Origin of the sequence: Lachnoanaerobaculum sanguinis (genome assembly GCF_033242365.1) — a bacterium.
GTDB classification, from domain to species: Bacteria; Bacillota; Clostridia; order Lachnospirales; family Lachnospiraceae; genus Lachnoanaerobaculum; species Lachnoanaerobaculum sanguinis.
Genome location: NZ_BTHK01000005.1, coordinates 1 through 57,671, shown reverse-complemented (window position 1 = coordinate 57,671; position 57,671 = coordinate 1). Strand labels below are relative to the sequence as shown.

Annotated in this window: 43 protein-coding genes, 2 tRNA genes and 2 pseudogenes; 7 read left to right on the top strand and 40 right to left on the bottom strand. The window is 37.8% G+C overall.

The annotated features are described in order from the left end of the window. Window positions 1–5 precede the first annotated feature (5 nt). From SBH76_RS04520 to SBH76_RS04505, 4 genes are read right to left on the bottom strand one after another with little or no spacing between them, the layout of a single operon-like run. Window positions 6–1,058 carry a uroporphyrinogen decarboxylase family protein gene (locus SBH76_RS04520; protein ID WP_317976943.1) on the bottom strand — a complete coding sequence of 351 codons (1,053 nt, stop codon included), beginning with the start codon at window positions 1,056–1,058 and terminating at the stop codon, window positions 6–8. Window positions 1,059–1,073: 15 nt separating this feature from the next. Next, window positions 1,074–2,597, bottom strand: coding sequence for an ASKHA domain-containing protein (locus tag SBH76_RS04515; RefSeq protein ID WP_317976942.1), 1,524 nt, complete (start codon window positions 2,595–2,597; stop codon window positions 1,074–1,076). Between the two features lie 2 nt (window positions 2,598–2,599). Beyond that, window positions 2,600–3,190 (bottom strand): hypothetical protein, encoded by a 591-nt coding sequence (locus tag SBH76_RS04510; protein WP_317976941.1) that lies wholly within the window; start codon window positions 3,188–3,190, stop codon window positions 2,600–2,602. A 4-nt stretch (window positions 3,191–3,194) separates the two neighbouring features. After that, window positions 3,195–3,842, bottom strand: a complete 648-nt coding sequence (locus SBH76_RS04505) for a corrinoid protein (RefSeq protein WP_007595957.1) — start codon at window positions 3,840–3,842, stop codon at window positions 3,195–3,197. Between the two features lie 202 nt (window positions 3,843–4,044). Here SBH76_RS04505 and SBH76_RS04500 point away from each other — a divergent pair, with 202 nt between their 5' ends. Genes SBH76_RS04500 through SBH76_RS04490 form a run of 3 tightly spaced genes read left to right on the top strand, consistent with a single transcriptional unit; the run spans window position 4,045 to window position 7,040 of the window. Next, window positions 4,045–5,316, top strand: a complete 1,272-nt coding sequence (locus SBH76_RS04500; protein WP_317976940.1) for an ABC transporter substrate-binding protein — start codon at window positions 4,045–4,047, stop codon at window positions 5,314–5,316. Beyond that, entirely contained in the window at window positions 5,288–6,202 is a 915-nt protein-coding gene (locus SBH76_RS04495; protein ID WP_317976939.1) for a carbohydrate ABC transporter permease, read from the top strand. The genes SBH76_RS04500 and SBH76_RS04495 overlap by 29 nt, the downstream gene beginning before the upstream one ends. A gap of 1 nt (window position 6,203) precedes the next feature. Further along, on the top strand, window positions 6,204–7,040 hold the full coding sequence (locus SBH76_RS04490; RefSeq protein WP_317976938.1) for a carbohydrate ABC transporter permease: 837 nt from the start codon (window positions 6,204–6,206) through the stop codon (window positions 7,038–7,040). A 41-nt stretch (window positions 7,041–7,081) separates the two neighbouring features. Here the strand turns inward: SBH76_RS04490 and SBH76_RS04485 are convergent, their stop codons facing one another. From SBH76_RS04485 to adhE, 9 genes are all read right to left on the bottom strand, one after another. After that, window positions 7,082–8,791, bottom strand: coding sequence for an alpha-amylase family protein (locus tag SBH76_RS04485; RefSeq protein ID WP_314164130.1), 1,710 nt, complete (start codon window positions 8,789–8,791; stop codon window positions 7,082–7,084). A gap of 9 nt (window positions 8,792–8,800) precedes the next feature. After that, window positions 8,801–9,724 carry a nucleoside/nucleotide kinase family protein gene (locus SBH76_RS04480; RefSeq protein WP_317976937.1) on the bottom strand — a complete coding sequence of 308 codons (924 nt, stop codon included), beginning with the start codon at window positions 9,722–9,724 and terminating at the stop codon, window positions 8,801–8,803. A 137-nt stretch (window positions 9,725–9,861) separates the two neighbouring features. After that, window positions 9,862–10,785: an Rpn family recombination-promoting nuclease/putative transposase gene (locus tag SBH76_RS04475; protein WP_317976936.1), complete on the bottom strand. Its 924-nt coding sequence runs from the start codon at window positions 10,783–10,785 to the stop codon at window positions 9,862–9,864. 214 nt (window positions 10,786–10,999) lie between these two features. Continuing rightward, window positions 11,000–14,740 (bottom strand): DNA-directed RNA polymerase subunit beta', encoded by a 3,741-nt coding sequence (rpoC, locus tag SBH76_RS04470; protein WP_317976935.1) that lies wholly within the window; start codon window positions 14,738–14,740, stop codon window positions 11,000–11,002. Window positions 14,741–14,840: 100 nt separating this feature from the next. Next, the gene (gene rpoB, locus SBH76_RS04465) at window positions 14,841–18,743 is read right to left on the bottom strand and encodes a DNA-directed RNA polymerase subunit beta (RefSeq protein ID WP_317976934.1); all 3,903 of its coding nucleotides are present in this window, start codon (window positions 18,741–18,743) and stop codon (window positions 14,841–14,843) included. 329 nt (window positions 18,744–19,072) lie between these two features. Beyond that, window positions 19,073–23,593, bottom strand: coding sequence for a hemoblobin-interacting domain-containing protein (locus SBH76_RS04460; protein WP_317976933.1), 4,521 nt, complete (start codon window positions 23,591–23,593; stop codon window positions 19,073–19,075). A gap of 345 nt (window positions 23,594–23,938) precedes the next feature. Continuing rightward, on the bottom strand, window positions 23,939–25,084 hold the full coding sequence (locus tag SBH76_RS04455) for a cation diffusion facilitator family transporter (RefSeq protein ID WP_317976932.1): 1,146 nt from the start codon (window positions 25,082–25,084) through the stop codon (window positions 23,939–23,941). A gap of 160 nt (window positions 25,085–25,244) precedes the next feature. Beyond that, entirely contained in the window at window positions 25,245–26,000 is a 756-nt protein-coding gene (locus tag SBH76_RS04450) for an aminoglycoside phosphotransferase family protein (RefSeq protein ID WP_317976931.1), read from the bottom strand. Between the two features lie 73 nt (window positions 26,001–26,073). Next, on the bottom strand, window positions 26,074–28,674 hold the full coding sequence (gene adhE / locus SBH76_RS04445) for a bifunctional acetaldehyde-CoA/alcohol dehydrogenase (RefSeq protein ID WP_317976930.1): 2,601 nt from the start codon (window positions 28,672–28,674) through the stop codon (window positions 26,074–26,076). A 163-nt stretch (window positions 28,675–28,837) separates the two neighbouring features. Here adhE and SBH76_RS04440 point away from each other — a divergent pair, with 163 nt between their 5' ends. After that, window positions 28,838–29,110, top strand: coding sequence for a type II toxin-antitoxin system prevent-host-death family antitoxin (locus SBH76_RS04440; RefSeq protein WP_035620395.1), 273 nt, complete (start codon window positions 28,838–28,840; stop codon window positions 29,108–29,110). Window positions 29,111–29,225: 115 nt separating this feature from the next. Here the strand turns inward: SBH76_RS04440 and SBH76_RS04435 are convergent, their stop codons facing one another. The 7 genes and pseudogenes from SBH76_RS04435 to tnpA all read right to left on the bottom strand — a co-directional run bounded on the left by SBH76_RS04435 (window position 29,226) and on the right by tnpA (window position 34,668). After that, complete coding sequence (locus tag SBH76_RS04435) at window positions 29,226–29,768, bottom strand: ClbS/DfsB family four-helix bundle protein (RefSeq protein ID WP_317976929.1); 543 nt, start codon at window positions 29,766–29,768, stop codon at window positions 29,226–29,228. 12 nt (window positions 29,769–29,780) lie between these two features. Continuing rightward, window positions 29,781–30,395 carry a GyrI-like domain-containing protein gene (locus tag SBH76_RS04430; RefSeq protein WP_317976928.1) on the bottom strand — a complete coding sequence of 205 codons (615 nt, stop codon included), beginning with the start codon at window positions 30,393–30,395 and terminating at the stop codon, window positions 29,781–29,783. Window positions 30,396–30,458: 63 nt separating this feature from the next. Next, window positions 30,459–31,358 (bottom strand): helix-turn-helix transcriptional regulator, encoded by a 900-nt coding sequence (locus tag SBH76_RS04425; RefSeq protein ID WP_317976927.1) that lies wholly within the window; start codon window positions 31,356–31,358, stop codon window positions 30,459–30,461. Between the two features lie 270 nt (window positions 31,359–31,628). Beyond that, entirely contained in the window at window positions 31,629–32,660 is a 1,032-nt protein-coding gene (locus tag SBH76_RS04420; RefSeq protein ID WP_034211775.1) for a sugar kinase, read from the bottom strand. 24 nt (window positions 32,661–32,684) lie between these two features. Continuing rightward, window positions 32,685–33,335, bottom strand: a complete 651-nt coding sequence (locus tag SBH76_RS04415) for a bifunctional 2-keto-4-hydroxyglutarate aldolase/2-keto-3-deoxy-6-phosphogluconate aldolase (protein WP_317976926.1) — start codon at window positions 33,333–33,335, stop codon at window positions 32,685–32,687. Window positions 33,336–33,428: 93 nt separating this feature from the next. Further along, window positions 33,429–34,184 (bottom strand): IclR family transcriptional regulator, encoded by a 756-nt coding sequence (locus SBH76_RS04410; protein WP_034211778.1) that lies wholly within the window; start codon window positions 34,182–34,184, stop codon window positions 33,429–33,431. A gap of 79 nt (window positions 34,185–34,263) precedes the next feature. Further along, window positions 34,264–34,668: pseudogene (tnpA, locus tag SBH76_RS13835) on the bottom strand (IS200/IS605 family transposase). A gap of 21 nt (window positions 34,669–34,689) precedes the next feature. Between tnpA and SBH76_RS13830 the strand changes: the two are divergent. Beyond that, window positions 34,690–35,133: pseudogene (locus SBH76_RS13830) on the top strand (RNA-guided endonuclease TnpB family protein); the annotation flags it as partial. 149 nt (window positions 35,134–35,282) lie between these two features. Here SBH76_RS13830 and SBH76_RS04395 read toward each other — a convergent pair. After that, window positions 35,283–36,761: a UxaA family hydrolase gene (locus SBH76_RS04395; RefSeq protein ID WP_317976925.1), complete on the bottom strand. Its 1,479-nt coding sequence runs from the start codon at window positions 36,759–36,761 to the stop codon at window positions 35,283–35,285. Window positions 36,762–36,919: 158 nt separating this feature from the next. On the opposite strand from SBH76_RS04395, the gene SBH76_RS04390 reads away from it, so the two are divergent. Together SBH76_RS04390 and uxaC are read left to right on the top strand one after the other, a co-directional pair. After that, complete coding sequence (locus tag SBH76_RS04390; RefSeq protein ID WP_317976924.1) at window positions 36,920–37,927, top strand: LacI family DNA-binding transcriptional regulator; 1,008 nt, start codon at window positions 36,920–36,922, stop codon at window positions 37,925–37,927. Window positions 37,928–38,016: 89 nt separating this feature from the next. Continuing rightward, entirely contained in the window at window positions 38,017–39,420 is a 1,404-nt protein-coding gene (gene uxaC, locus SBH76_RS04385; protein WP_317976923.1) for a glucuronate isomerase, read from the top strand. Window positions 39,421–39,561: 141 nt separating this feature from the next. Here uxaC and SBH76_RS04380 read toward each other — a convergent pair. The 19 genes from SBH76_RS04380 to SBH76_RS04290 all read right to left on the bottom strand — a co-directional run bounded on the left by SBH76_RS04380 (window position 39,562) and on the right by SBH76_RS04290 (window position 57,202). Beyond that, window positions 39,562–39,635: transfer RNA gene (locus tag SBH76_RS04380), tRNA-Met, on the bottom strand. A gap of 31 nt (window positions 39,636–39,666) precedes the next feature. Continuing rightward, a tRNA-Val gene (locus SBH76_RS04375) sits at window positions 39,667–39,739 on the bottom strand. A gap of 133 nt (window positions 39,740–39,872) precedes the next feature. Further along, the gene (locus SBH76_RS04370) at window positions 39,873–40,892 is read right to left on the bottom strand and encodes a glycosyltransferase family 2 protein (RefSeq protein WP_009663823.1); all 1,020 of its coding nucleotides are present in this window, start codon (window positions 40,890–40,892) and stop codon (window positions 39,873–39,875) included. Beyond that, window positions 40,889–41,680 carry a CPBP family intramembrane glutamic endopeptidase gene (locus SBH76_RS04365; RefSeq protein WP_317976922.1) on the bottom strand — a complete coding sequence of 264 codons (792 nt, stop codon included), beginning with the start codon at window positions 41,678–41,680 and terminating at the stop codon, window positions 40,889–40,891. Before SBH76_RS04365 ends, SBH76_RS04370 begins: the two co-directional genes overlap by 4 nt. Before the next feature lie 43 nt (window positions 41,681–41,723). Continuing rightward, a complete protein-coding gene (locus SBH76_RS04360; protein ID WP_317977020.1) occupies window positions 41,724–42,902 on the bottom strand; it encodes an ABC transporter permease in 1,179 nt (392 codons plus the stop codon). Continuing rightward, complete coding sequence (locus SBH76_RS04355; protein ID WP_009663814.1) at window positions 42,886–43,590, bottom strand: ABC transporter ATP-binding protein; 705 nt, start codon at window positions 43,588–43,590, stop codon at window positions 42,886–42,888. Before SBH76_RS04355 ends, SBH76_RS04360 begins: the two co-directional genes overlap by 17 nt. Beyond that, window positions 43,590–45,317 (bottom strand): beta-barrel domain-containing protein, encoded by a 1,728-nt coding sequence (locus tag SBH76_RS04350; RefSeq protein WP_317976921.1) that lies wholly within the window; start codon window positions 45,315–45,317, stop codon window positions 43,590–43,592. Before SBH76_RS04350 ends, SBH76_RS04355 begins: the two co-directional genes overlap by 1 nt. A gap of 11 nt (window positions 45,318–45,328) precedes the next feature. Then, window positions 45,329–46,435, bottom strand: a complete 1,107-nt coding sequence (locus tag SBH76_RS04345; protein WP_317976920.1) for an S-layer homology domain-containing protein — start codon at window positions 46,433–46,435, stop codon at window positions 45,329–45,331. 304 nt (window positions 46,436–46,739) lie between these two features. Beyond that, the gene (gene gpmI / locus SBH76_RS04340) at window positions 46,740–48,275 is read right to left on the bottom strand and encodes a 2,3-bisphosphoglycerate-independent phosphoglycerate mutase (protein ID WP_314097568.1); all 1,536 of its coding nucleotides are present in this window, start codon (window positions 48,273–48,275) and stop codon (window positions 46,740–46,742) included. A 229-nt stretch (window positions 48,276–48,504) separates the two neighbouring features. Continuing rightward, on the bottom strand, window positions 48,505–49,335 hold the full coding sequence (locus SBH76_RS04335; protein WP_009663819.1) for a metal ABC transporter permease: 831 nt from the start codon (window positions 49,333–49,335) through the stop codon (window positions 48,505–48,507). Then, window positions 49,332–50,003 (bottom strand): metal ABC transporter ATP-binding protein, encoded by a 672-nt coding sequence (locus SBH76_RS04330; protein ID WP_007595861.1) that lies wholly within the window; start codon window positions 50,001–50,003, stop codon window positions 49,332–49,334. The genes SBH76_RS04335 and SBH76_RS04330 overlap by 4 nt, the downstream gene beginning before the upstream one ends. An 11-nt stretch (window positions 50,004–50,014) precedes the next feature. Next, window positions 50,015–51,070 carry a metal ABC transporter substrate-binding protein gene (locus SBH76_RS04325; protein WP_317976919.1) on the bottom strand — a complete coding sequence of 352 codons (1,056 nt, stop codon included), beginning with the start codon at window positions 51,068–51,070 and terminating at the stop codon, window positions 50,015–50,017. A gap of 9 nt (window positions 51,071–51,079) precedes the next feature. Next, a complete protein-coding gene (locus SBH76_RS04320) occupies window positions 51,080–51,487 on the bottom strand; it encodes a Fur family transcriptional regulator (RefSeq protein ID WP_009663827.1) in 408 nt (135 codons plus the stop codon). Between the two features lie 181 nt (window positions 51,488–51,668). Then, a complete protein-coding gene (locus SBH76_RS04315; protein WP_317976918.1) occupies window positions 51,669–52,883 on the bottom strand; it encodes an iron-containing alcohol dehydrogenase in 1,215 nt (404 codons plus the stop codon). Window positions 52,884–53,015: 132 nt separating this feature from the next. Beyond that, window positions 53,016–53,813 (bottom strand): beta-carotene 15,15'-monooxygenase, encoded by a 798-nt coding sequence (locus SBH76_RS04310; RefSeq protein ID WP_317976916.1) that lies wholly within the window; start codon window positions 53,811–53,813, stop codon window positions 53,016–53,018. Beyond that, window positions 53,800–54,273, bottom strand: a complete 474-nt coding sequence (locus SBH76_RS04305; protein WP_317976915.1) for a low molecular weight protein-tyrosine-phosphatase — start codon at window positions 54,271–54,273, stop codon at window positions 53,800–53,802. Before SBH76_RS04305 ends, SBH76_RS04310 begins: the two co-directional genes overlap by 14 nt. A 111-nt stretch (window positions 54,274–54,384) precedes the next feature. Next, complete coding sequence (locus SBH76_RS04300; protein WP_317976914.1) at window positions 54,385–55,035, bottom strand: hypothetical protein; 651 nt, start codon at window positions 55,033–55,035, stop codon at window positions 54,385–54,387. Between the two features lie 74 nt (window positions 55,036–55,109). Beyond that, window positions 55,110–56,003, bottom strand: a complete 894-nt coding sequence (locus SBH76_RS04295; RefSeq protein WP_317976913.1) for a Fic family protein — start codon at window positions 56,001–56,003, stop codon at window positions 55,110–55,112. 245 nt (window positions 56,004–56,248) lie between these two features. Next, a complete protein-coding gene (locus tag SBH76_RS04290; protein WP_317976912.1) occupies window positions 56,249–57,202 on the bottom strand; it encodes an Abi family protein in 954 nt (317 codons plus the stop codon). Between the last annotated feature and the right edge of the window lie 469 nt (window positions 57,203–57,671).

The window sequence follows — 57,671 nt, the reverse complement described above, 5'->3', positions numbered from 1 at the left end:
AATAATCAAATAAAACTATACTTCCTCCCCGCATTCAAAAACATATCTATCTTTTCATTTGTTGTTGCGAGGGGGAGGTTGCATCCCGGAGTGAGCATAAATCCTTTTTTGCATTTCTTTCCGGCAAGAATACATCTCTTCACTTCATCTTCTATATTTTCCTGTGTTCCGTTGCAGATTGTGTAAACCGGTGCTACATTTCCTGCAACCATCTTTGAATCTGCAAAAAACTCACAAGTCTCATCTATATCCATCTCATTGTCCACACTAAAGAGGCCTATATCCAGATTTTTTACATGTTCCCACACCTTTTTTGTATTACCACAAACATGATAGCTTGGTGCTCTGCCTGATTTTTCCTTGATATAAGAGCTGATTTCCAAAGTGTATGGATATGCAAAGTCCTTATACATTTTGGGGCTTATCATAGTACATGAGGCTATAGGATCCGCCATTGAAAAACCTATATCCAATACATTAAAAATATCCACGACCTTTTTTACATTATCTGTTATATATCTCAAAAATTCATGCACCTTATCAGGTGATTTTATCATAGCTTTTAAAAGTTTATCTGTTCCAAGTACAAATCCTGCCAAAGTTAGCGGTCCTGATACAGAAGCTCCCACTCCACAAAATCCGTCTGCAACTTCTCGTAGCCTTGCAGTCGCATTATAATACATCTTTAAGTTTCCGCTATCAAGTGTGATATCCTTTAACTTATAAACCTCATCAATACTGTTTATAGGATGACTCTCAACATATATCAGCCCCTGCTCGGGGTAGTGCGGCACTACTCCCATTGCCTCTGCAATGCCGTAGGCATTTGGACCTACTCCCATTCCGTCCAGACCGAATCGGTTCATAGATACTATATCTCCCATTACAAGGCTGTCTTCATTTCTCCAATACTCTCTTGTATTTTTTCCTATAAGTCTTGCCTTTATCTCGCCCAAAAAAGGATCCATCATTATTCTGTCATAATCTCTTTTTTCAGCTATTGCTTTTGCTCTTTCCACAGGTGTCATCTTATCATTAGGATGAATCTTAAGTTCCATATATTTTCTCCATTATCAATCAAATCTCAAAGCCTTTGCAAATATTTTTTCATACTCTTCAAGCTTTGAAAGTTCAAAATACTCAGTCTCCACAGAGATTTCAGTCATATACTCTATCGCATTTTTATCAAGAAGAGCCGTATACGCTCCGGTCAAAGAGGTATTTCCAAGGTATTCCACCTTTCCCTCAAATTCCTTAGACAATAGTCCCACTCCAAAGAAAGAGTCCATACTTATATACTTACCGAACTGCCCGGCTATACACACTCTTGTTATATCACAGGTTTCAATTCCGGCTTTTTTTATAAGAGCTCTTATTCCTGAAAGTATCGCTCCCTTGGCAAGCTGTACCTGCCTTATGTCTTTTGCTGTAAAATAAAGATTATCATTTATTTTTATAAAAGGCTTACCGGAATCGTCTGCTTTAATAAAACTATGATTACTGTCAAGACATTTTTTATCAATAGCACCCATTTTATTTATAAAGCCTGCCTTTAAAAGCTCTCTTACCATAGAAAGTACACCGCTGCCACATATTCCGATCGGCTCTGTATTTCCGATAGTAGTATAAGAGATATCGGCCTCATCAATGTGAAAATCATCTATCGCACCTATTCCTGCTCTTATACCGCATGAAATATTCATACCTTCAAGTGCAGGCCCTATAGCACATGAGGTGGCTAAAATATTATTATCTGTTTTTAGAAGCATTTCACCATTTGTTCCGATATCTATAAAAAGTATATTTTTATCTTTATCGTCACAAATACCGCTTGCATATACTCCTGATACTATATCAGAACCCAAAAATCCTGATATATGCGGTAATGTTATAAGTGTAGCATAAATATCAATACCGATATCTTTTGCACATACTCTTTTTACTTCTGTAAATCCCGGTAAAAACGGAAATTTACCAAGGCTCTCAACACTCTCTCCAAGTAAGATATGACACATTGTAGTATTTGCTGAAACTGCAAGTTCCGCTATATCCTCTTTCTTTATATTGCTCTCATCAAGTAATTTATTTATAAGCGTATTCAAAGTATCCACTATACTTTTTTGTAAAGCCAAAAGTCCTCTGGGATTTTCCAATGTAAATGCAATTCTACTCATCACATCAAAGCCGAATTTGACCTGTGAGTTCACATCGGCAACCTTTGAAATAATCTTAGCATTCTTTAGATCTATAAGCTCCATAGCCACTGTAGTAGTTCCTATATCTATAGCAATGCCGTACTTTTCTTGTATATTTGTATGTATGATTTTAGGTGTAAAACTCTCGGTAAGTACGATACTGTCAGGCTTTTTTTCTGATTCAAAAGATTTTAATATAAACTCTTTATCCACTTCATCTATGGAATGCATACAGGCAAGCCTATATCCGGATTTTATATTTTCTTCTCCCAAAAGTTTTCTCTCACTTATGGAAACATCCGTACTTTCAAGCTTTATCTTGCATTTCCCACATACACCAAGTCCATTGCATGCAGCATCTATATGAATATTTTTCTCTCTTAAAAACTCCAATATCGTCATATTTAATCCAATCTAAAAGCTGTAATCCTACCAATTTCACCACGAAAATGTATACATATGCCGGCTGTTATATGCTCACCATGTTTTGATAATATAGCCTCAACTATTGAGGAATAACTGCCTTCAAGTTCTATCTGCTTAAAGTAAAAATCTCCATATGATTTCAATAGATTACTAAGTTTGGGGCATAGATGAAGTCTACAATCATTAGACTCACATAAATTCTTTAATTTATATATAAGATTAAGCAAAATAGTATCAATATATACTCTTGCACCTTTTTTACCCAAAAATTCAATACTTGATAGCGGATCGGCAAGACTTATTATTTTAAATCCATCTGATATTGCTGTATCTACTCTTTTTATCAGCTCGGTTTCTATCTCATGGATTTTTTCTTTTATAATATCTTTGGGTTCATCCGATAACCTGTCATATTTTATTAAGTACTTATATACAGTATTAAGCTCACCGATATTATCAAAAGTCTGTAATATGCCTTCAAGCTCATACACATTCTCTTTATATAATTTATTATAAACATCATCTGCCGGATATTTATCATTATACCCGCAAAATAATATATCTCTCATTGGCTTAGGCCTGATTGCAAAGCTTTTTTGCTACACTTACAGCTTCTATGGCATTATCCGAATATGCATCTGCACCTATCTGCATTGCAAAGTTATGGGTGATCGGACCGCCTCCCACCATAACTTTTACATTGTCACGATATCCGCTTTCTACAAGTCCCTCTATAACCCTTTGCATTCCATACATTGTTGTTGACATCAAAGAAGACATACATATAAGCCCTGCCTGATGTTTAATCGCAGCCTTTACAAAATCTTCTACAGCAACATCTCTTCCAAGATCTATCATCTCAAAACCGGCGGTTTCAAGCATTATCTTTACAAGATTTTTCCCGATGTCATGTGTATCACCCTCTATTACACCGATTACCGCCTTTATCTTCTTATCGACATTCCCCTCTATTTTCCCTTTTAATACATCAATACCTGCATACATCGCATCGGCACAGAGTAATAATTCCGCTATATAATATTCCTCTTCATCATAAAGCTTACCGGCTTCCTCCATTCCCACAGTCAATCCGTCAAGTATACCCTCTTTTGCCGGATAACCTGCCTGCAGATATTCCTTTGCAATATCAACAATCGCTTCATCTTCCATATCTCTTACATAATCCGCCATCAGTCTCAAAAGTTCTTCTTTACTTCTCATATTAAATATCTGCTTAAAGCCTCCAAAATTTTCTCTTCAATACTTACTATCTTAATATAAAAACATATGAAGCTATTATATATCTTTTGAATAAAAAGTATACTTTTATCGTTTTTTTGAATATATATAGATGTTTCTATATATATTTGATATAATTTCTAAGCATTTAAATTCAAAAGAAAGGGTATGAATTTACAAAATTATGAAAAAAATCTTATCATTCGGACTTGCCGGCATGATGCTTGCAAGTACACTTCTGGCAGGATGTTCTACAACTGCAAAACCGGAAAGTACAGAGGCAAACAAGGAAGCAGCAGAGTCTACAACAGCAGGTACATCATCAGAAAAAACTGTGATCAAATTATTGGTTCCCGGCTATGACGGCGGATATTTAAAGAAAGAGCTTGATAACGGTATCGCAGGATTTGAAAAGGAAAATGAGGGTGTAGAAGTGGAAATAGTATCCGTAGGTTGGGATGAACTCAACTCAAAGATAGTTTCACTTTATCAGGCAGGCGATGCACCTGATATCATGCTTACAGGTTCAAGAACATTAAAGCAGCTTGCTACTCTCGGTATAGCTGAGGATTTAAGTTCTTATATAACAGACGATTTTAAGGCAAACAGAGTTGAGTCTGTTTTGGCAACAGGAAGCGTTGACGGAAAGCAATACGGTATTCCTATGGCATTCTCATCAAGAGCCTTATATTACAGAAGCGATTTGATAGAAACACCACCAACAAACTGGGACGAACTTTTAGCAACTGCTAAAGAAGTTCACAGCTCTAATCCTGATGTGTATGGATTTGCAATTCCTACAGATATCACAAGCGGAACTGATGAACTTTTAAACTTTATATATCAAAACGGTGGTGCTTTGGTAGATGATAAGGGGGAGATTACATTTGATACTGAAGCAAATGTAGGTACTTTAGAATATCTTAAACAGTTCAATGATGAAAAGCTTGTTCCGGATGTTGTAAGCACTGCAAGAGGTGACCAGGCTACATTATTTGCAAACGGTAATCTTGCAATGTTCGTATCAGGTCCATGGGAGAAGGAAACTCTTGATAAGGCCGCTGACACAGCACCTTACAAGGTAGCAGTACTTCCTGAAGGCAAGCAAAAGGCTGAAACCTTGGTAACAGACTCATATGTTATCTCAAGTATCAGCAAGAACAAAGATCTTGCATGGAAATTTGTAGAATTTATGGGACAGCCTGAATATCAAAGACCTGTATCAGAGGCTTTCGGTTGGTTCCCTATATTAAAGGAAGAGTTTGAGGATGAAAGATTCAAGACTGAGTTTATGCAGGCATTTGCCGCAAGCATAGAGTACGGTATCAGTGAGCCGCAGGTAGAGGATTGGGACAGCTTCAACAAGGCATTCCTTACTGCTGTACAAAAAGCTCTTACAGGTGAGATGGGAGCAAAAGAGGCATTAGATGAGGCACAGTCTGAAGTCGCAAAATAAAGTCTCTTCAAATAGAGCCGATTTTCAAAAAAGATTTCAACCTTATATATTGCTGCTGCCTCTTTTCGTAGTAGTGGCATTATTATTTGGATACCCGATATATCGCATTATATCGGGGTCTTTTTTTAAGATTGCAATCATCAACGGTGAAATGAACTTTGTCGGTCTTGAAAATTTCAAGAAAGTTTTCAGTGCGAAATTCTTTCTTCCTACTCTCTCACTCACTTTCAGATATGCTGTAGTTACTGTTTTTCTTAAATTGTCTTTGGGATTTATCATGGCATTATTTATGAACAGTGATATGTACTTTTCAAAGTTTCTAAAGTTTATGTCACTCCTGCCATGGGCAATGCAACAGGTGGCTGTAGCTGTTATATGGAAGTGGATACTGGATGGAAATTACGGCTATCTGAATTTCTATCTTCAAAAACTTGGATTGATACATGAAAATATAAGCTTTCTTTCAAATCCGGGTATGGCATTTTTTGCCGCTTCATTTGTGGATACCTGGCTTGGACTTCCAATGGTCTCCATGATATTTATGGCCGGGCTTTCAAATATTAATTCTTCACTTTATGAGAGTGCAAAAATAGACGGTGCAGGTGTTATAAGCAGATTCTTTCATATCACCTGTCCATGTATAAAGAGAGTATTTCTGGTTACATTAACTTTGGTAGGTATATGGACATTCAATTCCTTTAATGTTATCTTTGTTCTTACCGGTGGTGGACCTATGAGAAGTACTGAAACTCTAATGCTGAAAATATATGAGCAGGCTTTCTCAAAGTTTAATCTGGGAGCTGCATATGCACTCTCCTCTGTAGTAGTTATAATACTATTTATCTTTACAATGCTTTATTATAAGCTTGAAGTGGAGGAGGATTGATATGATTTTAAAAAGAAAAATATTCAAAGCCATAAGAACATTCTTTTACTCTGTATTTGTTTTTATATTTATCAGTCCCATATTTATTATGTTAAATACCTCTCTAAAAAAATATGAGGATATAACAAAATGGCCACCTACATGGTTTAGGGCTCCACTTGAATGGGTTAATTATAAGACTGTTTTAATAGGTGAAAAAAGCATATTGCCTGCACTTTTGACAAGCTTCTATGTTTCCACAGCTTCGGCAATCATTTGTCTTTTGATAGGAATTTTAGCCGCATATGCTGTGGCAAGGTATAAATTTAAACTTAGAAAAACCGTGCTTTTGATTATAATACTGACTCAGATGTTTTCAGAGGTAATACTTGCCTCACCGATATATATTGTATTTAAAAATCTTGGATTACTTGATACCAAACTTGCACTTATTATTGCAAATGTAGCTGTATGCCTACCTATGAGTCTCTGGCTTTTGTACTCCTATATAAAGGATATACCTGTAACTCTTGAGGAAGCCGCATGGATGGACGGTGCTACAAGGCTTGAAGGCGTAAGATTTATTCTTGCCCCTTTGATACTTCCGGGTCTGCTTACAACAGGGCTTTTTTCCTTTATCAGAGCTTATGGCGACCTGCTTTTTGCCAGAACATTTATATTGTCACCGGAAAACAGAACTGTAGCTATGGCACTTACAGATTATCAGTCACTTTATAAGACAACCTGGGAAACTCAGATGGCTACAAGTTTCATCACAATGATTCCTACACTTATAATATTTATTTTCATTCAAAAATTTCTTATAAAAGGGCTGCTTGGAGACAGTATCAAGGGCTAAAAAAGAGTAAAACCTTAATATGGGGTTTTACTCTTTTTATATTATTTATATTGATAAATTTTCTCACCGTTTTTTTCCGCAAGAATATCAAAATTAAAGTCTGATAGATCGGCTTTTAGTACCGCTCTTTCCTCTTTATTCTTCCATTCCATAAGAATCTTACTTTCACTGCATTTCATAGTAAATTCACTCTCATTTGAAAATACAGGGAATGTATGGCGGAATCTAAGCATTTCAAGCTGCTTTAAGACGATATCTCTTTGTAATCCGGCTTCCATCTCTTTAGTAGTCAGATTTGTACGGTTGATTTCCTTATGTCCTCCGGCTCCCGCTCTCTTTACCGCTTCGTGATCATTCTTTCCTGCAAAAAGATCTAAATACCACACTTGTGGCTTTCCCGGCATAAAGATTTGAATAGCTCTGGCAAGAAGCATTCTCTTATCCTCTTCACCCAGTGCACTGTAGTAAGTTGCATTTACCTGATAATATACATTCTTTTGGCCGTGCAGATCCTTTACATATCCGCCTCGTTTTACAACTGTATCTATGACGGATTGAATCCTTTCCTCACTGATAAGTCCCTTTAAATCAAGTAGAGGTATTCCGTCATGGCAGCCGAGCATATTTACGACTTGTATCTTCTTTTCTACAAGCTCATCCGCCCATTTTTTTAAGACTTCGCCTGATTGCTGTTCAAAAGCATCTATAATAAGTCCCGGAAGGAAGAAATCATAAGTCATATAACCCTTATTTGCTATCTTCTCATAGATTTTCTCCTCATAACTTGCGTGAATCTCAGGTAGTAGTCTCACATTGTATTTATCAGCCAATTCTCTCACCTTTGTAAGTACATCCCAGGTTGCAGGCTCATTTAAGAAATTCTTCTCACCTACCTCTTTCGGAGCATAGGCAAAAGCATCCAGTCTGACTATCTTGGCACCGTAATCTGCCAATGTCCTTAAAGTATTATCATAAAACTCCCAAACAAGAGGAGATTTTATATTAAGATCCATCTGTCCAAGATATTTTCTCTCACACTCCAGCTTCTCACAAAGTTCTTTCTTTTGATCATCACTAAGTTTATTGCTGTAGATATTTGACTCGTTTAAAATTTTTTCAGGTGATTTACCCTCACAAAGCCCCTTATTTAATAGATTTGCCAATCCGTCCGCTATACCGTACTGTACTCCTGTAATATTTCTGATATCCACAGCATCCAAAGTCGGATATCTTACTTCCTGATAAAATGTATTCCAATAAGGAACTTCTTTTCCATCAGGAAATCTAACCATCAGTATCGGCAGGCCCGGTTTTCTAAAGAACATATCCTTTATAAGCTCATGTTTTGGCTGTATATAACCTGACTCAGTCATCTCGCCGCAGCCATCCCAAAATTTATTCCAATCAATGAAAAAATCTCTGTACTCTGACTTCTCACCGTTTTTTATAATATCCTGAAACTGTTTGGAAAGCACCGAAGCATGATTCAGTATAAAATCAAGCTTTAAATCAACTCCAAGCTCATCAAGCTTTTCCAAATCCTCTTTTTTTGCAAAAAGCTCATTTAAAGAATAATCAATTACTGAAAAACCTCTGTCGAGATCTGTATGGAAGAGACTTGGCAGTATATAAAAAGATGAAAATACATCCTTTAATTCATTTTTACTGAGGAAATTTGCAATATCACTTAAGTTCCCACCAAGACTGTCCGGATATGCATTAAGCATCGGACCGTTATTATTTTTATTCACACTACCCACCTACATTCCTATATATTTACAATATTCTTCATAGCTTAGTCTGTCACCGCTTGGAGTAATAATTATCTTTGCCTTATGTGCCTGATTTATCAGTGATTCCTGCTCTATATCAAGTACCATGGTTGTAAACGGACTGTCAATTCCGCAGTCACGATTCCTTAAAAGTCTGTATTTCAAAGTTTCTGCCGGAGTATTGTGTATGAGTATCGGAATATCGACTCCATTGAAGCAATCACTGTTTCCATGTGTCCATTCAATTAAAAGAACACCCACATTTTTAAAATCCACATCATCATACCATATCTGTGTATTGCTTCTTCCCATTCTCTTTAACCAGATTTTTTCCGCTCCTGATTTAAATTGGTCAACAACATCCTCAACTTCCTTAAATGCAAGCTCATTGCCAGTACCGAGGTACTCCTTAAGTGCATTACGTCCACCGTTTATATATGACTTGTACCATGGATATTTTTTTATATTTTCAGGATCTGCATCATTACCCTCTTCTTGCAGCTTATGAACTGTTTGAAAACGTTCTTTATTGTACTCTCCGTCCTTTACCAGACCTTTTAATCCGCCTTCTCTAAAAATATGTAGGCGCTCTGCATCATTGTACTCAGGGATTCTTCGCGGATAATTGTCTCCACCCAAAATATAGCTTCCTATTCCTATATCATTTAAATAATACGAAAGCACTGCGGCTATTCCTGATTTTCCAACACCTGAACAACCTGATACGGATACAACAACCTTTCCGTTACCGTTTTTACTCTTAACTTTTTCAATCTCATCAAGCAAATCAGGGAAAATCCTGCCTGCTCTGTCAATATGATACTCTGTTATAACAACCTTACTTCCCGGTACATCAGCCTGCTCTATCTCCTTAGGCAGTACCGGTGGCTTCCAATTTTTAAACTCTTGCATAAGTATTCACCTCATATACTTAACTTTACTTATTTTTAGTTTTTATACTAATCTTCCCCCAAAAACAAGCACTCCATATGAAAACTGTTTCATATGAAGTGTAACATAATATTGAGCCATTTTCTATGTATTTATTTTTACCTGTCTGTATACTTTTTAAATTCTGCGACACTCATATCGGCTCTTTTTGCCGCATCCGAAATGCTTAGAATTCCGTCCTTTACCAGAGAAATAAGTACATTTACAGTACCCTCTTTAATTCCCTTTTTAATGCCTTCCTTAATGCCCTCTTTAATGCCTTCTTCTCTTCCTTTTGCTATTCCCTTTTCTATTCCTCTTGCTTCTACCCTGTCAAGTACCTCACACATAGTTACATGCTCCTTTCCTTTCACCTCGTTTATTGTCTCTTCAAATCTGTAATCATTCGTCATCGCAGACATCAGCATTAACAGTTCATCCACATGTTCAATTACCGTATCACCGGCTGTATAGTTTTTATTTACACGCATCTGATACAAATAGTCGGCCAGTATCCGAAAATCACTTTTGAACATATCTATCTTTTCTCTGTCAAGATATGCTATTTCAAATATATTTATTTTGAAATCATTAACATATGGTTTGATCCTTTCATCTATCTCTAAAAGTTCAAATAAGCTCTTTGGCTGATTCCATCTACTATTATACCCGAAATATAATACCAATGTAATCACAGGATAAAGTACTTCTTTGTTATTCTCTTTTTTGGCCTGTTTGACATACTCCGTTCCGTCATATCCAAATACTCTAAGCGGCATTCTCTTTTCCGGTTTTGTCTGGTTCTCCAATCCGAACATTGATAATTTTATCTTACTGTTATGCCAATATTTTGCAATATCCCTATACTGCGTCCTTATCCTGCCGTCCATCTTTAAAGTACTTCCCGGCAGTGCATCTGTCAAGCTGTCTTCCGTTACCACTCTCTCACCGTTAAACAGTAACACATTTATAATATCTGCGAATACATCATTATACCTTTCAAGTGTCTTTTGTGTAATATCTTTTTCTTTGTTGCCTTTCATACGACCTCCATTAATGCGACTGATTAGATTTCATAGAAATTGATTAGATAAAATTAACATAGAAATAAAATAAAAGTCATTCACTTGGCTTTATTTTATGATGAATATAAATATTTTTCAATAACAATATTCTTAAATCGTCCTTCGGGAACTTAAAGTATGACAACAAAGAACCAAAAAAGAGACCGCCACACCGGCAGTCTCCCTTCTATCTTTATTCTTCATCATTGGAAGCATCCGCTTCTTCAGCCTCAATGCTATCTTCTTCTTCTGTAATCTCTTCAGCATTCTCCATCTCAAGAGCCTTTTCTTCCGACTCCAAAGCTTCCTTTGCATCAGCTATCAGCTCTTCTTTGATATCAAGAAGTGCAGGATCGTCCTCACTTAAGATAATTTCATCATCATCTCCGATGAATTCGTCTGTATTCAGAGTTACACTTCTGTATCTCTTCATACCTGTACCTGCAGGTATCAGCTTACCTATAAGTACATTCTCCTTAAGTCCTATAAGGTGATCCACTTTACCGTTGATAGCGGCTTCTGTAAGAACCTTTGTAGTCTCCTGGAATGATGCCGCTGAAAGGAATGAATCTGTAGCAAGAGATGCCTTTGTAATACCGAGCATTACCTGCTTACCTTCTGCAGGAGTCTTTCCTTCTTCAATAAGCTTTTCATTCATATCATTGTAATCCAGAACATCCATTGAATTTCCCGGAAGTACATCTGCATCATTGTTTTCTTCTATTCTTACCTTCTTAAGCATCTGACGAACGATAACCTCTATATGCTTATCGTTGATCTCAACACCCTGAAGTCTGTAAACTCTTTGAACTTCACGAAGCATGTAGTCCTGAACCGCACGAACACCTTTTATCTTAAGTATATCATGTGGGTTTACACTACCTTCTGTAAGCTCGTCACCGGCCTCCAAAACGTCTCCGTTTCCAACCTTTATTCTTGAGCCGTACGGAATCAAATATGTCTTTGATTCACCTGTTTCATTGTTTGTAACAATGATCTCACGCTTTTTCTTGGTATCCTTAAGTTCTACAACACCACCGAATTCTGTGATGATTGCAAGTCCCTTAGGTTTTCTTGCCTCGAAAAGCTCCTCGACTCTGGGAAGACCCTGTGTGATATCTCCACCGGCAACACCTCCTGTATGGAAAGTACGCATAGTAAGCTGTGTACCCGGCTCACCTATTGACTGAGCGGCAATAATACCTACCGCCTCACCTACCTGTACAGCCTGACCTGTAGCCATGTTTGCACCATAGCACTTAGCACAGATGCCTGTATGTGATTTACATGAAAGTATAGTTCTTATCTTTACGCTGTCTCTTCCAAGCTTCTCAAGTACCTTCATTACCGCAGCGGCTCTCTTTGGAGTACACATATGATTTGCCTTAACTACAACTTCTCCCGTATCAGGATCTGTTATAGTCTCCGCAATATATCTTCCTGTAATTCTCTCCTCAAGACTCTCAATAACTTCCTTACCGTCTGAGAATGCTTTGATTTCCATAAATGGAATTTCCTTGCCTTCGCAACAATCCGTTTCACGAACGATAAGGTCCTGTGAAACGTCTACAAGTCTTCTTGTAAGGTATCCTGAATCGGCTGTACGAAGAGCAGTATCTGAAAGTCCTTTTCTGGCACCGTGAGCTGAGATAAAGTACTCCAAAACGTCAAGACCCTCTCTGAAGTTTGACTTGATAGGAAGCTCGATAGTATGTCCTGTTGTATCCGCCATAAGACCACGCATACCTGCAAGCTGCTTTATCTGCTTATCTGAACCTCTCGCTCCGGAGTCGGCCATCATAAAGATATTGTTGTATGCATCAAGTCCGTCAAGCAGGTCTCTGGTAAGCTGCTTATCTGTCATATCCCAAGTCTTTATAACTTCTTTGTATCTCTCTTCTTCAGTAATAAATCCACGGGCATAGTTCTTTGCAATTCTGTCAACTGTAGCCTGCGCGTTCTTTATAAGTTCAGGCTTACTCTCAGGTACTGTCATATCTGAAATAGAAACAGTCATAGATGCAATAGTTGAATACTTGTATCCGATTGCCTTTATGTCATCCAGCACTTCAGCCGTTCTTGAAAGTCCGTGTACATTGATAACCTTCTCCAGGATCTGCTTACACTGTTTTTTCTTTACAAGGAAATCAATCTCAGGCTTTAACTCATTACCCGGAATACTTCTGTCTACAAATCCGAGGTCCTGAGGTATTATTTCATTAAATAAAAGTCTACCCACTGTTGATTCAACAGTGTCTGATATAACTTCTCCATTTTCAAGCTTTTTGCTTATTCTGACCTTGATCTTGGAATGCAATGTAACAATCTTGTTGTCATATGCAAGAATCGCCTCATTTACACTCTTAAAGAACTTACCTTCTCCCTTTGCTCCCGGTCTTTCCTGTGTCAAATAATAGATTCCCAGAACCATATCCTGTGAAGGAACGGCAACAGGTCCACCGTCTGAAGGCTTAAGAAGATTATTAGGTGAAAGCAAAAGGAATCTGCATTCTGCCTGAGCCTCTACTGAAAGCGGCAAATGGACAGCCATCTGGTCACCGTCAAAGTCAGCATTAAACGCAGTACATACAAGCGGATGAAGCTTGATAGCCTTACCCTCTACAAGTACAGGCTCAAATGCCTGAATACCGAGTCTATGAAGTGTAGGCGCTCTGTTAAGCATTACAGGATGCTCTTTGATAACTTCCTCAAGGATATCCCATACATCATTTTGCATTCTCTCAACCATCTTCTTGGCAGATTTTATATTATGAGCTGTTCCCTTTTCTACAAGCTCCTTCATTACGAAAGGCTTAAAAAGCTCTATAGCCATCTCCTTTGGAAGACCGCACTGATAGATTTTAAGCTCAGGTCCTACTACAATAACAGATCTTCCCGAATAGTCAACACGCTTTCCGAGAAGGTTCTGACGGAAACGTCCCTGCTTACCCTTTAACATATCTGAAAGTGACTTAAGCGCTCTGTTTCCCGGACCTGTAACAGGCCTTCCTCTTCTACCGTTATCTATAAGAGCATCTACAGCTTCCTGTAACATTCTCTTCTCGTTTCTGATAATGATATCGGGAGCACCAAGCTCCAAAAGTCTTGCCAAACGATTGTTTCTGTTTATAATTCTTCTGTAAAGATCGTTCAAATCACTGGTAGCGAATCTACCACCGTCAAGCTGTACCATAGGTCTGATATCAGGCGGTATAACAGGTACATTTGTGAGTATCATCCACTCAGGCTTATTTCCGGAACTTCTGAAAGCTTCTACAACATCAAGTCTTTTTATAATCTTTGCTCTCTTTTGTCCTGTAGCATCTACCAACGCTTCTTTTAATTCTACCGACTCTTTTTCAAGATCGATATTGCTTAATATTTCTAAAATGCTCTCTGCACCCATACCCGCTCTGAATGAACCGTAGCCATAGGTGTCGATTGCATCTCTATACTCTCTTTCTGAAAGCACCTGCTTATAGTTGAGGGCAGTGTCTCCACCGTCCAATACTATATATGATGCAAAGTATAATACTTTCTCCAAGATACGAGGTGCAATATCCATGATAAGACCCATTCTTGAAGGAATTCCTTTAAAGTACCAGATATGAGATACAGGCGCAGCCAGTTTGATATGACCCATACGCTCTCTACGTACACTGGACTTTGTTACCTCTACACCACATCTGTCACAGACAGTGCCTTTGTAGCGGATTTTCTTATATTTACCACAGTGACATTCCCAGTCCTTGCTCGGTCCGAATATTCTTTCACAGAAAAGACCGTCTCTCTCAGGCTTTAATGTCCTATAGTTGATAGTCTCAGGCTTTGTAACCTCACCATGAGACCACTGCAGTATTTTTTCAGGAGAAGCCAAACCAATCTTAATTGCATCAAAAGAAATTGGCTGATAAGCATCATTGTTTTCAGGCATAAAATTTGCTCCCTTCTATATAAAACGATAAATCGACTTCATTGATTTTTGCAGATGCCCTTAGGGCATCTGCTGTATAAGTATTCACTCCACTTTCAGATTATTCTTCAAAATTATCTGTGTCATCAAATGAATCTTCGTTATAGGAGGAATCATCCCCCGAATCTATATCACCATCATAGTCAGCATCGGCACTCTGCATATCGGCTGCATCTTCCGAAACGGATACAAACTCGCCGTCCTTTACTTCCTGCTCACTATAACCTGCAGACTTGAAATCTTCTCTTCCATGGTGTCTGCTCTCACCCTCTATAATTGAGTGAATGCTGAGATCTGCATATTCCGTATTCTCTTTAAGTTCCACTTCTCTTCCGTCTTCTCCGAGTACACTTATATCAAGTCCCAAAGACTGAAGCTCTTTTAAAAGTACCTTGAATGACTCAGGTATACCTGCATCAGGTATGTTCTCGCCCTTGATAACGGCCTCGTATGTCTTCACACGTCCTGTAACATCATCGGATTTTACTGTCAGGATCTCCTGCAATGTATATGATGCACCATAAGCCTCAAGAGCCCAAACCTCCATCTCTCCGAATCTCTGTCCACCGAACTGTGCTTTACCGCCAAGTGGCTGCTGAGTAACGAGTGAGTATGGTCCTGTAGATCTTGCATGAATCTTATCGTCTACCATATGGTGGAGCTTCAAATAATGCATGTGACCTATTGTAACAGGGCTGTCAAAGTACTCTCCTGTTCTACCGTCACGAAGTCTTACTTTACCGTCTCTTGAAAGAGGAACACCTTCCCAAAGTTTTCTGTTCTCAAGATGTGAACCGAGGTATTCTACAACTCCCTGATCCAGCACATCTTTATATTTATTCTCGAAGTCATCCCAATCACCGTTTACATAGTCATTTGCAACTTCAAGCATATCCATGATGTCATTCTCGTTTGCACCGTCAAAGACAGGAGTAGCCACATTAAAGCCAAGCGCCTTTGCCGCAAGTGAGAGGTGAATCTCAAGCACCTGTCCGATGTTCATACGTGAAGGCACACCCAATGGATTAAGCACGATATCAAGCGGTCTGCCGTTTGGAAGGAATGGCATATCCTCTACAGGTAATACTCTGGAAACAACACCCTTGTTACCGTGACGACCCGCCATCTTATCACCGACAGAGATCTTTCTCTTTTGTGCTATATAAATTCTTACATTCTGTGTAACACCGGGAGCCAATTCATCTCCGGCTTCTCTTGTAAATACTTTCGCATCAACAACAACACCGTAAGCACCATGTGGTACCTTAAGTGAAGTATCTCTTACCTCTCTTGCCTTCTCACCGAAAATTGCACGAAGAAGTCTTTCCTCTGCTGTAAGCTCTGTCTCTCCCTTCGGAGTAACCTTTCCTACAAGTATATCACCGGCTCTTACTTCCGCACCGATTCTGATAATACCTCTCTCATCAAGATCTTTAAGTGCATCATCACCGACTCCAGGTACATCTCTTGTAATCTCTTCAGGTCCGAGCTTAGTCTCTCTTGCCGCACATTCGTATTCCTCGATATGAATAGATGTATATACATCATATTCTACAAGTCTCTCACTAAGGAGTACGGCGTCCTCGTAATTGTATCCTTCCCATGTCATGAAACCGATAAGCGGATTCTTTCCAAGGGCTATCTCTCCATTATATGTAGAAGCACCGTCTGCAATAACCTCACCGGCATTTACATGGTTGCCCTTAAACACTATAGGCTTTTGATTATATGAGTTTGACTGGTTACTTCTTGCAAACTTGATAAGCTTGTAAGTATCAAGTACCGCATCATCATCTCTTTTAATAACAATCTTATCTGACGAACACTCAATTACGGTTCCCGAATTCTTGGCAACAACGCAAACACCTGAGTCTACTGCAGCCTTGGTCTCCATACCTGTACCTACTACAGGTGCATCGGTAATCATAAGAGGCACTGCCTGTCTCTGCATGTTTGAACCCATCAGCGCACGGTTAGCATCGTCGTTCTCAAGGAAAGGAATCATACTTGTAGCAACTGAGAATACCATTCTCGGTGATACGTCCATCAAATCTATATTTTTCTTCTTAAACTCTGAGGTCTCATCACGGTAACGTCCTGAAACATTGTTGTTTACAAAATGTCCTTCGGCATCAAGCGGTTCATTCGCCTGCGCAACTGTGAAATTATCCTCTTCATCGGCTGTTAAGTATACTACTTCTTCTGTAACTCTCGGATTCTCAGGGTCCTGTGACTTATCCACAACACGATAAGGCGCCTCTACAAATCCGTACTCATTTACTCTTGCAAAACTTGCAAGTGAGTTGATAAGTCCGATGTTAGGTCCTTCAGGTGTCTCGATAGGACACATTCTGCCATAGTGAGTATAGTGAACGTCTCGAACCTCGAATCCGGCTCTTTCTCTTGAAAGACCTCCCGGTCCCAAAGCTGAAAGTCTTCTCTTATGTGTAAGCTCTGAAAGAGGGTTGTTTTGATCCATGAACTGGCTCAGCTGTGAACTTCCGAAGAATTCCTTAACAGCCGCAGTTACAGGCTTAATGTTTATAAGTGATTGAGGTGTAATAGACTCAATGTCCTGAGTGGTCATTCTTTCTCTTACAACTCTCTCCATTCTTGTAAGACCGATACGATACTGGTTTTGTAACAGCTCTCCTACCGCTCTTATTCTTCTGTTTCCTAAGTGGTCGATATCATCCTTGCTTCCGATATGCTCTTCTATATGCATATTGTAGTTTACCGTAGCGAAAATATCTTCCTTGGTGATATGCTTCGGAATAAGCTCATTGATATTCTTCTCAATGGCCTTTATAAGCTCTTCACCCTCATTTTCTTCCAGCAACTTCTGAAGTACGGGATAATATACCTGCTCTGTAACTCCGATAGACTTAGGGTCCGTAAGCTCAGGTACATAGCTTTCGATATCCACCATCATATTTGAGAGAACTTTTACTTCACGCTCTACTCCTTTTATCCATACGGCAGGAATAGCTGCATTCTGTATTGCTGTTGCAGTCTGAGCATCAACTACAGTATCCGCCTGCGCCAATACTTCACCTGTATTCTCATCCACTACATCTCTTGCGAGAGTATGTCCCTTTATTCTGTTCTTAAAATGGAGTTTCTTGTTGAATTTGTATCTTCCTACTTTTGCCAAATCATATCTTCTGGCATCGAAGAACATTGCTTTAAGCAAACTTTCAGCACTGTCTACTGAAAGCGGCTCACCCGGTCTGATCTTCTTGTATAATTCAAGCAAACCGTCCTGGTAATTTTCAGACGGATCTTTTGCAAAACTCGCCATAATCTTCGGCTCCTCGCCGAACATGTCTATAATCTGAGTATTTGTTCCAAGACCGAAAGCACGCAAAAGTACTGTGATAGGAACTTTTCTTGTTCTGTCCACTCTTGCATAAAAGATATCGTTAGAATCTGTTTCGTATTCAAGCCATGCACCTCTGTTAGGTATGACCTGAGACATAAATAGCTCTTTACCTATTTTATCGTGATCGATTGTATAATAAATACCCGGTGAACGAACCAACTGGCTGACTATAACTCTCTCCGCACCGTTTATTACAAATGATCCGGTATCTGTCATCAGTGGTAAATCTCCTAAAAAGATCTCATGCTCGTTTATCTCATCCTTATCCTTATTGGTAAGTCTGATTTTCACCTTTAACGGAGCTGCGTATGTTGTATCTCTATCCTTACACTCTTCTATGGAATATTTAACTTCATCTCTTGCCAATTTAAAATTGACAAAATCGAGGCTAAAATGTCCCGCAAAATCTTCTATAGGAAATATATCCCTAAAAACTTCTTTTAGGCCTGCATCCAGGAACCATTGATATGAGTCTTTTTGTATCTCTATCAGGTTAGGCATTTCCAGAACTTCTTTTTGTGTTTGGAAACTCATCCTCATGCTCTTTCCGGAAGTTATCGGATGCATCTTGCTTCTATCCATTGACGTTTCACCCCTGTATATTTTTTATTCTATGAATTTAGATTTTTCTATGTTATAATTAGAGCAATCTATTCAATTTGTTTAGCCGTTAGGCAAGTTACATTGGACATTTTCACGTCCAAACACCTCTAAAAGGGCACAAAAATCCCTACAATAGTGCAACTTTCATCTTACAAAAATAAAGTTAAGCTGTCAATACAGAACATATGTTCATTTATTTTCAATTTTCCACATATCTAAAATGCCTCCTTATAAAGTAATAAGTATTTTTCACTCATTTGCTCTAAAAGGAGGCATAATCAATCAAATATAATATTTAATTTTTAATCTTATCGTATTACCGCATTTGATGATGTAGCGGTTTCTACTGCACTTAATTCTCTTCTTGATCTTGTTCTGCCTGCTGCGGAAGCATTTTCAGCTATCTCCACATTAAATTTGACAGTTTCAAAGTTCTCGGAACTTATTGCCACTTCATTATTTACCTGATTGAATCCGTCAAGTGAAAGGTCTATAAACTGAGTATATCCGAAAGCCATATTTGCTGTAAGCTTATATGTAGCGGCATTTCTGAGATTATATCCTTTATTGTAAGTAACACCGTTTACGGTAACTGTTGCCTTACCTGACTTTATTAACTCTGTGAACTTTTTAAGTACCACTTCATCAGTATCATCAAATGTTAGTCTTACATAATTATCATAGCCCTTCTTAATCTCTGAACCTGTAATAGCCGGTGTAGCTATCTGTGAAGATGTAGTATAGACTAAATCATCCATACCCTCTCCCTTAAATACAAGTTTGTCTGCAAATCCCTTTATCTTTCTTGATTTTATGTAGATTACATTATCGTTGTCTACTGCAAATAAATCTCTGCTAAGTGTTGATATTCTACCTTCTTCAACCTTTACACCGTTTACTTCTACAGCATTAAGCTTCTCTATAAACTCATTAATCTTTGCAGTATCGCCCTTTAGTGTAACGGCATATACTTCGGCATTATTATACTTTTTAAATTCAACCTTATCAACTTCCACAGCATTAACTGTAGGAACTACCGGTGCCGGTGCAACACTTTCCGCTATACTTCCGTCTGCATTCATTGTAAATGTAAGGTCCTTATATCCATCCGCCTTTACAACAAAATCAAACTTATTATCTGTAAAGCTGCTTGCTTTTACAGATAACTGACTTATTTTGCCACCATAAGTTGAATCATTATGCGCCCTAAATTCTTTTGTATTTCCATATCCGAAACCGATAATACCTGCTTTAGTATAATCCTCACCGTTTACACTGACGCTTGTAACCGCTTTAAGATATTTCTCAAGGTCGGAATCATTCATGCCCTCGAATTTCACTGTAAGCATATTGTATAATATCGAATTCGACTTTTTGCCTGTCTTTGCCTTAGGTGCATCCTTGCCCTCTTCCCCTGCAGGTGGGGTTACAGGAGTCACAGGTGTTACCGGAGTTACAGGTGTAACAGGGGTCACAGGTGCTGTATTTGCTTTCTCAGTAATATTAACTTTTATAGACTTAACAGCATAGTTTCTATCACTTGACTGTAGATAGATAATATATTCGCCTGCATTTTTAAACAATCCGCCGCGAAGTGTAACTTTTCCGTCAGCAACAGTATAAACTGAATTTGAGGTATAACCGCCTGCAGATGCTGATATTACGTCTCTGAGTGTACCGTCAGGACTTTGAACCTTTACGTTTCCAAGCTTACTGAGGAAATCGCCCTTCTTGGCATCATCATCCTTAACAGCCTTTATAACTATCTCAGAATCTGTTTCATGCTTTTCGCTTACATCACTAAGTTCCACTTCTTCCAAAGTATCTGTGATGGTAAGGTCAAGTTCTATCTTCTCAAAACCTATAGAATTAAGAGCAAGTTTATGTGTTCCTACTATAGGAGCAAGATATCTGTTGAATGCACTCTTATAGAGTGTGATACTCTTATAATCTGCACTTACTTCATACTGCTTCAAATATTTGTCGCCTCTAAGTGGTGATGAACCGTCAAGTACTACCGACTCAAGATTCTTTAAGAAATCTGCGTTGTCGGTTGTTATTGTAAAGCTGTCAGCATTTGCCTGTACAAGACCTTCAAATGTAGGTGCAGCCTCTCCTACAAGATTACCGTAACGATAAATAGTTCCAAGCTTACCGTTTTCAAGTACGTTCTTTACATTTCCGACAATATTTCTTGTAGTTGCATCCTCAGACTTGATATAGTCCTCAAATGTAAGAACCTTTCCGTCAAGTTTTGCATCCTTATATGCATCCACAAAGTTGTTAAGAGTATATAATTTACTCTTATCTTCTCCAACAATCGCCTCAGGAGACTGCTCAAGCCACCAGTTCATTACGGCATCCGAATCCTTGCTTCTAAGTCCGATTTCATTTAAAATCATTGCATTTGCAAGCAGATCATAATCATACATAAGGTATGAATTTATCATCATGCTTCCGCTTGCTCCTGATGTAGCATCAGCCTTACCGCCTGTCTTACCTGTGGCACCTGATACTGAATCAGCCTTCTTTCCTGAGCCTGAAGATGAAGAACTTCCTCCACCTACAAGAACCTTTGTAATTGTTGAAGACTCTCTGTTTCCTGCATGATTTTTACCTACTGTAGGAGCAGATATGGCATCCACAGTTTTAGATTCGTCACTGACAGGTGTTGTTGCTACGGATGAACCGTCACTCTTTAATACTTCAAACTTCTTTGTAAGAGTCTTATATCCCTTTGTATAGATTGTAGCTGTATAAACTCCGGCCACATCTGTATACACCTTACCTGAAGTACTGTCTGTTCCTGTAATCTGTACAATATCCGATATATTATGCCATCCTGAAATCTTCGGCAATTCAATAACACTACCGTCAGGCTTTGTAAGTGTAACTCTGTACATTACAACGCCAACATCATTTCCAAAGCTCTGATTGTTTTTAGGATCAACTATCCTGAATCTGATATTTTCTCCAACCTTAGGATTTGGAGTTGTGCTGTCACGCATTACCTTAAAGTTTGTACTGCTTACAAGAGATATAGGAAGACTTATTCTTTCGTTTCCGTTTGCAGAACCTACACTTACATAGTAATCGCCTCTGCTTCTTGCATTGTTTTGAGGAAGAGGAATATTTATAACTCCCACCTTTGCGTACTTTGTCTCTACAGTTTTATTGTATACAAGGCTTGAATTTATAATATTGTGGTCTTCATTTAAAAGTTTAATATTGTTAAGTCCTTCAAACCACTTCTCCTGCTCCTCATTTTCAAGCTGAAGCTTTATCTTTATGCTACCTGTTCCTACATTATCTATCTCAGTTACAGGGATATAGTACTGTGAAGGAACTGCAGCTGCTGCTGAATCTACCTTCTTTGACTGTAATGTAAATGTAGTTTTTGAAGCATTCTTTCTTACCTTGCCGGCATTGTCAAATGTCTCAAGGTAGTAGTCAAACTTTGTAATAGGACCGTTTGATAATACATACTTAGGTGCCTTTACATCAGTCTTTGTTATATTCTTTCTCTCACCGCCTGCAAGCGTGATGTCCTGAGTATCATTATCAGCTTTACTTACAATCTGTAATGCTGAAGGATTCGATACACTTGAAAGCCACTTAACAACATGACCGTCATCATCAACCTTGGTCATATTTGAAGTAACATCTACTCCGTCTACCAATACTTTATAGTTGTCAATAGTTCCGTATTTGAATGTAACTACAACATACTCACCGAAATCGGTATTTACATTTTTGGTGTAGTTTACATATGCAAACTTATCATTATTTGCTTCTTCGGTATTTGAAGCTGCATTATTTTCTGTATTACCTGTATTGTTGGTTCCCTCAGCGTTTGAGGTGTTCCCTGCGTTGTTTGAAGTCTCACCGTTTGAGGTGTTTCCTGTGTTGTTTGCAACTTCACTACCTGTGTTATTTCCTGTAGTTCCTGCGTTTTCATTGTTTGAAGTTGCGTTATTGCCTGCATTATTTTCTGTGCCTGCCACATTATTACTTGCAGTATTGTTTTCTACTGTATTGGCACTGTGCTCTACATCACCTACAGAATATCCTCTGTTTCCCGAATTTGTATCTGTACCCGCATTTTGATTTTGTGAATCGATTATTATGGATGAGTTGTTATTGCCTGTATTATTTCCACTTGCGGTAGACGCTCCTGAGCCGTTACCGCCTCTTGAACTACTGCCTGATCCGGCTCTTCCTCTGCTGCCGCCTCTGGAGCTTCCGCCGCCTGAGCCGCCTCTTCCTCCGCTGCCGCCTCTGGAGCTTCCGCCGCCCGAGCTTCCCTTAGAGCTTCCTGTGCTCTTTTTAGCTGCTCCTTGACCGGCATTACCTGCTGATGCACCTGCTGTAGAAGAAAGGCCTTTTCCCTGTAAGAATACAACTTTTCCGTCTTTTTCCCACTTACCGTCGGCATTAACTTTGTAACCGTCAGGAGTTGTGGTATTTACAAGAAGTTTACCCTGATCAGGTCCGCTTTGAGGATTGAAATAATAGCAATAACCGTCGATCCAATTCCATCCTGTGAGCATTATACCCTCAGCAGCTCCCTTGGCTGTATTAAGGAAATACCAATGTCCGTCCGCATCCTTCTTCCAACCCGTCTGCATAATACCACTGTCGGTATCAAGATAATACCAGCCGCTTGGTGTCTGAGTCCAACCCAAAGCCTTGCTGCCGTTATCATTTATATAATTCCATCCGCTCTGTGTGTTCTGCCATGAACCCGCAAAAGCCGGTGTAACCTGTGTTGCAGCCATCAATATACTCAATGCTCCAACACCTACATTTAAAATCAACTTTCGTTTCATAAATCTCCTATTACGTACACTTTAGTTAGTGGCCACTAACTCACAAACCTAAACAAAGGGAATGTTGCACTACAAAAAAGCATCAAAATCAGAATGTAGTAATACGTTTTGACCAAATACTCTTGCAAAAACACTTCCCTTTGCATTTAAGTTCTATTATATTACATCTGTTAGCATTTGCTAACTTTTGACAGTATACTAAAAGGTTTTATTTATTTCAAGCTGTTTTTATGTACTTTTTTTGTATTTCAAGTACTTTATTATATACAATCTGTAGAATAAAATTTCTGCCCATTTAGTTTAATATACACTTGTTGTTTAAACATCTTATTGACTGACTATTCTCTATTCACCGGCAAATTCAGTATCTATATTTACATGTATTTTGTACTCCGGAAATTCCTCTTTCAAAATTCTGTTTACATTTTCTATAACAGTTTCAGATTTGATATCAAAGTCTCTTGTTATATCACAATAAATAGTACTGTCTTTTTCATCTATAACTATTCCATGATAGTTAATGATATGTCTTTCATTTTCCTTGTAGTTTTTCAGTATTGATTTTATCTTTATATATCTTTCATCATTTACATCTACAGAATAAAATCCGAATACAAGAAAAACATTATATTTATTGTAAATCTTTGTCTGGGCCTCATGTAAAATAGGATACATCTCACCGATACTTCTGTTATCCTCTATTTCCACATTTATAGAACCGGTATAAAAATCGGGGCCATAGTCGTTTAGTATAAGATCAAAGCAATTTATAACACCTTCCGTATTTCTTGCTATCTCCTTTATGCCCCTTACCATTTCACCGTCCACTCTCTCTCCAAGTATTTTCTTTACTGTATCCGACAATACCTCATATGCAGTCTTTAAAATAAATATTGAAATAATAACACCGGCAATACCGTCTACAGAAATTTTTGTAAACATATATATTAATGTAGATATCAAAGTTACCAAAGACACTACAGCATCATTTTTTGCATCGGCACCTGAGGCAATCAACGCACCTGAATTGTATTTTTTACCGCTGTTTTCAGTGAACGTACCAAGAATAATTTTAGCAACAATTGTGGCAATAATTATTATTGCAGTAACAATACTCGCATTCATCTCTTCTCTGTTAAAAACAGCCTTTATTGAACTTATAAGAGATTGAAAACCGGTAATAAATACGATACCTCCAATCAAAAGACTTGTCAGATACTCCGTTCTTCCATGTCCGAAAGGATGTTGCTTATCAGGGGCCTTACCTGCAAGCTTGGTTCCTATTATAGTAATAAGTGATGATGATGAGTCTGTAATATTATTTAAAGCATCACTTACAAGCGCAATTGAGCCTGAAAGTATTCCAAGCACCGCCTTTAACGCTCCCAACAACAGATTTGTTACTATACCTGTTATGGATACACCAATAATTCTTTTTCTTCTTTCATTTGCATCCATTTTAAAATTGGATGAATTTATATCTTCACTCATTTTTCTTAGATGTTTACACATCTTCTCCTTTCTTCATATGGATGTACATTATACATTAAAAAAAGATTGTACGCAATTATAAATTGTATACAATCTCTTTTTATATTGAATTTGGAACATCCTGTTATTATAACAGAATGGGGTTTGTATTGATTTTTACCTAAACATAATCTACAACATCAATGTATTGCATCAAGAGTTCCTTCTCCGCCTCTATATGCTTTGATAATCTCTGTGCAGCCACTATCGAAAGCCATCTTTGTACATACTGCTTTGCCGTATCCGACTTTTCACAGTAAATATCCATGTACATATCTGCAAGATTCTTATCTGTAAGAGCAAATAAGAGATAGGTATTTGCCGCATCTCCGGCAGCATTACCCTGAGTGGCATGTGACCAGTCAATTATTGAAACTTCACCGTCTTCTCCTATAAGCACATTACTTGGGTTGAAATCTCCATGACATATTTTTGTATGCTTTTTCATTCCGTCAAGCCTTGTTAAAAGCTCATATCTGATGGTTGCATTGAGATCCTTTAACTCATTTATCTGTCTGCCGAATTTAAGGTTCATTCTGTTAAGCAGCGGTGATGATTTTGAATGAATATCAAGCTGTATATCCACAAACATCTCCATATACTTTCTTGTATTTTTCTTGTCGGACTCCATGATCTCTTTTAAAGTCTTACCGTTTTTCTTAAGCATTACTATTGCCCATCCGCCGTCCATTTCTTCTACAGCGAGCACCTTCGGAACATTAAGACCTGTCTCTTCTATTCTTGCCTGATTCAGTGCCTCGTTAAATACATCAGATTTCGGATGGTCACCACTGAACGCCTTAATAATGCAGTCATCGGTTTCATATACTTTCTTATGCGGTCTCTCTAAAATAAGCTTTTTATTTGTCAAATCCATACTTTTTTACAGATGTATAATACATCCGTCTCCTTTCTAAAATTAAGTCTAATACAATACGCTCAAATTTATATTATCTACCGTAATAAGCGTCCAAATACAGCTCTTTGATCTCGCTTATAAGCGGATATCTCGGATTTGCCGGCGTACATTGATCATTAAATGCCTGCTCGCTCATCTCATCCAATGTGTCCAAGAAGTATTTTTCCTCTACACCATAAAGTGCTATAGTCTCTTTTACCCCTATAATTTTCTTTAATTCCTCTATTTTAGTTATAAAGTTTTCAAATATCTCATCATCATTTTTTCCTGTTACGCCACAGTATTTAGCAGCCTCTACATATCTTGCCTTTGCCTTAGGATACTCATACTGTGAGAATGTTCCCATCTTTGTAGGTGCATCAACGGCATTATATCTCATTACTCTTGTAAGAATAACGGCATTTGCAAGACCGTGTGCTATATGGTGGAATGCACCGAGCTTATGTGCCATTGAATGGTTTATACCAAGGAATGCATTTGCAAAAGCCATACCTGCAAGACATGAAGCATCCGCCATCTTCTCTCTTGCAATAGGGTCTGCACTTCCGTTTTCATATGCTGAAGGAAGGTAATCAAACACAAGTTTCATCGCTCTTAGAGCAAGTCCGTCCGTATAATCTGTAGCCATTATAGATACATATGCTTCAAGAGCATGAGTAAGTACGTCAATTCCTGATGCGGCTGTAAGTCCCTTCGGCTGATCCATCATATTGTCAACATCAACTATCGCCATATTCGGAAGAATCTCATAGTCTGCTATAGGCCACTTTATTCCTGTATCCTTATCTGTAATGATAGCAAAAGGAGTAACCTCACTACCTGTACCTGATGATGTAGGAACCGCAACAAAGTATGCCTTCTCACCCATCTTAGGGAACTTATATACTCTCTTTCTGATATCCATAAAGTCCATTGCCATGTCTTCAAAGTTAACTTCAGGATGCTCATACATAACCCACATTATCTTTGCGGCATCCATAGCAGAACCTCCACCGAGTGCTATAATTACATCCGGCTCAAATGAAGCCATTGCCTTTACACCCTCTCTTGCACACTGAAGTGTAGGATCCGGTGTTACATCATAAAAGCAAGTATGTCTTATACCCATCTCATCAAGTTTCTTTGTAATAACATCTGTATATCCGTTCTTATAAAGGAATGTATCTGTTACTATAAACGCTCTCTTCTTATGCATTACATTTCCAAGCTCATCAAGCGCTACAGGCAGACAACCTCTCTTAAAGTATACCTTTTCAGGAGTTCTAAGCCACAACATGTTCTCTCTCCTTTGTGCTACAGTTTTTATATTTATAAGATGCTTTACGCCTACATTCTCTGAAACAGAGTTTCCACCCCATGAACCGCAACCTAAAGTAAGTGAAGGTGCAAGCTTGAAGTTATACAAATCACCGATACCGCCATGAGCCGCAGGAGTATTTACAAGTATTCTGCAAGTCTTCATTGCTCTTTCATGAATAGCAAGTTTTTCCTTCTCATTTACATCTATATAAATAGCTGATGTATGTCCGTAACCGCCGTCTGCAACAAGTCTTTCAGCCTTAGCTATAGCCTCATCAAATGTCTTTGCCTTATACATTGCAAGTACAGGTGAAAGCTTTTCATGAGCAAACTCTTCGCTTATATCAACAGACTCCACCTCGCCAATAAGAATCTTTGTACTTTCAGGTACGCTTACGCCTGCCATTTCCGCAATTTTAAATGCAGACTGTCCAACGATTTTGGCATTTAGTGATCCGCCTACAATAATAGTCTTTCTTACCTTATTAAGCTCGTCCTTCTTCAGAAAATAACAACCTCTGTATGCAAACTCTTTTTTTACTTCATTATATATACTCTCCATTACAGTTACAGACTGCTCTGAAGCACAAATCATTCCGTTATCAAAAGTCTTTGAATGTATTATTGAGTTTACAGCCATCTTAATGTCAGCTGTTTCATCAATGATAACCGGAGTATTTCCGGCACCTACACCTATTGCAGGCTTACCTGATGAGTAAGCTGATTTAACCATTCCCGGACCGCCTGTAGCAAGTATAATATCGGCTTCATGCATTACTTCATTTGTAAGTTCAAGTGAAGGTACATCTATCCAACCTATAATGTTCTTTGGAGCGCCCGCTTTTACAGCTGTTTCCAACAGAAATTTAGCTGTATAGTTTGTGCAATCCTTTGCTCTTGGGTGTGGGCTTATTATAATAGCATTTCTTGTCTTAAGTGCCAAAAGGATTTTAAATATAGCTGTTGATGTAGGGTTTGTTGTTGGAATAACAGCTGCTATAACACCTATAGGCTCGGCAATTTTTCTTATACCGAAAATATTGTCCTCTTCAATCACTCCGCATGTCTTAGTGTCCTTATATGCATTGTAAATATACTCTGCAGCATAATGGTTCTTGATAACCTTATCTTCCAAAACTCCCATTCCGGTCTCTTCTACCGCCATCTTTGCAAGCGAGAATCTCTCTTTATTGGCAGCCATAGCTACCTCATAGAATATTTTATCAACCTGTTCCTGAGAGTAGGTCGCAAATTCTCTCTGAGCTTCTCTCAGCTCTTTCATCCTGATACTTAAGTTATCGATATTATCTACAATAAAATTCTTATCTGCCATATTTCCTCCGACATAATAAAATGAATATTTCGTTATTTTTTTAACACAGTTAGATAATACTATATTGTTATTTTTTTGTCAATATGATATTTCAAACTTTTCCACTTTTATTTATTGAGTTTCTAAAGAAATAATATTATAATTTCTTTAGAAAGGAGGTTTTATGCCGATAATTAAATCAAGTACAGACTTACGTAACAGCTACAATGATATCTCCACATTTTGTCATAACACAAACGAACCTATATTTATTACCAAAAACGGTCGAGGTGACTTAGCCGTTATGAGCATTGACTTATATAATAAATTAACCAGTAAATATGAACTATATAGGCTTTTGGAACAAAGCGAAGATGACTTTTCAAACGGTCATACATTAAGTTTTGAGGAGTCCATGAAACGTCTTCGAGAGGGATTAAATAATGGAACAGTATAGACTTATTGTTTCAGAAAATTATCACCGTGATATAAAAAATATATTACATTATATTTCTGTATCATTTACATATAACTTTTACTTTTGTAAAATGCACTTTACTATCCTATTCCAATTATTTTTGATTCACATTTTTCTGGTGCGCTTTAATCTTTTTTATTGCCCAATCATAATGGCTTGCAGTTGCACTTACAAAGTATGAACCAAGCGCACTTCCTCCGACCCATTTATAAACACCTTTTGAAAAGAGTTCTTCATTTGTAAATTTTTCAGCTAACGCTAATACATCACTATGTGATTTATGAACCATTTTAATTGCGTCTTCAAGAGAAGTATTTTGATGTTTCTTCCAAAATTCTACATTCATATCTCCATAAGTTTTCCAGTTATATGGTTCAGGCAAAAATGGTTTTTCTTCTCCCTTTTGATTGGAATGTACCCAATTCAAAATAAGCTGATGCCATTCATAGAGATGGATTAAAACATCTCTTAAGTTTTTATCTCTTCTCCAATGAGCTTCTTTTTTCTTTTCATCTTTTGAAAAATCAAACGGTGTGTTTAACTCTTCCTCTGTCATCTTTGAAATAAGTAAATTTAACTTTTCATAGTTTCCCTTAGCAACAGTCATTAAATCATTTTTTGTCGTTGGTCTTGGCACAACAAATTCCTCCTATTTAACTGAATATCTTAATATGGTTTTTTGTTTTTCTTCCGATGTTCTGTTTTTATTACTTAAGTATATTTCTTTATGAAAATCACCCATTCTTCTAAGATCCAGTTTTCTTGCAAATTCATTCAGCCGTTCAAATGATTTTGGCTCATCATCATAACTTCCGGCATGTAAAATCTGAATGGATTTACCTTCTTCTATTTCTCTAAAACTCATCTCATCATACAATGCATTAGGCTTTTTCTTTTTTATATTCTCAAGTGCCTTTGTGAATATCTCTTTTGTAATAAAATCAGGTTGTTTAATCATCAATGTGTATTCCAGTTTATTTTTATCAAGCTCTTCTCCATTTACTTTTTTCCAAAATCCCTCTAATGGATATACCGTAAAATCTGTAATCTTGTTATCAGTTTTATTTTTCATTGTATTTTTAAACAACATTTTAATGGCATAAGCAAGAGAATATAATGGGGATATTCTATCTGAAAAATCTACTTCATTCGGATTGCCTTTACCTTTTACCAAAACAAATTTTTGCTTTGGCACTTCTACAATGACAGGTTTTTGCTTTACGCCATAAAGATTCTTTTCTTGTTTTCTCCACTCATATTTCATTATCAGGTCCTCCCTTTACATTTGGTTAATTTTATTATACAGGAGGATACTTGACACCATTTGTCATATTATATATTTTTCTGCCATTTTATTTATCATTTCTTTAATCTGCATTCGTATCTCTTTCGGTTCTAATACTTCCGCTCCATCTCCGAAAGAAAAAATATAATTGTATAGGTTATAGTCATTCGTTATTTCTATTTCTGAATATAAATTTCCATCATTATCTTCTATGATTTCTCCGTTTATCTCATCATATACTCGAAAGGCAACTTTACGATCAAACTTAACTTTTATATGCACCGTGTTCTCGTGTGGCATTTCTTTCTTGAGAATTGCATCTTCAAAGCTGTCATCAAACTTTTCAGTATGTATTTCTAAATTCTTTATCCGGGACAATTTGAAATATCTAAAATCATTTCTAAGTAAACAGAAAGCATATAGATACCAGTCCTGACTCTTGAAAAGTAGTCTAACGGGTTTAACTCTTCTACTTGTTTCTTTTTCATTACTGCTAAAATATGTGAATGAAATAATGTTTTTACTTAAAATTGCAGATTTAATATCATTAAACGTTTGTTCATACAGCTTATTGTTTTGCCAATTATTAAAATCAACCTCTATCCAACCTGTATTTTTCATTTTAAAGAGCGCAGAAAGTTTTGTTAGAAGCTCATTCTCATGCTGTATTGCGGTATTATCCAATCCTTGAAGAGCTGACATAATTTGTTGTTTCTCGTTTTCAGACAGTAGTGATTTACTAAGAACAAAATCCTCAGCAATTTCTATTCCACCGCCCTTTCCTTGCAACGCATAAACGGGAATACCTGCACTACTGATAGAGTCAATATCTCTATAAATTGTTCTGACTGATACCTCAAATTTATCAGCAAGTTCGCTTGCTGTAACTTTTCCCTTTTCCAGAATATAATATAGTATCCTAAACAGCCTATTATCTTTCATCGTCTTAACATCTCCTATAATTATTATATCACAATAACCGGACATGCATTGTCATATTTTCATAAAAACTCTTAATCCTCCGAAGATATACCCTAACCACTTCTCCATTGATTATCTAATCATCATTAATTAGTACTGAAACTGTAGGGAATATAGTTATTCAACATTAATATATGTCACAGAAGTGACACTAAAAAAGAGAAAGATCCTATAAAAACAGAGCCGGCAAAAGCCGGCTCCTTTTTATAGGAAAATACATATAAACTTTGATTATCTTTGCACTCTACCCGAGCCGTCTCCGCCTGCAAGGCTCTCAACATCTTCTCTTGTTACAAGGTTGAAATCTCCCGGGATTGTATGCTTAAGTGCTGAAGCGGCTACAGCAAACTCAAGTGCCGACTTAAAGTCTTTCTTATCGCAAAGTCCGCAGATAACTCCTGCTGCAAATGAATCACCGCCGCCGACTCTGTCTACGATTGGAGTTACATGGTACTTCTTTGAGTGATAGAACTCTCTTGTGCTTCCGTCCATGATACAAGCAGACCAGTCGTTGTTTGAAGCTGAGAAGCTCTCACGAAGTGAGCTTATAACATATTTAAACTTAAACTGATCACACATCTGATTGAAGATATCCACATATCCGTTAAGCTCAAGTTCTCCTGCTGTAACATCTGTGTTGCCTGGCTTAAATCCGAGAACCTTCTCGGCGTCCTCTTCATTACCGATACATACATCTACATACTGCATGAGATTTGTCATTATTTTCTTTGCTTTCTCTGATGACCAGAGTTTCTTTCTGAAGTTAAGGTCTACAGATACTGTAACTCCTGCCTTCTTGGCAGCCTTAAGAGCAGCCTCTGTAAGCTCTGCTGCACTGTCTGAAACTGCAGGTGTAATACCTGTAAAATGGAACCAATCCGCATCTTTGAAAATCTCATCAAAGTCAAACTCATCCACCTTAGCTGTAGAAATAGAAGAATGTGCTCTGTCATATACTACATTTGAAGCTCTCATCGCTGAACCTGTTTCAAGGAAGTAGATGCCCACTCTCTCACCGCTTCTTGAGATATGCTTTGTTCCAACATTATACTTGCGAAGAGTTGCAATAGCCGCATCACCGATAGGATTCTTCGGTAACGCACTTACAAAATCCGCTTCATGTCCATAGTTTGCAAGTGAAACGGCAACATTTGCCTCACCGCCGCCATAATTGATATCAAACTCATCAGCCTGAATAAACTTCTCATTGTTTGGAGTTGATAATCTGAGCATTATCTCTCCCATTGTAACTATCTTTGCCATATTTTCTCCGTTCAAAATAAAATATTACTTTCTTGCCGCCGCTACCGCCTCAACAAACTCCTTTGCCTTTGCTGTTATAGCTGCGAAATCACCTGTAGCCGCGCCCTTTGTAAGTGATGAACCTGTACCTACGGCACATGCTCCGGCCTTTAACCACTTATCTACATTGTCAACGTCCACACCACCGCTCGGCATGAAATCTCCCTGTGGAAGAGGTCCCTTAAATGAGCTGATCGCACCCGTTCCCACTACATTTCCCGGGAATACCTTTATGATATCACATCCTGCTTCAAGAGCTGTGATAGCCTCTGTAGGTGACATAACACCCGGAAGCATAGGAACTCTGTATCTGTTACAGAGCTTGATCGTTTCTACATTAAGTCCCGGACTTACAACATAGTTTGCACCTGCAAGGATTACCGCTCTTGCTGTCTCAGGATCAAGTACAGTACCTGCACCGATAACTATCTTTTCATTATTTCTGTACTTCTCAGACATAAACTGTATAAACTCTACAGGATTTCCTTCGTCCATAGTCATAGTAATCTCAATAAAATTGATTCCGCCTGCAACAATAGCATCTATGACCTTCTCACCCTGCTCTTTGTTCTTTGCACGAACAACAGCAACCAGACAATCTTCTTTCATTCTTGTAAGAACCTGTTCTTTTCTCATTTGAACCTCCATAAATAATATATCAATATTCGTATATGCGAATAACAATTCATATTTGCGATATCTTGATTGTAATTAACTTTTTTATCATTGTCAAGGCATAAAACCTAAAGATTTTGATATTTCCAATCCACGCTTTTTTAATATCTCTCCAAGCGCAATATAGTCCTCATCTTTTCTGTAAAGGCTTGAAGCCGAGATAGCTCCTATACACTCTCTTTTTTCGTCAAATATCGGTACACCGACACATTCCATATGCTCCTCAAGTTCTCTCTCATCCAGTGCAAATCCTCTTGCTTTTGATATTTCAATATTCTTTACAAGAGCATCCGCATCTGTAAGAGTGAATCTTGTTACAGGTTTAAAGTCAATTTCCTTTGCTATACTTCTTATTTTGTCTTCACTCATAGTAGAGAGTATGGCTTTTCCAAGAGAAGTATTGTATACAGGATTCTTGGTACCTATAGTCGCCGTGGTTATTATAGGATTTTCCGGCTCACACTTTGATATATATACTATTTTATTACCTTCCATCACACCGAAAAAGCAGGTCTTTTGCAATTCCTTTGAAAGCTCCTTCAGTGCAGGGGCTATAATTTCGGAAATATTTCTGTTATTGGTATAGCTCATACCTATTCTGTAAGCATTTATACCTATTTTATAAATTCTTTTAACTCCGTCGATTGTTTCAAGCATTCCCATATGAACCAATGTAACCAGTATGTCATAGCAACTGGTTCTCGGAATGGATAGCTTCTCACAAATCTCATCCATTTCAAGACCTTCTCCGGATTTAGCTATAAGCTGCATTATTTGTATACTTCTTTCAGTGGTCCGATTTATTTTCATAAATAAAATCCTTTCGGTTGTCATAGACGGAAACCCACTACTCTTGGGTGGTGGGAGGAGTCTTGTAATTTTTTAACCATTACCCTTGGCTTTTGATGTACTTTTGAACTGTAGATGACGATACTTCCCCAATACTACAAGCAAAATAACCATCAGACCAAAAGATGTGTTTCTTCCAATACTATTTGGAAAGAAAACTGTTATATTTAACCCATAAACAATGAGTTGTTTCTTGCTTGATGGTTTTTACGATATCACAGATCTTATCGGTAGTGTCATAACTGACTAGAAAATGTATATGGTCTTTGTCAGTTTCCATAGCAATTGTTTCCCAATTATGAGATTTACAAATATCGAATATCTTTTGTTTTACATCGTCAGCAATGTTGCTTCCCGGTAGCTGTTTACGATATTTTGTCACTAATACGATATGTACTTTTAAACTGTATTTGCGCCTGTTATGACGATTATATTTATTATCAATAATATTACCTCTAATTATTGAAAAGCGATTGGTTCACGAGAAAACCGTTGGATGCAGGATGTCAATCATCAGGTATCGAAGGCACTCGTGGAGTCTAATCCAAAGTATACTCTCTTCGTCTTAGAAGATTTAAGTGGAGTTCGTTCTGTTACTGAACGTGTACGAACAAAAGACCGTTATGTATCTGTATCATGGTCGTTCTATGATTTAGAGCAAAAGCTAATTTACAAAGCAAAACAGAACCGGTCTCTCGTATTAAAAGTAGACCCTCGTTATACGAGTCAATGCTGCCCTGTTTGCGGACATATTGAAAAAGCCAATCGTAACAAGAAAATACATTTGTTTGCTTGTAAAAACTGTGGATATAAATCAAACGATGACCGCATTGGAGCTATGAATCTATACCGTATGGGAATCAACTATCTAACCGATAGCCAAGTACCTAGTATAGTTACAGCAGAGTAAATCTTTGTTGTAAATGGTGTTGTCAACCACCCTACGATGTAACGCCACTTTAGATAGCAATATCTATTGGGGCCTAAAGGTCGGAGACGTAAGCCGTTACTACGACTGGGCAGTTACAAGCCCATTACCTTTAGGTGATGGGTAGTTGACTAAAGAGTTACTCCCTGCTTAAAGATTGCAAAATCATGGAATCCCGCAATTTCAGACTTTACTTTCTTTCCGCTTGCCACATCCAACACAAGTTTAAAAAGCTCGTTTGCAAGCTCTTCCTTTGTTTTATCCTCAACCATTCTTCCGGCATTAAAATCTATCCAATTTCCCTTGCCTTTTGCAAGTCTTGAGTTGGTAGCAATCTTTAATGTCGGAACAGGTGAGGCAAAAGGTGTTCCCCTTCCTGTGGTAAAGAGCACTATATGAGCTCCGCTCATTGCAAGCGCCGTAGCGGCAACAAGATCGTTTCCAGGTGATGAAAGCAGATTAAGTCCCTTTGTTTTTACGGTATCTCCATAATCAAGTACATCTACCACTTTAGCACTTCCGGACTTCTGTGTACAGCCCAAAGACTTATCTTCCAGAGTGGATATACCTCCTGCCTTATTTCCCGGTGACGGATTCTCATAGATTGTCTGATTATGATTTTTAAAATACATTTTAAAATCATTTATAAGAGCTACCGTCTTTTCAAATGTCTCCACATCCTTACATCTTTCCATCAAAAGAGTTTCCGCTCCGAACATCTCCGGTACTTCAGTAAGTATTGTGCTTCCTCCCTTCGATATAAGAATATCCGAAAACTCTCCGACTATCGGATTTGCTGTTATTCCGGAAAGCCCGTCAGATCCTCCGCATTTCATCCCGATTATAAGTTCGCTTGCATCTATTTCTTCTCTCTTTTCATCGGCTATATTGTTTATAAGCTCTTCTATAAGGGAAAGTCCGGTTTCTATCTCATCTTCAACTTCCTGAGATACCAAAAACTTTACTCTGTTTTCATCTATATCACCGAGGTAGTCTTTAAGCAAAGGAATATTTGAATTCTCACAGCCAAGACCCAGTACAAGTACACCTCCTGCATTAGGATGATTTATCATATCCGCAAGTATATTTCTGGTGTTTTCCTGATCGTCACCCATCTGTGAGCAGCCATATGGATGTACAAAAGCTATTACATCCTCCACGCTTCCCTTTATAAGAGACTTTGCTCTTCTTTCGATTGCCTGTGCGACATTGTTGACACAGCCTACTGTAGGAATAATCCATATTTCATTTCTTACTCCCACCTTGCCGTTTTTTCTCTTAAATCCAAGGAAGGTTTCATGAGCGGTTTCTTTTATCTCTTTAACCTTTGGAATATATTTATATTCAAGTAAATCACCAAGTGCTGTTTTTATATTATGAGTATGTATCCAGTCACCGGCTTTTATATCCTCTTTTGCAATTCCGATTCTGTTTCCGTACTTTATAACATCCTCACCGGCTTTTATATCCTTAAGTGCCACCTTATGTCCGGCGGGAATTTCACTGTTTGTCTCTACACTTTCGCTTCCGATTGTGATTCTTTCTCCCTTTGGCAATGCATTCAATGCCACACATACATTATCCAAATCATTGATTTTGATATAATCCATTTCCTTTATCTCCTTGCCAAATACTCATATTGAGTTTATAATAAATGTAAGCGTTTACAATCGCATTATACATGGGATTTTTATTCCTTGTCAAGATAGATGTAGATTGTAACGAATGAATTTATAAAGCTTATATTTTTTTATATTACCGGTGAATTATGAATATTTATGATATTGCAAACAGGGCAAATGTCTCCATAGCTACAGTATCAAGAGTTATCAATGACAGCCCGAAGGTAAGCGAAAAGACCAGAAAAAAAGTTCATGATATTATGGAGGAGCTTGGCTATACTCCGAATGTATTTGCCAGAGGGCTTGGGCTGAACACTATGAAGACCATAGGCATACTATGTTCGGACCCTTCAGATCTCTACGTCGCAAGAGCTCTGTCCTATTTTGAGAAAATGCTCAGGGAAAACGGCTATGACTCGCTTTTATGTTGCAGCGGCTATGATACAAAGAATCTCAAAAAATATATAAATATACTTATCTCAAAAAGTGTGGATGCCGTTATTATGATAGGCTCAAAATATATATCCGCTAAAGATAATAAAAATCTGATAAAAATTACAGCAAAATCTTTGCCGATATTTTTAATAAACGGATTTTTAGAAGGTGAGAATGTATATTGTTCTTATTATGATGATTATAATGCTACAAAAATAAGTGCAAATATGTTATATAATACCGGCAAAAGAAATTTGCTCTTTCTTTACAATTCCACATCTCAATCAGCCAAAAGAAAACTGGACGGCTTTATATCGGGATGTAAAGAGCTGAAAATCAAAAGTGAAAACTATGCCACTCTTTTATGTGAGGAAAATGATATAGAGAGCATTTATCTCTCACTTGAAAAGTTTACCAAAGATTTTTTTTCCCCGGACGGTATAATTGCCTCTGATGATTTTCTTGCGATGACAGCATTAAAGTTTGCAAAACAAAACAGTATTTCGGTTCCTGATGAACTTTCAATAATAGGATATGACAATTCAATTTTTTCAAAAATATCATATCCGGAGCTTACCACTGTTGACTCAAGGCTTTTTGATTTGTGCAGTCACAGTGTAAAAACTCTTTTGGAGGTATTTGACGGACAATCCCCTGAAAACATTTGTATACTTGAGCCGTCTATTATAGAAAGAGATACTTTTAAATCGGAACATTGATACTCTCAAACTTAATATGCATATGACTACTGAAAATGTAGTTATTTATAAATTTTACTTTATACAGCCGTTTGGCTAAGGAGGTTAACATGAAGAATTTTATGGATCAGGATTTCTTACTTGATACACAAACAGCAAAACATCTTTATCATGACTATGCTGAGAAGATGCCGATAGTTGATTATCACTGTCATATAAATCCACAGGAGATTTATGAGGATAAAAAATTTGATAATATCACTCAGGTATGGCTTGGAGGCGATCATTACAAGTGGCGTCAGATAAGATCAAACGGTGTGGATGAAAAGCTTATAACAGGCAGTGAATCATCGGACAGAGAAAAGTTTGATGCATGGGCCGCTACATTGCCGAAGCTTATAGGCAATCCGCTTTATCATTGGTCACATCTTGAACTTCAAAAGTATTTCGGATTCAACGGACATCTAAGCCCTGAAAGTGCGGATGAAGTTTGGAATCTCACAAAAGAAAAACTTGCTACAGATGAATTAAGTGTAAGAAATATTATAAGAAATTCAAATGTTAAAGTTATATGTACTACAGACGATCCTATAGATTCTCTTGAATGGCATATCAAACTTAAAGAAATCAAAGACCTTGGATTTAAAGTACTTCCGGCATGGAGACCTGATAAGGATACAAATATTGAAAAGCCTGATTTTGCGGAATATATTGCAAAGCTATCCGAGGTAAGCGGTGTGTCTGTAAAAGACTTTGCATCTCTTAAGGAAGCGTTAAAGAAAAGATTGGAGTTTTTCCACAGCAACGGTTGCTCCGTATCAGATCACGGTGTTGACTTTGTATACTATGCTCCTGCAAGTGAGAACGAAGTTGATGCTATATTAAAGAAAAGACTTGCAGGCGAGGATGTAAGTCTTACAGAGCAGTACAAGTTTAAAACTGCACTCTTACTGGCACTCGGAAAAGAATATCACAGATTAAACTGGGTAATGCAGCTTCACTTCGGTTGTAAGAGAAACAACAACACGGCAATGTTCAATAAGCTCGGCCCTGATACAGGATTTGATGCTATAAGCGGATATGCTCCTGCAGATCAGCTGGCAGACTTCCTTAATGCTTTAAATGTAACAGGTGAACTTCCAAAGACAATACTTTATTCACTTAATCCGAATGATGATGCCGCTATCGGTACAATAATCGGATGCTTCCAGGATTCAAGTATCGCAGGAAAAGTTCAGCAGGGTTCTGCATGGTGGTTCAACGATCACTACGAAGGCATGAGAGCTCAGATGAAGTCTTTGGCCGCACTTGGTTGCTTAGGAAACTTCAACGGTATGCTTACAGACTCACGTTCATTCCTTTCATATACAAGACATGAGTACTTCAGAAGAATACTCTGCCAGCTTATAGGTGAATGGGTCGAAAGCGGTCAGTATCCGAATGATGAGAAGGCTTTAAAGGAACTTGTAGAGAATATTTCATATAATAATGTAATGAGATATTTTGAGTTTTAATAATTTATTTTAATATAAAACAGTCCCCAACTCCCGGTTGTGAGTTCGGGACTGTTTTTTTCTGTGCCCTCAAAAATCAAGCCCACAACACTTGACATCAAAACAAATAAAAAAGTCTGACCGAAGTCAGACATAAGTAAATAGCGACAGGGAGATTCGAACTCTCGACACTACGGGTATGAACCGTATGCTCTAGCCAACTGAGCTATGTCGCCATATGATTATATTCATGCTTTACATGAAAAATGGGACCTACAGGGCTCGAACCTGTGACCCTCTGCTTGTAAGGCAGATGCTCTCCCAGCTGAGCTAAGATCCCGTCACGTTTAACGCTATGTAAGTATATAAAATAATGCTCCTAATGTCAAGCATTATTTTAATTTTTTCTCTAAAAAAATACAAAAAAATGCATCCGAATTTTAAATCACTAATCCGGATGCAGGTTCTTCTATTTAGTTAAATCCATACAACTTATTTGCAATCTTATATCCGGCTACGGCAATACCTTTTCCCACTTTTCCGGGAAGGTTCATAGTCTGTCCCAGGAGACCGTATCTTATCCTCTTATAAAGTCTTGGATTGTGATCCTTCAGATAATCCCAAAGTTCTTTCTTCTTTTGCATATTTTCCTCGCTCTTTGAGCGAATAGCAAGTATTGAAGATATTACCATCATTATCTCAAGATAGCTTATAAGATACTTTCTAAGCTTTTTATTTGCAACATCATAAGGATTAAATGAATCAAGCATAATCTTAGTTACTCTTATCTGCTGATCTATTCTTCCGATCATTACCTGCTCATTTACAGATTGATCCTCTCTTCCGATATAGTATCTGTAAAGATTTACATCCATATAGTAAATATCCTTTACCGCCTTCAAAGGCTGATATACAAAGATATTGTCCACATAGAATGTGTGCTTCGGAAGGTCAAGTTTATTCTCTATAAGAAGCTCTCTTTTGTATATTACAGAATGCATAAGAATATACTGTCCTGTGTGGAAAGGCTTAATATCCTCCCATTCAAACTTCTTATTTATAGGCAAGTTTCTCTTATAGGTCATTACCTTTTTCCTCTTTGCACCGTCCTTATCATATACAAAGTTGCAAAGAAGCATATCAATATTTTCCTTATCTCTTATAAACTCTTTAAGCTTATTGAGTACTTCCAAAAATGACTTTTCATCCAGATAATCATCCGAATCCACTACTTTAAAAAACTCGCCTGTAGCGGCTCTAAGTCCAAACATTACAGCATCACCATGTCCGCCGTTTTCCTTGTGGATTGCTTTACATATAGTAGGATATTTTTTCTCATACTCATCCGCTATTTCAGCCGTATTGTCCTTAGCAGAACCGTCATTTACTATCAATATCTCTACATCTTCCTTACCTACAAGCAAAGAATCAATACACTTTCTCATATATGCCGCTGAATTAAAGCATGGCACCGCTATACTCAAAACTTTCATTGCTCAACCTTTCTGTTTATAAAATATATTGTACCTATTAAAGCAAATATTATACTGATTGCCACAGTTACCACTAAAATTCCTATATTTTCTTCATTCTCACCCAGCTTGCCATAAATTGAAACAAAAGTATTTCCGCCCATATGTATGAAGATAGGAATTAAAATACTCTTTGTTTTGTGATATGCAAATCCGAGGAAGATACCTAAAAGCGTAGCATATATACCCTGAACTATATTTCCATGGTAAATACCGAATAACAAAGATGATATAAGTAAACCTGCCAAGAAATTATATTGACATTTAATTCTGTTAAAAATCAAACCTCTGAATAATATTTCCTCAACTATCGGTATCAATATTCCGGCACATATTATGGTGACAAAAAGCGGATTACTTGTAATCATATCACTGACTTCCACAAACGTCGTATCCTTACCTGCCATATTTGTCAATGCTATAACGATATTTAATGCAATTGAAACACCTGCACCGCCTACAATGGCCATAATAAAATCCATTGCTTTAATTTGACCGCGCTTTTCAATTCTGCCGTTCTTAATATCAATATGGAAAAAGAGACTTAGAACTACAGAAGCAACCACTGCACATATCGCAGTAATAACAAGTGCGTTTTCCTTTAAAACATCCATAATCGCATAAAAATCGCGAGCTCCTTCAAATAAGCCGAACACGACTGCAAGGAACATTCCCAAAGAAGACTGAATGGCCGTATAAATAAGTATCGGATAAAGACATATCCCAAATGTATAAAAAAATTTCTTCATTCTTCCAGTATATACTATATCAATTAATAAGCCAATAAAAATTTTACTCACTTCTAAGCGCATCTATCGGATTTAAGCTTGCCGCTCTCATAGCCGGCATATATCCGAATATGAGTCCGATTGCTACGGATACGCTGAATGAAATTATAACCGCATTTAAGTTGGCAGGTGATGAAATATTCATAAATCTGCCTATAGTAGGGCTGGCAATACAGCCAAGTATGATTCCAAGCGAACCTCCCAGTGTACTTGTAACCAGGGCTTCTATAACAAACTGTTGCAGTATAACACCCTTTCTGGCTCCAAGTGCTTTTCTGATACCGATTTCTCTCGTTCTCTCGGTAACCGATACCAACATGATATTCATAACTCCCACACCCGCAACAAGAAGTGAAATACCGGCAATAGCTCCTATAATTGTACTCATAAGTGCAAGCTGCACATTGATTTCTCCAAGCATCTGACTCATAGACTGAACAAAATATGTTTCTTTTTGAGTATAGATAGTTTTTAGAAAATCCTTTAAAAGCTCCACCGCCTGATTGCTTACCTGAGTATTTACAGTAGCAAAAATATAATAATCAGGTACTGAAGTTCCGTTTAACTGTCCTGCTGTGGAATAAGGCATAAATGCAAAATCATCACTGCCCCTTGCAGACAACTGTGTTTTATCCTGTCTTTGTACCACACCCACGACAGTAAATGCCGAACCGTTTATCTTTATAGTCTCACCGATAGCCGCTTTCGGCGAACCGAAAAGCTTACTTGCAACATAGTATCCGATTACAACAACCTTTTGTCTGGATACCATATCCGCATATGATAGGAATCTTCCCTTTTCAAGTTTGTAATTCTTCAATTTACCATAGTATTCACTTACTCCGGAAACTGTAGTAGTGGTAGTTTTTTCACTTCCCACCTTTATTGTTCCGCTGACACTGACCTGTGGTGTCATCTCGGAAAAAATATCTCTATGTTCATTGAAGAAGTCATACATCTGATCTACCGACGCCTGTCTTGCAGGCATATTGACCAAATTGACACTGATAGTATTGGCTCCCATGTCCATAAAGGACTTTACCATATTGTTCATATATCCCATCATTACACTGACCAGTATAACGACAGCAGATACACCTATGATAAGTCCGAGCATTGTCAAAAATGATCTCATTTTATTAGCAATAATACTCTTTATTGCCAGTTTAAATGACTGCAGCATACTCTTCACTACTTCCATCAAAATTTATTTTACCGTCAGCTATTCGAATAACTCTCTTTGCTTCTATCGCAATAGAATTATCATGTGTAATCATAATAACCGTATTTCCCTCTTCATGAATTTTCTTGAAAAAATCCAAAACCTGACGGCTGGTCTTTGAGTCCAGGGCACCTGTAGGCTCATCCGCCAAAATCAGTGAAGGATTTGCAGCCAGAGCTCTTGCAATACTCACTCTTTGCTGCTGTCCTCCTGAAAGCTGATTTGGCATCTGCTTTGCTTTTTCGGCAAGTCCCACCTTTTCAAGTGCTTCCATTGCCCTCTTTTCTCTTTCATGATTTGAAACATGTGCGTACAAAAGCGGCAATTCCACGTTTTCCAAAAGATTCATTCTGGGCAGAAGATTGTATTGCTGAAAAACAAATCCTATCATCTTATTTCTGATATCGGCAAGTTGATTGTCACTAAGCTTTCCGACATCTTTTCCGCCCAGAAGATATTTGCCTGATGTAGGCACATCCAAAGCTCCTATAATATTCATAAGAGTGGATTTACCGGATCCCGACTTACCCACAATTGCAACAAACTCTCCCTTGTCGATATCAAGAGTCACACCGTCATTGGCATAAACAATCTCATCACCCATTTTATATTCTTTTCGAATATCTGTCATTTGGATAAGTTTTTCCATTACTCTCCTCCGGCTCCTACATCGGCACCGCCGGCATCCGCTCCGGCACCGTCTCCTCCGGCTGTATCGGCTCCGCCTCCTTCTGCAGGTGCGCCTTCTCCGCCCATGCCGTCCATTCCGCCTGTTCCGGTATCCATACTTGCGCTCTCGTCCACATAGACCTCATCACCTTCATTAAGTCCTGATGTAATCTGTACAAAATCTGCATTTATAACTCCGGTAGTTACTGTAACCTCTTTAAAACCTGCAGGGATAAGGCCGTCTCCACTTGAAGCCGCACCGCTTGCATCTGCACTCTGTGTTACCGAGGTATCTTTTACATAGACCTTATTTCCTCTCATAAGAGCCCCTGAAGGTATTGTAAGTGCATCCTTTGCAGACTCAAGTGTAATATATCCGTCCACATTCATTCCCGGCAAAAGATTGTAAGTCTCATCAAGTGTTATTGTAACAGGATAGGTTGATACACCGTTTTGGCTTGTACTCTCAAGGCTGACATTGGTAACCGTTCCCGAATATTCCTGATCCGGAAAAGCATCCGACTTTATTCTTACCTTCTGTCCGTTTTGAACCTTTGTAATATCCTTCTCATCCACACTCATTTTAAATGTGTATGAACTCATATCGTAAATAACAGCCATATTGGTAGCCTTGTTGTTTCCGCCTGAGCCCACCTTATCCCCGACCTTATAGTTCTTTGATATAACTTTTCCGGAAATAGGTGATTTAATAGTATACTCGTCATAGGTTTTCTTTGCAGTGTCAACTCCCTTTTGTGCCGCATCCACATTTCCCTGTGCGGTATCTACAGCATCCTTATATGTTTTTAAAAGTTTCTCTGCAGACTCTGCAGTCATCTTAAAAATAGGTGTTCCGACTTCTACATAATCTCCCACATTCACCAGTACACTTTCTATCTGTACACCTTCAGCCAGGTCGGCACTCATATCAACATTTGTTGTCGCCTCAAAAGTACCGTCTCCTGTAGAAGTGATATCTCCGACTGTAGCATTTGCAGTTGTCTTATCTGTAAGACCTCCCGGGTTGCTTACCTCGAATGTCACATTACGAACAAGTCTTCCACCGTCCATTGTCTGATCCATACTTGATACGGAAATTACTTTTCCTTCTATCTGCTCTCCCGTTTCGGTAAGTGTCAAAGTTCCTGTCATTCCCGCCTGAATATTCTGTGCCTCCGTACTTAGGAAAGGAATACGGATATTCATCACAGTATCATTATATATGGTAGCAAGCTTTGTACCACCGCTTATCTTATCTCCTGCCTGAATACTCAACTCCTTGATATAGCCCTTTCTTGTAGAGCGATACAAATTACCTGAAAAATCCGCCTTTGCTTTTGCAAGGTCTTTGTTGGCTGTAGCATATCCGGTGTTTGCTTTACTAAGAGAATTATTTGAGGAATTTATATCAGATTCAAGACTTGACTTATCTATTTGATAAAGCACCTGGTCTTTACTGACCATATCACCTACCTCAAAGTTCGCCGAGATAATATCTCCCGATACAAGCGCAGTTATATTATAAGTGTCCTTAGGTGTTATAGTACCCGAAGAGGATATCTCCGAAGAGATATCCTGCTTTGATGCTATTGCTGTAGATACAAATGTACTCGTATCAATCTTTGTAGCCTGTCTTGATTTCATAAAGAAAAATCCACCTACGCCAAGGGCTATAATTGCAGGTATAACAATAAATTTTTTCTTCATTTTTCCCCTCACTAATCTGCTATATAATCAACTACCGTGTAGCTTGCAGATCCATCTTCAGAATTATTTATATCTACGACTAAAGTAACATCATCATTAACCTTGATACTTCCGTAGATAGAGAATGCAAATTGCATATCGCTGTTTGCAATTTTGTATGTTTCTCCGTCTATAGTCACGGATGTAGGTGTAAGTGTAGATGTTGACTCATAGTATATACTCTCAACAGTACCATGTACCGCCTTCTTACCGTTTGTAGCATCCGTATTCTCATCATATGCCCAGATAGTCTTTGCAGCTGCAGAATAGTATATTACAAGTCCTACATCTGATGATACCATCAGGCTCTTGAATCTGTCCGCACCTACGCTGCTTCCGTCAACAAAGAGATTTGCATCCTTATAGTCAAAAGGAACCGCCTGTATCAATTGATTAACAGACTTTACCACCTTAGGACCCTTAAGTGAATTGTCGGCAAGCTTTAAAGGATTTACCTCCTTATCGCTGTTTAACTCACCTCCGAATACGGTTGCAATATATGCTCCGCCGTCTTTCATATTTGTTTTTAACATATTATAAAAGAGGTTTATACAATCTCTTACCTTAAGATTTGAAGTAGGTGTAAGTGATGTAAGATTCTCATTCAACTCAAGGAAACCGTACTTTGCCATTCTCTTATTGTTTGCATCACCTGCAAAATCACTTGCCTGATACCCGAGTAAAGTAAGTACTCCTCTTACGGCATCATTCAATGTTACATTATCATTAGGCTTAAAGTTTCCGCCGAGATATCCTGTCATATATCCCTGCTCCACCGCCATCTTTATAGCGGAAGCATTTTCATTATCTTTCGGAACATCATTAAATACCGATACATTGCTTGTCTTTGTAAGTACGGAACGATATGATGAAGCCTGTACAAGCATCTTTGCGAACTCACCTCTTGTAACATATCTGTCTATATTTCCGCTTACAAATGTTATACCCGTAAGACCTATTACTTTTTTTCTTAAATCAAAATTTGAGCTTTGTGCAAAAACAGTACCTGCACCGATACTCTGTGTAGCCAATACGGAAGCCAATCCCAATGCTCCCATTTTCATTAATTTACTTCTCATATAACCTCCGTTATCTGCATATTAACGCGCTTAGTATTATATCGCAATCATTCCCTTATTCAATAATAATCACGAAATATTTATATATTTTTTTGCTAATCTTTATCAAGCTTATTGTATCAGATTAATAATACACATAATACGCTATTTGTTTTTCAAAGTCAATTAACGCTATATGAATTATCTTTGTATATTATTTACGGTTTATTTAATAATGTTGAGAATGATTATGCAATCTTATCAGCATTTCTTAAACTTATAAAAAATGCCCAAGACAAAAGCCTCGAGCATCAATAAAACCTATTTATTTTTCAACCAACAAACTCTTTCCTGTCATTGCAGCCGGTTTTTGTAATCCCATAAGCTCAATAAGTGTAGGAACTATATCACAAAGTCTTCCGCCCTCTGCCAGAGTGTACTTAGGATCTGCATTTACCAGAATGAAAGGTACAGGGTTTGTTGTATGAGCTGTATGCGGTTCACCTGTCTCTTCATCAACTAAAGTCTCACAGTTTCCGTGGTCTGCACAGATAAACATCACCCCGTTAACTTCCTTGATAGCCGCTACAGTCTTTCCTATACACTCATCAACCGTTTCAACAGCCTTTATAGCCGCATTTTCCACAGCTGTATGACCTACCATGTCAGGGTTTGCAAAGTTAATTATAATAACATCATACTTACCGCTCTTTATAGCATCTACAAGCTTATCACATACCTCATATGCGCTCATCTGCGGCTTCAAATCATATGTAGCAACATCCTTTGGTGAGTTTACAAGAATTCTGTCTTCACCCTCATTAGGCTCTTCCTTTCCTCCGTTAAAGAAGAATGTGACATGAGCATATTTCTCAGTCTCGGCAATTCTTACCTGCTTCATACCGTGCTCAGCTATGAACTCTCCGAATGTATCCTTTATCTCTTCCTTCTCAAAAGCAACAAGCTTGTTACCGATACTCTCATCATAATCTGTGAAGCATACAAATGTGGTATCAAGTCTCTTTCCTCTGTTAAAGCCGTCAAAATCGTCTACACAGAATACTCTTGTCATTTCTCTTGCTCTGTCCGGTCTGAAGTTAAAAAAGATAACCGAATCTTTATCCTTAATAGTCTTTGCACCGTCGTTATCTACAGAGAAAGGTACAACAAACTCATCATTCTTACCTTCGTCGTATGACTCCTGTATACCTCCTGTAGCACTCTTTTTTAGGTTTCCGCCCTTAGTCATAATAGAATAAGCGGCTTCAACTCTATCCCATCTGTTATCTCTGTCCATTGCGTAGAAACGTCCCATTACGGAAGCTACCTTTCCAACGCCGATTTTAGCCATCTCTTTTTCAAGCTCGGCTACAAATTCCTTTCCCGATGTAGGAGGTGTATCTCTACCGTCAAGGAATGCATGAACATAAACTTCTTTTAATCCGTTTCTCTTTGCAAGCTCCAACAATCCGTAAATATGTGTATTATGGCTGTGAACACCGCCGCTTGAAACAAGTCCCATCAAATGAAGTGCACTGTTATTCTTTTTTGCATTCTCAACTGCAGCAAGAAGCGCTTTGTTCTCAAAGAAGTCTCCGTCTTCTATAGCTTTTGATATTCTTGTAAGCTCCTGATATATAATTCTTCCGGCACCCATATTCATATGGCCTACCTCCGAGTTACCCATCTGTCCGTCAGGCAGGCCTACAAAAAGCCCGCTTGCCTGTCCTTCTACAAAAGGATATTCCTTCATCAAGCTGCACAGATTAGGTGTATTTGCCTCAAACACCGCATTGTGATCATGTCCTTTTCTAAGTCCTAAACCGTCCATTATACATAATACTACAGGTCTTTTTTCCATATATACCTCGTTTTCTATCAAACAGTTTATAGCTGTTTGAATAAATACTATTAGTCAGCAGCCCGGCACCATACCGAAACTGCGTATTATTTTCAAATTCGATTTGATTTTACATTAATTCCAAAACATAATCAAGACAAAAAAATAACAAAGCTTACTAAAAATAAAATCCGTGTCCTAATTCGGGTAACAAACTTTACCGTTACCTAAACTATAACACAGATTTTAATTAATGTCCCGTTTTACCTATCAGATAAAATATAAAAAATGCAAATATATCAATGCAAACAATAGTTGCGCCCACAGGTGAACCGCCAAGTATTGAAATGAAAAGTCCTAAAGCGGTACAAACCACTGAAAATATAGCCGAGGATACGGTCACTGAGAGGAAACTCTTAAACACACACATGGATGCCAATGCAGGGAATACCACAAGTGCCGAAATAAGGAGTGACCCGACTAAATTCATAGCCAATACTACAATTATTGCAATGATTATAGCTATCAAGAGATTATATTTTTGTGTGTCTATACCTGTAGCATTCGCAAAATTCTCATCAAATGTTACTGCAAAAATTTTATTATAAAACAGTACAAATGCAGATATTACAAATATTGACAGTATAACACAAAGAATCACTTTTTCCTTTGTTAAAGTAAGTATTGAAGTGGAGCCGAACAGGGTGGTACATACATCTCCGGCAAGATTTGATCCGCTTGAAAACACATTCATAACAAGATATCCGAAAGCCATCGCCCCGACAGACATCATCGTTATCGATGCATCTCCCTTTATCTTTCCGTTACTTCCGCCCTTTAAAAGCAAAATTGCGGCAATTATGGTCACAGGTAATACAAGCACCATATTGTCTGTAAGGTTAAATACCGTAGATACCGCAACTGCACCGAATGCCACATGTGAAAGTCCGTCTCCAATAAATGAAAATCGTTTCAATACCAGAATAACACCAAGCAGTGAAGAGCACAGTGCTATAAGTATGCCTACTACTATTGCATATCTTACAAAAGGATAGCTTAAATATATATGTATGTCTTTCATGCCATCCCCCTGCTCTTTTTATATTCCGGAGTCGTACCGAAAAATATATGTTCTCCAATATATAAAACCTTGGTAGCATATTCAAGTGCCACTTTTATATCATGAGATATCATAATAATGGTCATATTGCTTTTATTCAGCTCATTGATAATATCATACATATTTTGACTCGCCTCAGGATCAAGACCTGTAACAGGCTCATCAAGTATCATAAGTCTTTGTCCCGCCATCAACGCTCTGGCTAAAAGCACCCTTTGTTGCTGACCGCCGGAGAGTTCACTGAAGCTTCTTGTCATAAGATCCAAAAGTCCCAGTTTTTCTATCTTCTCCTTTGCGGTCTGCTTTTCTTCTTTTTTATAAAATGGTCTGATTCCCACCTTAGACTGACATCCTGACAGCACAATTTCAAAAACCGATGCCGGAAAGTCTTTTAATAATTGTTGCTGCTGTGATAAATATCCTATCTCCGTAGGCAACAAATTTTCATTATATATAACCTCTCCTGAGATCGGTTTTATAAGTTTTAAAAGCGTCTTTATAAGTGTAGACTTTCCCACACCGTTTTCCCCAATTACGCATAGATAATCTCCGTCCGAAACTTCAAAATTAAGATTATCCACTATGGCTTTTCCGTCATATCCAAGTGACAATTTTTCACATTTTATCATAAATCTCCAGTCTATAATACCTCTTTAAGCACTTCCAAATTCTTCTTCATTATATCCAGATAGCTTGCATTATCACTGCTCTTTGTAGACTGCATAGAGTCAAGCACCAAAACTTTGGCATTTTTATCTTTGGTATTGTCAACTATTGTTTTTGCCAAATCTCCTTTTGAACCGTCAATTATAAAAATATCCGACATATTAAGCTCATCCATCTTATTTGCCAAAAACTTTACAGTCTCAAAAGATGCTTCACTTCCCGCATCACAGCCCTTAAATGCTGCATAATACTTTATTCCGTATTCATTTACCAGATATCTGAACGGGAATCTGTCTCCGACTATTATAGTTTTGTTTTGAATGCTTGAAAGTGTATCCTTATACTCTTTATCAAGTTCATCAAGCTTAGCTAAATAGTCATTTGCGTTTTTCTCATATTCAGCCTTATTGTCAGGGTCAATTTCAGCCAACTTTGCTTCTATAGCACTTACTATAGTTTCAGCATTCTTAATTGAAAGCCATACATGCTCATCTATCTCTTCCTCGCCTTCTTCATGCTCGCCCTCTTCATTTGCATGTTCTTCGCTCTCATTGTCATGCTCTTCTTCATCCTGCATACCCTCTACAAGTTCCTCTGCTAATGCAGCTTCACCGATACTGTCTACCATATTGATATAATTCAAATTAGGATTCTCTTTTATAATATCCTCAGCCCAATCGTCAGAATCCCCACCTACATATACAAACAAATCACTGTCTGTAATTTTTGCGATATCTGCCGCTGATGCCTGATAGCTGTGTAAATCCACACCCTTATCTATAAGGAAGGAAATCTCTACATTCTTATTATCACCTACTACCTGTTTTACCCAGTCATAGGCAGGAAAAATTGTAGTAACAATGCTCAGCTTCTTAGTTTCCTCACTGTTACTTTCAGCTACACTGCTGCTTTCCGTTACACTGCTGCCGCTCTCAGCCTCACTGCTGCCGGTGCTTTCCTTTTTTGCACAACCCAAAACCATCATAATAGCCACAAGGATACTTAGTCCTATTCCAATATACTTCTTCATAGTCTCCCTCTATTCTCTACATTCATTACAAGTTCCATAAAAAACTGTTCTGGCATGATCTATAGAAAAGCCGTGTTCTTCTCTCAAATGTTCGCCGATTAAAGATAATTCAGTACACTCCAAATGGACAAGCTTTCCGCATTTTTCGCATTTACAATGAAAACATACCGGATGAACGTCTTCACCCTCTACATATTCAAAACAGGCACTGTCTCCTGTTTCCAACATATATTTATGTACTGTTCCGTCACTTACCATTCTGTCCAAATGCCTGTAAACAGTGGCTTTCCCGATATTCTTTCCCTGCTGTTTGAAAAAGAGAATAATATCATTCACAGTGACATGCTTATTCTCATTGTTTTTCAGGAAATCCTCTATTTCAAGCAATTGTCTTGTTTTGTACTGAGCTTTCTTCAAACCACACCTCCAATTTGATTACTGAGATTTAATCTCAATTTGAAACTCGATATCATATTACAACTTTTTATTTCATTTTTCAAGCAAATTTGATACCGAGTTTTAATTTTTTTATTAAAAAAACACATCAACAATCTGAAAGAAATCAGATGTTGATGTGTTCATTTATACTATAAAGTCTTTAGAAATCTACCTCAGTATCGTAGTAGCAGCATTTTAAGAGCTTCTCCATCTCTTCAACACTTGGCTGTCTCGGATTTGATCCTGTACATGCATCGGCAACGGCATTTACAGCTATATCATGAAGTCTCTCCAGGAAAACATTCTCAGGTACGAATCCGTTCTCTGTAGGATATGAGTCTGCACCATAATTCTTGATACAATGTGGAATATTTAAAGCATCATTTAAACCTCTAAGGTACTTGATAAGCTCTTTTATCTTCTCTTCTTCATTATTGCCCGGCAATCCGAGTACATCCGCTATCTTGACATATCTCTTTGCAGCTTCCTTGTCCTTTGCATTGAAAGCGATAACCTTTGGAAGGTACATAGCATTTGCGGCACCGTGAATAATATGAGCGCCCAAATCTCCAAATACGGCACCTGTCTTATGTGCCATAGAATGTACTATTCCAAGCAAAGCATTTGAGAATGCCATACCTGCAAGACATTGCGCATTGTGCATTGCATCTCTCGCATCATTATCTTCATTGTATGACTTTACAAGGTACTTGTCTATCATTTCTATTGAATGAAGTGCAAGCGGATCTGTAAAATCACAGTTGGCTGTAGATACATATGCCTCTACAGCATGTGTCATAGCATCCATACCTGTATGAGCAACAAGCTTCTTAGGCATTGTCTGAGCAAGTGCAGGATCTACAATTGCAACATCAGGTGTAATCTCAAAGTCTGCTATAGGATATTTGATACCCTTTTCATAGTCTGTGATAATTGAAAAAGCTGTTACTTCCGTAGCTGTACCCGATGTAGAAGAAATAGCACAAAATTTTGCTTTCTTTCTAAGTGTAGGAATACCGAATACCTTACACATATCCTCAAAAGTACAATCAGGATACTCATACTTGATCCACATAGCCTTTGCCGCATCAATAGGTGAACCTCCACCGATAGCAACTATCCAGTCCGGTCCGAACTCAAGCATTTCCTTAGCACCACGCATTACGGTATCTACAGAAGGATCTGACTCAATTCCCTCAAAAAGTCTTACTTCCATACCTGCTTCTTCCAAATAAGCGATGGTCTTGTCTAAGAATCCGAATCTTTTCATGGATCCTCCGCCTACACAGACAAAAGCCTTCTTTCCTGTGAAGCTCTTTAAAGCCTCAAGTGAATCTTTTCCATGATAAATGTCTCTTGGTAATGTAAATCTCATATACAGCCTCCATTTTTTGAGCATCGGTTCTTAACTATTAAGAACCTAAGTGTTACTAAAATTACATGCTTATATATTATAACTTAACATTATCATTGTCAACATTTTAACGATATTTTTTTAACAATTTATTTATTCTCTTCTGATAAAGCTGAAATTATTTACATCTATTGAGAAAACCAGCTTCACCAGCCATAAGAAGAATAAAAGTACTCCTATAGGTATAAGGCATGATGTTACAATAAGTACCGCAATAGCCTCTATAAATGAACTGAGAGTATTCTCAAACTTCTTTAAAAGTTCATTCATATTCCCTGTAATATTATTTACTATCTTCTCAATGGCGTTACTGTTTTTGTTCTCCTCCTCGGCACTCTTTGTAACAGTATCCGTATTTTCCTTGGCATTATTAAGAGTCGTCTCTATCGAGGCGGCATAATTACTCTCAATCATTCTTGCAATATTTACACTCACAGGGATGGTAAATGATATAACCAGGCTGAATAAAAATAATTTAGTCGCAATTTTTGCAAATATCTTTTCATTTGAAGCGATAAATACTATGAACAGTACACATGCCACAGGAATAACATACTTAAATGCCACAAAGCCTGTTACGGTGAGCAAGAACTTCTCAAGATAGATTGCGCAAAGCACAATCAGAAAATACTTGCTCATATCCGCAAGTTCCTGTGCAATAGGTGTTCCTACATCTCCCGGCAAAAGTGTAATAGCCGATGAAGATGCCACAGCTGCAGCCGCAAGCTCCATGACTTTACTTCTGCTCTTGTCAAGAGCACTTATCGTATCCGCATGAAAATCCACATTCCCCAGCTTATCGGCTATCAGAAAGAATGATACCACTCCTACCGCAATACAAAAGATTGCGGCAATTACCTTTATTATCAATACCTTTTTAATTGATGACATTTTTCTCCTCCAAATACTTCAAAAATCCATCTATACCTCTGTTTATATCCTCAAAGGCAACATCAAATCTGTCGGTGTACCATGGGTCCGATACCGAATCACCGCCTCCTGCGAAACTTAAAAGTTTGAATATCTTATCTCCGTCACCGAACAAATTTTTCATATTTCTTATATTAGCATCATCCATACCTATAAGATAGTCATATTCTTCATAGTCGGACTTTACCATCTGCCTTGCCCTCTTACCTGCACAGGCTATTCCATGTTTCTGAAGTTCGTCTTTTGCAGACGGAAACATAGGATTTCCCACGCCGTTCCATATCTCTTCCGAGCTTGTTGCAGCTGAGGCTATATCAAATATATCCTCCAACCCAAGCTTTTTCACTTTTTCTTTCATTATAAACTCTGCCATAGGCGAACGGCAGATATTGCCGTGGCAGATGAAAAGTATCTTTATCATATTTATTTGAATTGCCTCCTAAAATGCTATATTTTGCTCCGATTTGCCAAGTATATCAGAGCCTGTTTTTATACCCCTACTCTATCATAAAAATGTGAATTTTTCATCTCCTTAATCCATACTGCCGCTGCCTTTATTACCGCCAAATTCACAGCCGTGATCATGGTCATGTCCATAATACCATCTACCGTATCGGTAACCATAGTGAGGCGGACAGTTGGCACAGTCGCCGTTGCATCTTCTATTATGCCGCCTTCCTTGAGCCGAAGACACTCCGGCACTTGCTCCTGCAAAAATAGCAGCAAGAGTACCAAAGAATCCCCTTTTCGGAGCGGGTGGTTCCGAGATAAAATCATCGATGTCGATATCCTCTTCTTCCTCTTCGCGCAAGGCTTCCGGTAGCAAAATATTTCGTTGCTTACAGATTTCGATGATAACCTCATCATCAATCTCGCCATACAAATATTCCATATCCTCGGCGGTCAATCGTTCTGCAGAATTACGCACAGCAGCAGTCACCGATTCTTTATCGTTGATACAGGCAAACTCTGCTAAATCAGAGCCGGAGAAGGCCAGTTTTTCTTCCACAGCCTTTCTAAGCAGACGGTTAGCTGCCGGTACATTAACCTGCAATTCGATGATGATTTCTCCGACTTCATCAGCAGAACCAAGTGAAGTCAATGCAGACAGATTACGCACCTGTGTGCTTTCCGCCCAATCATAGAATTTTTCGTAATATTCATCCCATGTGTATGTACGCAATCAAACCACCTCACATTTCTTTTAAAGCAAAATCTACAATACATAGGTGACCAACTTATTCAGCAGCAGGTCGGTTAATCCTGTAGCATATCTAAATACATATCTAATCTTGCATTGATGTATCCTGCAAACAGATTTTCCATTAGCGAAAGATTGTGCTTTACATAATATTCATCAAACGCATTATAATAGGCAATTCTATCTGTAAACTTAATATCTATAGGTGGGAGTCCGGATTTCATCAACTCAAGATTTACAAGCAGTCGTCCGGTTCTGCCATTACCATCAATGAAAGGATGGATGCCCTCAAACTCGATGTGAAAACGAGCCAGTTTTGTCACAATATGCTCTGTGCTTGCAGCAAAATTATATAGCAACTGTTCCATCTTCGGCTTAATAAGATATGGCTGCACGGGTTCATGTTGTGCGCCCATAATACGAACCGGAACTCTACGGTATACACCACGGTCTTCTCTCTTATCTGCAAGAACGAGATAGTGAATCTGTTTGATGATGCCCTCACTGATTGGAACATTATCTTTTACCAGTTCGCTCACAAAATCAAATGCTTCTTTATGACCTACCGCCTCCATATGGTCTTTCAGCGGTTTACTGTCAATCGTAAGACCACGAAGAACTAAATCCGTTTCTCTCAAGGTAAGTGTATTTCCTTCAATGGCATTGGAGTTGTATGTGTACTCTACAATAAATTCTTCGTTGAGCCTTGCAAACTCGCCCGCAGTTAAAGGTCTTCTGCTGTCCAGTTCTACCTTCTTGCGGTCAATTTGCGCCAAGAGGCTTTCCTTTGACTTATAACGACCATCAGCAGGTTTCTTTGCATCCACAGGAATTTTCCATCCACGTCCTTCCCGGTATGCACCCGGAATTTTCCCCTCAGAACAAAGAACTCTGATTCTTCTATCAGAAATGCCCCATTTTTCAGAAGCCTGTTTTACTGTCAAAAACATAGACTATCCTCCCAATATAAGATATAGTATACCGCTTTAACGGAATAATATCAACGATATCGGAATAATACTCATCAAAATAACGGAATAATACATCCGGTACTGTAAGGTTGTAGGGGCCATCATAGTTTCAATTCTCCCATTTTATTATTAAATCCCACATCAGTACCGATAAATTATCCTGCACTGTCTAAAGTTGTAATAATATTATAAACGTATTCATATTTTCGATTCAGATTATTGTGTTATATTAATTTTTTTAATTCATCCAAATCAATCCCCATTATACTAAGAATATCATTAAAACTCACAGTATGAAACTCACTCTTAAACCTTTTAAAAATATCATGCAATTCAGAATCAAACTTCCTATAATAATTCTTATTAAGAACTACCTTAAAGTATAATATCGCAACAACTATGCGTCGATTATTACAATTATTGATTCCCAGATAACTTGCTATATTTGAAACACGTGTACTTTTATAATCAGTACTAAATAATCGTTCATCATGAGCACATTGATTCCTTATCAAATTAGTAATCTTTAATACAGAACTCATATCTTCACTACTGATTTTCAAATTTAAAGCCGGTTTATATTGTTTGTTGTATTTGTCCGCATAATATTTTGCAATAGAATTCTTATCTGAATTTTTTAATGCTGTATATAGATATGACAAATTACCAATTGTAAGATAATTTACCAAAACCCATAACGGAACTGATCCATGTTCTTCTATATAATGCTTAATCGCACCTTTTGCCCCTACATTCTCATGTATAGTCTTCGTTAAAATAGATATCTGCTTAAGAACACTCTTAGGATCGTCATCTCTATAATTGGCAATATCCAGATATGAATTAGCTTTAGGATATTTTCGTGAAAATTCATGTGAAATTACAGTTTTAAATGAATTCTCAAATATCAGCAAATACTTAATAAATAAAAACCGAAGTTCCCTATCAAACAAAAATAAAGCTTTCAACTCATCAAAATGAGTGTTTTGTATATATGCTTCAGGCTTAATAGGATTACCTTGTGCATCCTTAGTTAAAAATATATCCTTATATCCATTGATTACATTGTAGTAATTCTCCTGTTCAAGAAAACGTTTTGGAGCACCATTTTGAGGAACAATCATTCCCCTATTACGTAATATAGTTAGTTGTTGATTAAAAGTTTTATATTCCTTCATCCTTTGTAACTCCCAAAAAAAATGGCCAGGGCGTCGTACGCTTCCTGACCTAGTCTTATGCTAATATTATATTCGCACATCCTCATTTTGTCAATATTACAGGGCACTTTTGTAAAACCCATTTCATTGAACGCTTTCCAAGATACTCATTTTTACTTATAAAATCATATTAAGGTTTATTTAAAATATCTTTATAATCAATCATGACTACTACTCCCTGAAATTTTATCTTGTTTTCTTCTAACGTATAAAACTTTCACCATCCGAATTAAAATGCAAGCAATTTAACTCTGTGTTATTAGCTACATACAATTGATGTCTTGGATTCCCTTTCACGGGTCTTTGACAGTTTGTTTACCTAAATAGGCATAAAAAAAGTCCTGCAACCCGCATATAGCCTACATTTCTTACTTAAAATTTTTGTCAAAATATTCGTTTTATTATATAGTATTTTCTAGTATTTTATGGT

What these genes read in the sequence shown, in the direction of transcription:
- SBH76_RS04520 (WP_317976943.1), bottom strand. Translation starts at nt 1,058, where the DNA reads ATGGAACTTAAGATTCATCCTAATGATAAGATGACACCTGTGGAAAGA.
- SBH76_RS04515 (WP_317976942.1), bottom strand. Translation starts at nt 2,597, where the DNA reads ATGACGATATTGGAGTTTTTAAGAGAGAAAAATATTCATATAGATGCT.
- SBH76_RS04510 (WP_317976941.1), bottom strand. Translation starts at nt 3,190, where the DNA reads ATGAGAGATATATTATTTTGCGGGTATAATGATAAATATCCGGCAGAT.
- SBH76_RS04505 (WP_007595957.1), bottom strand. Translation starts at nt 3,842, where the DNA reads ATGAGAAGTAAAGAAGAACTTTTGAGACTGATGGCGGATTATGTAAGA.
- SBH76_RS04500 (WP_317976940.1), top strand. Translation starts at nt 4,045, where the DNA reads ATGAAAAAAATCTTATCATTCGGACTTGCCGGCATGATGCTTGCAAGT.
- SBH76_RS04495 (WP_317976939.1), top strand. Translation starts at nt 5,288, where the DNA reads ATGAGGCACAGTCTGAAGTCGCAAAATAAAGTCTCTTCAAATAGAGCC.
- SBH76_RS04490 (WP_317976938.1), top strand. Translation starts at nt 6,204, where the DNA reads ATGATTTTAAAAAGAAAAATATTCAAAGCCATAAGAACATTCTTTTAC.
- SBH76_RS04480 (WP_317976937.1), bottom strand. Translation starts at nt 9,724, where the DNA reads ATGCAAGAGTTTAAAAATTGGAAGCCACCGGTACTGCCTAAGGAGATA.
- SBH76_RS04475 (WP_317976936.1), bottom strand. Translation starts at nt 10,785, where the DNA reads ATGAAAGGCAACAAAGAAAAAGATATTACACAAAAGACACTTGAAAGG.
- rpoC (WP_317976935.1), bottom strand. Translation starts at nt 14,740, where the DNA reads ATGCCTGAAAACAATGATGCTTATCAGCCAATTTCTTTTGATGCAATT.
- rpoB (WP_317976934.1), bottom strand. Translation starts at nt 18,743, where the DNA reads ATGGATAGAAGCAAGATGCATCCGATAACTTCCGGAAAGAGCATGAGG.
- SBH76_RS04460 (WP_317976933.1), bottom strand. Translation starts at nt 23,593, where the DNA reads ATGAAACGAAAGTTGATTTTAAATGTAGGTGTTGGAGCATTGAGTATA.
- SBH76_RS04455 (WP_317976932.1), bottom strand. Translation starts at nt 25,084, where the DNA reads ATGAGTGAAGATATAAATTCATCCAATTTTAAAATGGATGCAAATGAA.
- SBH76_RS04450 (WP_317976931.1), bottom strand. Translation starts at nt 26,000, where the DNA reads ATGGATTTGACAAATAAAAAGCTTATTTTAGAGAGACCGCATAAGAAA.
- adhE (WP_317976930.1), bottom strand. Translation starts at nt 28,674, where the DNA reads ATGGCAGATAAGAATTTTATTGTAGATAATATCGATAACTTAAGTATC.
- SBH76_RS04440 (WP_035620395.1), top strand. Translation starts at nt 28,838, where the DNA reads ATGCCGATAATTAAATCAAGTACAGACTTACGTAACAGCTACAATGAT.
- SBH76_RS04430 (WP_317976928.1), bottom strand. Translation starts at nt 30,395, where the DNA reads ATGAAATATGAGTGGAGAAAACAAGAAAAGAATCTTTATGGCGTAAAG.
- SBH76_RS04425 (WP_317976927.1), bottom strand. Translation starts at nt 31,358, where the DNA reads ATGAAAGATAATAGGCTGTTTAGGATACTATATTATATTCTGGAAAAG.
- SBH76_RS04420 (WP_034211775.1), bottom strand. Translation starts at nt 32,660, where the DNA reads ATGGCAAAGATAGTTACAATGGGAGAGATAATGCTCAGATTATCAACT.
- SBH76_RS04415 (WP_317976926.1), bottom strand. Translation starts at nt 33,335, where the DNA reads ATGAGAAAAGAACAGGTTCTTACAAGAATGAAAGAAGATTGTCTGGTT.
- SBH76_RS04410 (WP_034211778.1), bottom strand. Translation starts at nt 34,184, where the DNA reads ATGAAAATAAATCGGACCACTGAAAGAAGTATACAAATAATGCAGCTT.
- SBH76_RS04395 (WP_317976925.1), bottom strand. Translation starts at nt 36,761, where the DNA reads ATGGATTATATCAAAATCAATGATTTGGATAATGTATGTGTGGCATTG.
- SBH76_RS04390 (WP_317976924.1), top strand. Translation starts at nt 36,920, where the DNA reads ATGAATATTTATGATATTGCAAACAGGGCAAATGTCTCCATAGCTACA.
- uxaC (WP_317976923.1), top strand. Translation starts at nt 38,017, where the DNA reads ATGAAGAATTTTATGGATCAGGATTTCTTACTTGATACACAAACAGCA.
- SBH76_RS04370 (WP_009663823.1), bottom strand. Translation starts at nt 40,892, where the DNA reads ATGAAAGTTTTGAGTATAGCGGTGCCATGCTTTAATTCAGCGGCATAT.
- SBH76_RS04365 (WP_317976922.1), bottom strand. Translation starts at nt 41,680, where the DNA reads ATGAAGAAATTTTTTTATACATTTGGGATATGTCTTTATCCGATACTT.
- SBH76_RS04360 (WP_317977020.1), bottom strand. Translation starts at nt 42,902, where the DNA reads ATGCTGCAGTCATTTAAACTGGCAATAAAGAGTATTATTGCTAATAAA.
- SBH76_RS04355 (WP_009663814.1), bottom strand. Translation starts at nt 43,590, where the DNA reads ATGGAAAAACTTATCCAAATGACAGATATTCGAAAAGAATATAAAATG.
- SBH76_RS04350 (WP_317976921.1), bottom strand. Translation starts at nt 45,317, where the DNA reads ATGAAGAAAAAATTTATTGTTATACCTGCAATTATAGCCCTTGGCGTA.
- SBH76_RS04345 (WP_317976920.1), bottom strand. Translation starts at nt 46,435, where the DNA reads ATGAGAAGTAAATTAATGAAAATGGGAGCATTGGGATTGGCTTCCGTA.
- gpmI (WP_314097568.1), bottom strand. Translation starts at nt 48,275, where the DNA reads ATGGAAAAAAGACCTGTAGTATTATGTATAATGGACGGTTTAGGACTT.
- SBH76_RS04335 (WP_009663819.1), bottom strand. Translation starts at nt 49,335, where the DNA reads ATGAAAGACATACATATATATTTAAGCTATCCTTTTGTAAGATATGCA.
- SBH76_RS04330 (WP_007595861.1), bottom strand. Translation starts at nt 50,003, where the DNA reads ATGATAAAATGTGAAAAATTGTCACTTGGATATGACGGAAAAGCCATA.
- SBH76_RS04325 (WP_317976919.1), bottom strand. Translation starts at nt 51,070, where the DNA reads ATGAAGAAGTATATTGGAATAGGACTAAGTATCCTTGTGGCTATTATG.
- SBH76_RS04315 (WP_317976918.1), bottom strand. Translation starts at nt 52,883, where the DNA reads ATGAGATTTACATTACCAAGAGACATTTATCATGGAAAAGATTCACTT.
- SBH76_RS04310 (WP_317976916.1), bottom strand. Translation starts at nt 53,813, where the DNA reads ATGTCATCAATTAAAAAGGTATTGATAATAAAGGTAATTGCCGCAATC.
- SBH76_RS04305 (WP_317976915.1), bottom strand. Translation starts at nt 54,273, where the DNA reads ATGATAAAGATACTTTTCATCTGCCACGGCAATATCTGCCGTTCGCCT.
- SBH76_RS04295 (WP_317976913.1), bottom strand. Translation starts at nt 56,003, where the DNA reads ATGTTTTTGACAGTAAAACAGGCTTCTGAAAAATGGGGCATTTCTGAT.
- SBH76_RS04290 (WP_317976912.1), bottom strand. Translation starts at nt 57,202, where the DNA reads ATGAAGGAATATAAAACTTTTAATCAACAACTAACTATATTACGTAAT.